Origin of the sequence: Oligoflexus tunisiensis, from assembly GCF_001748245.1 — a bacterium.
GTDB lineage: Bacteria > Bdellovibrionota_B > Oligoflexia > Oligoflexales > Oligoflexaceae > Oligoflexus > Oligoflexus tunisiensis.
The window spans coordinates 556,499-612,892 of the sequence record NZ_BDFO01000001.1 but is presented as its reverse complement, the minus strand read 5'-3'; the positions used below and the strand labels follow the sequence as shown (position 1 = coordinate 612,892).

The 56,394-nt window shown below is 54.9% G+C and carries 55 protein-coding genes (2 of these 55 only partly in view); 23 read left to right on the top strand and 32 right to left on the bottom strand.

From position 1 onward, the window contains the following. Positions 1 to 1,195: the 5' portion of an alpha/beta fold hydrolase gene (locus OLTU_RS02805; RefSeq protein WP_176736283.1), read on the bottom strand. It extends 218 nt beyond the left edge of the window; 1,195 of the gene's 1,413 nt are visible here — the first part of the coding sequence; the start codon lies at positions 1,193 to 1,195; the stop codon falls past the left edge of the window. A gap of 125 nt (positions 1,196 to 1,320) precedes the next feature. On the opposite strand from OLTU_RS02805, the gene OLTU_RS02800 reads away from it, so the two are divergent. Next, the gene (locus tag OLTU_RS02800) at positions 1,321 to 2,274 is read left to right on the top strand and encodes an exonuclease/endonuclease/phosphatase family protein (RefSeq protein WP_141731238.1); all 954 of its coding nucleotides are present in this window, start codon (positions 1,321 to 1,323) and stop codon (positions 2,272 to 2,274) included. Here OLTU_RS02800 and OLTU_RS02795 read toward each other — a convergent pair. Together OLTU_RS02795 and OLTU_RS02790 are read right to left on the bottom strand one after the other, a co-directional pair. After that, a complete protein-coding gene (locus OLTU_RS02795) occupies positions 2,271 to 3,083 on the bottom strand; it encodes a methyltransferase domain-containing protein (protein WP_141736732.1) in 813 nt (270 codons plus the stop codon). The genes OLTU_RS02800 and OLTU_RS02795 overlap by 4 nt on opposite strands. A 98-nt stretch (positions 3,084 to 3,181) precedes the next feature. Next, positions 3,182 to 3,391 (bottom strand): hypothetical protein, encoded by a 210-nt coding sequence (locus tag OLTU_RS02790; protein WP_141731237.1) that lies wholly within the window; start codon positions 3,389 to 3,391, stop codon positions 3,182 to 3,184. A 206-nt stretch (positions 3,392 to 3,597) separates the two neighbouring features. Between OLTU_RS02790 and OLTU_RS31750 the strand changes: the two genes are divergently transcribed. Beyond that, positions 3,598 to 4,854: a hypothetical protein gene (locus tag OLTU_RS31750; RefSeq protein WP_176736282.1), complete on the top strand. Its 1,257-nt coding sequence runs from the start codon at positions 3,598 to 3,600 to the stop codon at positions 4,852 to 4,854. A gap of 64 nt (positions 4,855 to 4,918) precedes the next feature. Further along, entirely contained in the window at positions 4,919 to 6,967 is a 2,049-nt protein-coding gene (locus tag OLTU_RS02785; protein WP_176736281.1) for a S9 family peptidase, read from the top strand. Here OLTU_RS02785 and OLTU_RS02780 read toward each other — a convergent pair. Further along, complete coding sequence (locus OLTU_RS02780) at positions 6,964 to 7,317, bottom strand: NrfJ-related protein (RefSeq protein WP_141731235.1); 354 nt, start codon at positions 7,315 to 7,317, stop codon at positions 6,964 to 6,966. The two genes, OLTU_RS02785 and OLTU_RS02780, sit on opposite strands and share 4 nt — an antisense overlap. Positions 7,318 to 7,613: 296 nt before the next feature. Between OLTU_RS02780 and OLTU_RS02775 the strand changes: the two genes are divergently transcribed. Further along, positions 7,614 to 9,242: an alpha/beta fold hydrolase gene (locus tag OLTU_RS02775; RefSeq protein ID WP_141731234.1), complete on the top strand. Its 1,629-nt coding sequence runs from the start codon at positions 7,614 to 7,616 to the stop codon at positions 9,240 to 9,242. A 12-nt stretch (positions 9,243 to 9,254) separates the two neighbouring features. Here the strand turns inward: OLTU_RS02775 and OLTU_RS02770 are convergent, their stop codons facing one another. After that, positions 9,255 to 9,641 carry an Hpt domain-containing protein gene (locus tag OLTU_RS02770; RefSeq protein WP_218109803.1) on the bottom strand — a complete coding sequence of 129 codons (387 nt, stop codon included), beginning with the start codon at positions 9,639 to 9,641 and terminating at the stop codon, positions 9,255 to 9,257. A 172-nt stretch (positions 9,642 to 9,813) separates the two neighbouring features. Next, on the bottom strand, positions 9,814 to 11,496 hold the full coding sequence (locus OLTU_RS02765; protein ID WP_141731232.1) for a trypsin-like peptidase domain-containing protein: 1,683 nt from the start codon (positions 11,494 to 11,496) through the stop codon (positions 9,814 to 9,816). 111 nt (positions 11,497 to 11,607) lie between these two features. Here OLTU_RS02765 and OLTU_RS02760 point away from each other — a divergent pair, with 111 nt between their 5' ends. From OLTU_RS02760 to OLTU_RS02745, 4 genes are all read left to right on the top strand, one after another. Further along, positions 11,608 to 12,600: a hypothetical protein gene (locus OLTU_RS02760; RefSeq protein ID WP_141731231.1), complete on the top strand. Its 993-nt coding sequence runs from the start codon at positions 11,608 to 11,610 to the stop codon at positions 12,598 to 12,600. A gap of 125 nt (positions 12,601 to 12,725) precedes the next feature. Continuing rightward, entirely contained in the window at positions 12,726 to 13,520 is a 795-nt protein-coding gene (locus OLTU_RS02755; RefSeq protein ID WP_141736731.1) for a 2,3,4,5-tetrahydropyridine-2,6-dicarboxylate N-succinyltransferase, read from the top strand. A gap of 18 nt (positions 13,521 to 13,538) precedes the next feature. Then, a complete protein-coding gene (locus tag OLTU_RS02750) occupies positions 13,539 to 13,874 on the top strand; it encodes a 2Fe-2S iron-sulfur cluster-binding protein (protein ID WP_141731230.1) in 336 nt (111 codons plus the stop codon). A gap of 83 nt (positions 13,875 to 13,957) precedes the next feature. Next, entirely contained in the window at positions 13,958 to 14,992 is a 1,035-nt protein-coding gene (locus tag OLTU_RS02745; protein ID WP_141731229.1) for a 3-deoxy-7-phosphoheptulonate synthase, read from the top strand. Positions 14,993 to 15,041: 49 nt separating this feature from the next. Here OLTU_RS02745 and rsmA read toward each other — a convergent pair whose 3' ends face one another. Genes rsmA through OLTU_RS02725 form a run of 4 tightly spaced genes read right to left on the bottom strand, consistent with a single transcriptional unit; the run spans position 15,042 to position 18,244 of the window. Then, positions 15,042 to 15,854, bottom strand: coding sequence for a 16S rRNA (adenine(1518)-N(6)/adenine(1519)-N(6))-dimethyltransferase RsmA (gene rsmA, locus OLTU_RS02740; protein WP_141731228.1), 813 nt, complete (start codon positions 15,852 to 15,854; stop codon positions 15,042 to 15,044). A 46-nt stretch (positions 15,855 to 15,900) separates the two neighbouring features. After that, positions 15,901 to 16,923 carry a tRNA (adenosine(37)-N6)-threonylcarbamoyltransferase complex transferase subunit TsaD gene (gene tsaD / locus OLTU_RS02735; protein WP_141731227.1) on the bottom strand — a complete coding sequence of 341 codons (1,023 nt, stop codon included), beginning with the start codon at positions 16,921 to 16,923 and terminating at the stop codon, positions 15,901 to 15,903. Between the two features lie 12 nt (positions 16,924 to 16,935). After that, positions 16,936 to 17,787: a tetratricopeptide repeat protein gene (locus tag OLTU_RS02730; RefSeq protein ID WP_141731226.1), complete on the bottom strand. Its 852-nt coding sequence runs from the start codon at positions 17,785 to 17,787 to the stop codon at positions 16,936 to 16,938. A 1-nt stretch (position 17,788) separates the two neighbouring features. Next, on the bottom strand, positions 17,789 to 18,244 hold the full coding sequence (locus OLTU_RS02725) for a hypothetical protein (RefSeq protein ID WP_141731225.1): 456 nt from the start codon (positions 18,242 to 18,244) through the stop codon (positions 17,789 to 17,791). A gap of 106 nt (positions 18,245 to 18,350) precedes the next feature. On the opposite strand from OLTU_RS02725, the gene OLTU_RS02720 reads away from it, so the two are divergent. Further along, the gene (locus tag OLTU_RS02720) at positions 18,351 to 20,219 is read left to right on the top strand and encodes a DEAD/DEAH box helicase (RefSeq protein WP_218109801.1); all 1,869 of its coding nucleotides are present in this window, start codon (positions 18,351 to 18,353) and stop codon (positions 20,217 to 20,219) included. Positions 20,220 to 20,256: 37 nt separating this feature from the next. Here OLTU_RS02720 and OLTU_RS02715 read toward each other — a convergent pair whose 3' ends face one another. From OLTU_RS02715 to OLTU_RS02685, 7 genes are all read right to left on the bottom strand, one after another. Continuing rightward, the gene (locus tag OLTU_RS02715; RefSeq protein WP_141731223.1) at positions 20,257 to 21,159 is read right to left on the bottom strand and encodes an ATPase, T2SS/T4P/T4SS family; all 903 of its coding nucleotides are present in this window, start codon (positions 21,157 to 21,159) and stop codon (positions 20,257 to 20,259) included. A gap of 38 nt (positions 21,160 to 21,197) precedes the next feature. Beyond that, complete coding sequence (locus OLTU_RS02710) at positions 21,198 to 21,695, bottom strand: DUF494 family protein (RefSeq protein ID WP_141731222.1); 498 nt, start codon at positions 21,693 to 21,695, stop codon at positions 21,198 to 21,200. A 123-nt stretch (positions 21,696 to 21,818) separates the two neighbouring features. Continuing rightward, on the bottom strand, positions 21,819 to 22,790 hold the full coding sequence (locus OLTU_RS02705; protein ID WP_141731221.1) for a DNA-processing protein DprA: 972 nt from the start codon (positions 22,788 to 22,790) through the stop codon (positions 21,819 to 21,821). Positions 22,791 to 22,876: 86 nt separating this feature from the next. After that, on the bottom strand, positions 22,877 to 24,310 hold the full coding sequence (locus tag OLTU_RS02700) for a LysM peptidoglycan-binding domain-containing protein (RefSeq protein WP_141731220.1): 1,434 nt from the start codon (positions 24,308 to 24,310) through the stop codon (positions 22,877 to 22,879). Continuing rightward, on the bottom strand, positions 24,310 to 25,095 hold the full coding sequence (locus OLTU_RS02695; RefSeq protein ID WP_176736279.1) for a tetratricopeptide repeat protein: 786 nt from the start codon (positions 25,093 to 25,095) through the stop codon (positions 24,310 to 24,312). Before OLTU_RS02695 ends, OLTU_RS02700 begins: the two co-directional genes overlap by 1 nt. A 13-nt stretch (positions 25,096 to 25,108) precedes the next feature. Beyond that, complete coding sequence (locus tag OLTU_RS02690; protein WP_176736278.1) at positions 25,109 to 25,891, bottom strand: PilZ domain-containing protein; 783 nt, start codon at positions 25,889 to 25,891, stop codon at positions 25,109 to 25,111. After that, positions 25,779 to 27,149 carry an O-antigen ligase family protein gene (locus OLTU_RS02685; RefSeq protein WP_218109800.1) on the bottom strand — a complete coding sequence of 457 codons (1,371 nt, stop codon included), beginning with the start codon at positions 27,147 to 27,149 and terminating at the stop codon, positions 25,779 to 25,781. Before OLTU_RS02685 ends, OLTU_RS02690 begins: the two co-directional genes overlap by 113 nt. Before the next feature lie 57 nt (positions 27,150 to 27,206). Here OLTU_RS02685 and OLTU_RS02680 point away from each other — a divergent pair, with 57 nt between their 5' ends. Continuing rightward, a complete protein-coding gene (locus OLTU_RS02680) occupies positions 27,207 to 27,794 on the top strand; it encodes a hypothetical protein (protein WP_141731216.1) in 588 nt (195 codons plus the stop codon). Positions 27,795 to 27,879: 85 nt separating this feature from the next. Then, positions 27,880 to 28,251 carry a response regulator gene (locus tag OLTU_RS02675; RefSeq protein WP_141731215.1) on the top strand — a complete coding sequence of 124 codons (372 nt, stop codon included), beginning with the start codon at positions 27,880 to 27,882 and terminating at the stop codon, positions 28,249 to 28,251. 8 nt (positions 28,252 to 28,259) lie between these two features. Here the strand turns inward: OLTU_RS02675 and OLTU_RS02670 are convergent, their stop codons facing one another. The 6 genes from OLTU_RS02670 to OLTU_RS02645 all read right to left on the bottom strand — a co-directional run bounded on the left by OLTU_RS02670 (position 28,260) and on the right by OLTU_RS02645 (position 36,393). Further along, on the bottom strand, positions 28,260 to 29,249 hold the full coding sequence (locus tag OLTU_RS02670) for a hypothetical protein (protein ID WP_141731214.1): 990 nt from the start codon (positions 29,247 to 29,249) through the stop codon (positions 28,260 to 28,262). Between the two features lie 2 nt (positions 29,250 to 29,251). Next, a complete protein-coding gene (locus OLTU_RS02665; protein WP_141736730.1) occupies positions 29,252 to 30,412 on the bottom strand; it encodes an acyl-CoA dehydrogenase family protein in 1,161 nt (386 codons plus the stop codon). 10 nt (positions 30,413 to 30,422) lie between these two features. Beyond that, positions 30,423 to 31,625 (bottom strand): ribosome small subunit-dependent GTPase A, encoded by a 1,203-nt coding sequence (gene rsgA, locus OLTU_RS02660; RefSeq protein ID WP_176736277.1) that lies wholly within the window; start codon positions 31,623 to 31,625, stop codon positions 30,423 to 30,425. Continuing rightward, a complete protein-coding gene (gene plsB, locus OLTU_RS02655; RefSeq protein ID WP_141731212.1) occupies positions 31,597 to 34,104 on the bottom strand; it encodes a glycerol-3-phosphate 1-O-acyltransferase PlsB in 2,508 nt (835 codons plus the stop codon). Before plsB ends, rsgA begins: the two co-directional genes overlap by 29 nt. After that, a complete protein-coding gene (gene panC, locus OLTU_RS02650; protein WP_141736729.1) occupies positions 34,101 to 34,925 on the bottom strand; it encodes a pantoate--beta-alanine ligase in 825 nt (274 codons plus the stop codon). The genes plsB and panC overlap by 4 nt, the downstream gene beginning before the upstream one ends. Positions 34,926 to 35,367: 442 nt before the next feature. Further along, complete coding sequence (locus OLTU_RS02645; RefSeq protein ID WP_141731211.1) at positions 35,368 to 36,393, bottom strand: helix-turn-helix domain-containing protein; 1,026 nt, start codon at positions 36,391 to 36,393, stop codon at positions 35,368 to 35,370. A gap of 130 nt (positions 36,394 to 36,523) precedes the next feature. Here OLTU_RS02645 and OLTU_RS02640 point away from each other — a divergent pair, with 130 nt between their 5' ends. Together OLTU_RS02640 and OLTU_RS02635 are read left to right on the top strand one after the other, a co-directional pair. After that, entirely contained in the window at positions 36,524 to 37,558 is a 1,035-nt protein-coding gene (locus OLTU_RS02640) for a tetratricopeptide repeat protein (RefSeq protein WP_176736276.1), read from the top strand. A 166-nt stretch (positions 37,559 to 37,724) separates the two neighbouring features. Then, positions 37,725 to 39,017: a S41 family peptidase gene (locus OLTU_RS02635; RefSeq protein ID WP_141731209.1), complete on the top strand. Its 1,293-nt coding sequence runs from the start codon at positions 37,725 to 37,727 to the stop codon at positions 39,015 to 39,017. 31 nt (positions 39,018 to 39,048) lie between these two features. Here OLTU_RS02635 and OLTU_RS02630 read toward each other — a convergent pair whose 3' ends face one another. From OLTU_RS02630 to OLTU_RS02605, 6 genes are all read right to left on the bottom strand, one after another. Further along, entirely contained in the window at positions 39,049 to 39,354 is a 306-nt protein-coding gene (locus OLTU_RS02630; protein ID WP_141731208.1) for a hypothetical protein, read from the bottom strand. 63 nt (positions 39,355 to 39,417) lie between these two features. After that, entirely contained in the window at positions 39,418 to 40,098 is a 681-nt protein-coding gene (gene lipB, locus OLTU_RS02625; RefSeq protein WP_141731207.1) for a lipoyl(octanoyl) transferase LipB, read from the bottom strand. Positions 40,099 to 40,101: 3 nt separating this feature from the next. Then, positions 40,102 to 40,728, bottom strand: coding sequence for an L-threonylcarbamoyladenylate synthase (locus OLTU_RS02620; RefSeq protein ID WP_141731206.1), 627 nt, complete (start codon positions 40,726 to 40,728; stop codon positions 40,102 to 40,104). Next, the gene (gene hemE / locus OLTU_RS02615; RefSeq protein ID WP_176736275.1) at positions 40,721 to 41,785 is read right to left on the bottom strand and encodes a uroporphyrinogen decarboxylase; all 1,065 of its coding nucleotides are present in this window, start codon (positions 41,783 to 41,785) and stop codon (positions 40,721 to 40,723) included. Before hemE ends, OLTU_RS02620 begins: the two co-directional genes overlap by 8 nt. 177 nt (positions 41,786 to 41,962) lie before the next feature. Continuing rightward, positions 41,963 to 43,309 (bottom strand): type II toxin-antitoxin system HipA family toxin, encoded by a 1,347-nt coding sequence (locus OLTU_RS02610; protein ID WP_141731204.1) that lies wholly within the window; start codon positions 43,307 to 43,309, stop codon positions 41,963 to 41,965. Then, positions 43,296 to 43,523 carry a helix-turn-helix domain-containing protein gene (locus tag OLTU_RS02605; protein ID WP_176736274.1) on the bottom strand — a complete coding sequence of 76 codons (228 nt, stop codon included), beginning with the start codon at positions 43,521 to 43,523 and terminating at the stop codon, positions 43,296 to 43,298. Before OLTU_RS02605 ends, OLTU_RS02610 begins: the two co-directional genes overlap by 14 nt. A gap of 388 nt (positions 43,524 to 43,911) precedes the next feature. Between OLTU_RS02605 and OLTU_RS02600 the strand changes: the two genes are divergently transcribed. From OLTU_RS02600 to OLTU_RS02580, 5 genes are all read left to right on the top strand, one after another. Further along, positions 43,912 to 44,760: a hypothetical protein gene (locus OLTU_RS02600; protein WP_141731202.1), complete on the top strand. Its 849-nt coding sequence runs from the start codon at positions 43,912 to 43,914 to the stop codon at positions 44,758 to 44,760. Beyond that, on the top strand, positions 44,757 to 45,698 hold the full coding sequence (locus tag OLTU_RS02595; RefSeq protein ID WP_141731201.1) for a hypothetical protein: 942 nt from the start codon (positions 44,757 to 44,759) through the stop codon (positions 45,696 to 45,698). The genes OLTU_RS02600 and OLTU_RS02595 overlap by 4 nt, the downstream gene beginning before the upstream one ends. Before the next feature lie 76 nt (positions 45,699 to 45,774). Next, positions 45,775 to 46,923: an acyl-CoA dehydrogenase gene (locus OLTU_RS02590; RefSeq protein ID WP_141731200.1), complete on the top strand. Its 1,149-nt coding sequence runs from the start codon at positions 45,775 to 45,777 to the stop codon at positions 46,921 to 46,923. Between the two features lie 42 nt (positions 46,924 to 46,965). Next, positions 46,966 to 47,952: a hypothetical protein gene (locus OLTU_RS02585; RefSeq protein WP_141731199.1), complete on the top strand. Its 987-nt coding sequence runs from the start codon at positions 46,966 to 46,968 to the stop codon at positions 47,950 to 47,952. 35 nt (positions 47,953 to 47,987) lie between these two features. Then, a complete protein-coding gene (locus OLTU_RS02580; RefSeq protein WP_141731198.1) occupies positions 47,988 to 48,473 on the top strand; it encodes a DUF2058 family protein in 486 nt (161 codons plus the stop codon). On the opposite strand, the gene folD is transcribed toward OLTU_RS02580, so the two are convergent. After that, the gene (folD, locus tag OLTU_RS02575; RefSeq protein WP_141731197.1) at positions 48,470 to 49,330 is read right to left on the bottom strand and encodes a bifunctional methylenetetrahydrofolate dehydrogenase/methenyltetrahydrofolate cyclohydrolase FolD; all 861 of its coding nucleotides are present in this window, start codon (positions 49,328 to 49,330) and stop codon (positions 48,470 to 48,472) included. The genes OLTU_RS02580 and folD overlap by 4 nt on opposite strands. A 117-nt stretch (positions 49,331 to 49,447) precedes the next feature. After that, positions 49,448 to 50,713 carry a hypothetical protein gene (locus OLTU_RS02570; protein ID WP_141731196.1) on the bottom strand — a complete coding sequence of 422 codons (1,266 nt, stop codon included), beginning with the start codon at positions 50,711 to 50,713 and terminating at the stop codon, positions 49,448 to 49,450. A 97-nt stretch (positions 50,714 to 50,810) separates the two neighbouring features. Here OLTU_RS02570 and OLTU_RS02565 point away from each other — a divergent pair, with 97 nt between their 5' ends. After that, on the top strand, positions 50,811 to 51,743 hold the full coding sequence (locus OLTU_RS02565) for an ABC transporter ATP-binding protein (protein WP_176736273.1): 933 nt from the start codon (positions 50,811 to 50,813) through the stop codon (positions 51,741 to 51,743). After that, positions 51,736 to 52,785, top strand: coding sequence for an ABC transporter permease (locus tag OLTU_RS02560; protein ID WP_141731194.1), 1,050 nt, complete (start codon positions 51,736 to 51,738; stop codon positions 52,783 to 52,785). The genes OLTU_RS02565 and OLTU_RS02560 overlap by 8 nt, the downstream gene beginning before the upstream one ends. Here OLTU_RS02560 and OLTU_RS02555 read toward each other — a convergent pair. Further along, entirely contained in the window at positions 52,772 to 53,515 is a 744-nt protein-coding gene (locus OLTU_RS02555) for an MnmC family methyltransferase (protein ID WP_141731193.1), read from the bottom strand. The genes OLTU_RS02560 and OLTU_RS02555 overlap by 14 nt on opposite strands. Before the next feature lie 165 nt (positions 53,516 to 53,680). On the opposite strand from OLTU_RS02555, the gene OLTU_RS02550 reads away from it, so the two are divergent. The 3 genes from OLTU_RS02550 to OLTU_RS02535 form a co-directional block, all read left to right on the top strand. Further along, the gene (locus OLTU_RS02550; protein ID WP_141731192.1) at positions 53,681 to 55,084 is read left to right on the top strand and encodes a dihydrolipoyl dehydrogenase; all 1,404 of its coding nucleotides are present in this window, start codon (positions 53,681 to 53,683) and stop codon (positions 55,082 to 55,084) included. 50 nt (positions 55,085 to 55,134) lie between these two features. Then, on the top strand, positions 55,135 to 55,659 hold the full coding sequence (locus tag OLTU_RS02545; protein WP_141731191.1) for a YgaP family membrane protein: 525 nt from the start codon (positions 55,135 to 55,137) through the stop codon (positions 55,657 to 55,659). Positions 55,660 to 56,082: 423 nt separating this feature from the next. Continuing rightward, positions 56,083 to 56,394, top strand: partial view of a hypothetical protein gene (locus OLTU_RS02535; RefSeq protein ID WP_176736271.1) — the beginning only. 1,503 nt of this gene lie beyond the right edge of the window; the window shows 312 of its 1,815 coding nt (coding positions 1-312); its start codon is at positions 56,083 to 56,085; the stop codon falls past the right edge of the window.

Genomic DNA, 56,394 nt, shown 5'->3' with positions numbered 1-56,394 from the left:
GGTCGAGGCCGCCGGACAGATACAGCGTCGGCACCTGGCTCACAGGCTGGCGGCGGAAATCCTTGGGCAGAACGGTATCAGGCAAAAACCGGCACATTTCCACCGCGGTTTTCTGCATGTCCGTGATCGGTGTGCCGAGATCACGAATGTCCTCGGCACAGACCAAAAGATAGTAAAGTCCATCATAAACACCAGCGTCCGCACTCAGAGCCTTGGCCAGAAGTGGAGCGATGTTTCCCCCGCGCGCTTCGTACAGAACGCGTGGCACCAGGGACATGTCGATCGGATGATAAAGAAAGGCGTTCACTCCGGATTCCAGATGATCCGCGCGTAGCGTCACGTCCTTCATCACCCCGGAGCGGGGATCCATGGCCTTGACCCTGGGCTGCGCGGACCAGGCGGCTTGAAGCTTTTGATAATGAACCCAGGGATCACCCCAGCGTTGGCAGTCAGGATCCTTGCGACAAAGAGCCGCCACGCCCTGCAAACTGTCGATCGCCGCCTGCCGTTCCCGGATGAAATTCACATCGGGCGGCAGCACGCCTTCCAGCATTTGTTTGGCCACGGCATCAGGATAGAGCGCAAGGTAACGCAGAGCGAGCCTTGTGCCATAGGAAATGCCAAAGGTGATGATCTTCTCATGACCCAGGGCCTGCCGCACGGCTTCCATATCATGCGCCGCGGCATCGGTGGTATAAGCTGTCAAATCCGTATCGGCCCGCAGGCGCTCGATACATTTTCGACCATGTTCCATGGCCAGCTTTTGATCGAAGAGCAGTTCCCACTTCGGATCCTTGTCCTGGATGCAACGCAGGGGATGGCTCTCGCCCGTGCCTCTTTGATCGATCAGGACAATATCGTGCTGTCGTCTCAGTCGCCGAAAGGTTTCCGGCAGTGGAACAAAGACCTCGGTGGCCGCCTGCCCGGGGCCGCCGGCGAGCAGATAAATGGGTGGGTGTTCCTTCGAGGGGGATTTGGCCCGGAAGATGGCGGTATGAAGTTTCAGCGTCCGGCCGCCTGTCCTGGCCCGGTTTTCGGGAACATCCAGCCACAGACATTCGGCCCATTCCCCGGATTTCAGCTGGCATTCCACGGGATCTTTGACCGTAGGTGCGGCCGCTCTGGCCATTGAAAGGCTGGGCAGCAGGGCCCCCAGCAGCATGGCGAACCAGACCATCTCTTTTCCTTTTTGCAAGGTAACTCCTTGTATTCCATATTTTTTCAACAATGCCCGCCCCATATTCACTTGGAAATGAGCTGTCCATGATCGCATATACATGCTAAGAATCCACTGAACTCAACGGCCCAAGGGAAAAAATCATGCAGAGATTCGCCCTCCTCTTTCTGCTCGCTGTTTTAAATGCGTGTACCGACTCAGGTTCGCCCGCGCCGCGCCCCCAGCTCCCGGATGCTCCGGCCCAGCAGCCCTTGCCCATACCGACGCCGACGACCGAACCGGCACCGGATGATGACGGGGGACGCACCAATTTGCCTTTGATCGGGGCGGATCAGAGTTTTGAATTCGGCACCTGGAATATCCAAAATTTTCCGAAATCGAGTCGCGCCGTCGCCATCACCAGCGATGTGATCAAAGAAACCGCAGTGGATCTGATGGCCTTTGAGGAAGTTGCCAATGAAGTGGCCTTTCAGCAGCTCGTGGATGAACTCCCGGGTTTTGCCGCCGTGCTATCGCCCCATGAATACGATTCGAACGAGTATCAGAAGCTGGCCTTCATCTATCGTGAAGCGGACCTTGAACTGGTGGCCTGGGAACTTCTGTTCGTCAAACAAACTTATATCTTTCCGCGGCCCCCGCTTCAGGCTCATTTCAAAATCAAAACCGGGAGTCGCGCCGGCCAGGATATTTACATGATTGCCGTGCATCTGAAGGCCACCACGGAAGATGACAGCCTGCAGCGGCGTGAAGCCGCCAACAAGGCTTTGGAGGCTTACGTGGCCGACCTTACGCAGAAGGTTCCTGGCGCTCAGGTTGCGCTGCTGGGTGACTTCAATGAACGCGTGACCTGGCCTGAGGGGCTTAAAGTCTTTCAACCCTGGACGGACAAGCCCGACGCGTACAACTTCCAAACCCAACCCCTGGCCCTGGCCGGTGAATACACCTTTATTTCAGCCAGCCGTCCCATGCTCGATCATATGATCAGCACGCGCAACGTCGAGCTGAACCCGATCACCATTCCCAAACTCGAGACCATGATACCCTCGTATCGGGACCTTGTATCGGATCACCTGCCGGTGATGGCACGGATGCCTTAGCGCACCGCCTGCGCCTGCATAAAGGAGAAATAGAAGACCGCGTTGGGATCCTTGGCGACCTGACGCAATTCCTTCTGAGCCTGCTGCAGGATCTCTTCATCAATCGCCCCGGCTTTGAGCAACTGATCCTTGGCACTGAGCAGCAGCGTGGTCCAGAATTCGATATAGAGTTTGCGTTTGTCAGGATTCCTATTATCGAAATGCCAGGTATGCACGCGGGTATCGATGTCGGTGAAACCCTGAGCCAGGAGCAGGTTGCCCAGCTTGGCACCGATGAAGGGGTCGCCGGTCTGCTCGTGCTGAAAGTCATTCAGCGCCATCCAGTATTTCCAGACATTCGGTGAATAGGGTTCGAGGAAGAAGGAATGATTCATCACCTCGGTGATGAAGATGCGGCCGCCTTTTTTCAGCACCCGCCGGACTTCGCTCAGCACCCGCTCGGGAGCCGGGACATGTTCGAGCACCCAGCAGATGAACGCCCCATCAAAGGTATGCGATTCAAAATCCATGCTGGTCGCATCCATCTTCGAGAGCTCGTAGCGGCCCTTGGCCCAGGGAATGGTATCGAGCGCTTGCCGGGCACTGGCCAGCTGAGCCTCATTTTGATCTATGCCGACGATTTTGATTTCGGGATAACGGCGGAGAATAATTTCCGACTGTGCGCCCACACCCACACCGACCTCCAGCAGGCGGTCGATTCCGGTCAGGTCGAGGTTGCGGTAGATGCTTTGTTCCGTGAAGCGGGCCTGATGGCGCAAGCGTTCCTGCTCAACTGAAGTGTAGCCGTGCAGGTAGTTTTCATCGCTCATTTTGTTGGTGCTTTGGGGGTCAGTTTTGCTCTTGCTCATGGGTCTCCTCCTGGACATCAGCACGCCTTAAGACGGGCGAGTTCCAGTGTACAGGAGCTTCAGAGCCAGAGCATGCGCAAAAAGTCTTGAATAAAAAGTGGCAAGGCCAAAGCCAAAACCGCCAGGCAGCTAAAGCCAAGCGAGATCATAAGAACTTTGACGCATTGCATGCGCGCTTCGCGCCTATACTGCTGCGCATAGGTTTCAATGAGCATGGTTTCATAGGCCGCCACACTGCGGCTCGAAAGGTATGTAACCTTGGAATTCATGGGTTCCTCGCCAAAAAACCGTTGAGCTAACAGCGCATAAATAGCCCCCAGTTGGCATAATGTCAAATTGTTTTTGAATTTTGTTAAACTAAATAATTTAATAATATTAAATAGTTATTGGGTCGAGAACGAAAATCCCCTTCACTTTCCGGGAAATAAGCCGATGGAGTGAAGGGGGATGTCCCTCCTTAAGGAACGAAGAAAACATGGCTTTTTCCCGAGCCATCGACAAATCCAAAGAGAACACGGTCCGGCGGGTGATCAAGCAGGGCCATGCGTATATCTGCGGCATGTGTGGCTCCCGGCATTCCAGCGAGGCCCAGGCCGAGGCCTGTTTGAAGGCCTGCATCAAGCGTTACCTGGAACAGTCGTCCGTCCAGAACAGGACGGAAAAGACCGGCGTCGCCTACCGCTGCCCTTACTGCAAGCGCGTCTATGAAAAAATGATGCAGGCCAAGGACTGTGCCCGGAACTGCAGGGACGAGATTCAGAAAAAAATCGATGCCGAGGCGCGCTATAAAAAGACCCAGACCAAGGGCGAAAAATTGAAGACGCTGGCCGCGTTTGCCGGTGGCGAACACAATCTGCCGCCCGTCAAGTCCCCGGCCGCTCGCGCTGAACCAGCCCCGCAAGCTCGAGCCAGTGAGACAATACCTGAGGCAGACCCCCGCCCGACCCAGGCAGCACCGGCTGCCAGGCATGAAGCTCCCGCCGCGCAGCCGACCGAAGCGCCGGTTGAGGAGCCATTGAAGCCCGTGCATCCGGCGGAAGGTTCCAAGTTTGAAAGGAATGGCAACACGTACCGGTGCTTCGTCTGTCATCAAAAATACAAAAAGTATCAGGAGGCCATCTCCTGCTTTGATCGCCATCGTGATCAGGAGAAGGCGGGTGTTACCACGAAAAAGGACGGCGACGACAAATTTTTCCGCGACGGCGCCAAATACGTTTGCAAGAAATGCAATAGCAAGTGGTTCAGCCGTCACGAAGTGATCAGCTGCTTCGAGGGCCACAAGCCCGAGGCCGACGTCTGGGTAACCGGGGCTCCTGGGGACGCTCCGACCCCACCTGTAGCCCCGGCTTTGGCCGGCAAGGAATCCCTGGATTCCTCCCGTGCGCGGCGTGCATCGGCCCGCAACGAAGCGGAAAAATTCTTCCGTGATGGGGCCAAATATGTGTGCCGCGTCTGTAACAAAAAGCTCTTCACCAAATCCGAGGTGATTCACTGTTATGACAGCCATGGTGCCGAGAGCGGCGGGGATGCTCCACCTGATTCCGGCCCCATTCTGACTTCACAGGATATCGAAATTGCGGCCGCGGAGAAGGCCATGGATGCGGTCAAAGTCGGCAAGAATCGCGACGGTGAAGACAAGTTCTATCGCGATGGCGCCAAGTACGTTTGCAAGAAATGCAACACGAGGCACTTCACGCGTAACGAAGTCATTCAGTGCTTTGACAAACACTGAAAACTCAAGCACAATGGGGCATCCGGCCAAGCGTATTTGGCTGATGAACTCTTGGATAGCGTGTATGAAACTGACTCCCCCGAAGGCCCGCAGACGGCGCACTCGCCCCAAATCCCCTTTGCATCCTGTTGACGAATGGCGCTGGCTGGAAAATATCGACGACCCTGCGACGCTCGCCTATCTCAAAGCGGAAAATGCTTACTTCAAAAAAGTGATGCAACCCAAAAAGAAACTCCGGGATCAGATCTATCAGGAGCTAAAAAGCCGTATTGCCGAGGATGACAGCAGCGTTCCGGAAAAGGACGATGACTACTGGTACTATAGCCGCTACAAAAAGGGCTACCAGTATCCCCTTTACTGCCGCAAACTCAAGACGCTCGAGGCTCCGGAAAAAATCTATCTCGATCATAACAAGCTGGCCGGTGATCACAACTTCTGTGAACTGGGTTTTGTGGATATCAGCCGTGATCATCGGCTCGTGGCCTATGGTATCGATATGGAGGGTGATGAGCGTTATACGATTCGGGTGAAGGATATCCAGAGCGGTCGCACCCTGAAGGATCGAATCGAGGGAGCTTCCTCCTGCTTTGAATGGAAGAGCTCTGAGGAATTCTTCTATGTAAAACTCGATGAGCATGACCGCCCACTCGAAGTCTACTATCACCGCCTCGGCACAAAACAGGACCAGGATATTCTGGTTTATAAGGAGGAGGATCCGGGATTCTTTGTGGGCTTGGATGCCTCGGAAAGCGATGAGTTTGTCTTCATCGTCAGCCATGGCTATGATGCCAACGAACTCAGGGCTCATCGCGTCAGCGAACCAGGATACAGCTTTCAGCTGATCGAAGCCCGCAAATCCGGGCACGAATATGAAGTCAGCCATCGCGGGGATGAATTCTTTATCCTGACCAACTGGGAGGCGGAAAACTTCCGTCTGGTGCGGACGCCCATTCACAGCCCAGGCCTCAGCAGCTGGCGCGATATTCAGGGCCATCAGCCGGACATTCTGCTCGAAGGTCTCGTCGTCTTCCGCGATTATTATATCCTGGCGGAACGGACGAACGGATTGCCCCGCCTGCGCCTTCAGCTGATGGATCAGTCCGAGCCTGTCTTTATCAGCATGGATGAGGAAGCTTACGATCTGAGCGCATACAGCGGTCGTGATTTTGCTTCCCCCACGTTCCGTTATTGGGCTTCGACCCCGCGTCTGCCCTCGTGCCTTTATGAATACGATGTCAGCATCCACGACAAAACCCTGCTCAAGCAGCGCCGCATTCCCGATCCAGGCTTTGATCCCAACAACTATGTCGTCAAACGCGTCTGGGCTCCCGGACACGATGGGGTCCAGATTCCTGTGACCCTTTTGTATCATAAAAATTTCGGCCCGGATCAGCCGCGCCCCATCCTCCTGCATGCCTATGGCTCGTATGGCGAAACCATGGATGCGGGTTTCAGCAGCTATCGTCTCACTCTGGTCGATCGTGGCTATATCTATGCGCTGGCGCATGTGCGCGGCGGCATGGATATGGGACGTCGCTGGTATCTGGATGGCAAGCTCGATAAGAAATGGAACACCTTTCACGACTACATCGCCATCTGCGAGCAGCTGATCGAACAGGGGATCACCCGGAAGGGCTGGATTGTTGGCGAAGGGGGCAGCGCGGGCGGCATGCTGATGGGTGTGGTGGTCAATGAAAGGCCGGACCTTTTCCTCGGTATCGTCGCATCGGTGCCCTTTGTCGATGTGCTCAACACCATGCTCGATGATTCGCTGCCGCTCACGCGTCTGGAATATCATGAGTGGGGCAATCCCAATGATCCGGCCGATTACGCGAGGATCAGGAGCTATTCACCTTATGAGAACGTGAAAAAGCAGCCCTATCCGGCCATGCTCGTGACAGCAGGTCTGCATGACAAGCGGGTCCTTTATTGGGAGGCGGCCAAGTGGGTGGCGAAGCTTCGGCACAGCAAGACGGATAAGAATCTTCTGCTCTTTCGTACGGAAATCAGCGCCGGACATGGCGGCGCTTCCGGACGCTATGATGCGCTTAAGGAACTGGCCGATGAGCTGTGCTTTATCGTGCAGCTCCGCGACCAGTTGCCGCGGGATTAAAATTTGGTTTTCACATTCAGCGTGGAGACGAAATAGATCTGATCAAAGGTCCGATTGAGTGACTTGCTGTGAAATTTGTGCATGGTCGTGGGATCGGTGAATGAAACAATGTCGCCTTTCTTCACCTTGGTTTTGCTGGTGGCAAGCCAAAGCTTTTCCTTCCCATGAGCAAACTGCACGTAGGTATAATCTGCAACATCCATCGTATCAATTACCTTGCCACCGAAGCTTTCTTTATCATTTAGCAACTCACCTGTGAGTTGACGGGTGGCTTGAAAGCCTTCCTGATTGTCGGCAGCCTGTGCGGACAAGGGCAAGAGGCCGAGCACCAGCACGAACGTATATTTCATAAGATCTCTCCTTTGGTCCTAACCTGACGCCTGCCATTTTACTAGATTTCCAGGCTCGGGACCAGCGCTTCGAAGCTCTTGATTATGACTGTTTGACAGTGTAAGCTGCCCAACTTTTCACTGGACAAAGCGGAAAAGGATAAGCCATTCTTTACGTGCGCCCAATGTAGTTGCCACCATTCAGACAATTTTACGTAGATAAAGCCAAGGACATAGCATCGATCGGGATCGCCCTCCTGATTGATGGACTCATACGTATCGTTTCCATTTTCATTGTCACATCCGGGGGGATCACTATGACAGCGAATGGATTGCATCGGTATCCTATTGTCTTTTTTCTGCTCCTTCTTCTCTCCTGTGGTGCGCCCACGCCCGTGCCCATGCCAGCGTCTGAATCCGAACTGCAGGCCAGCCTTCCCGGCGATAAATTTGAAACGACCCGCCTGCGCATTCCATCCTTTGACGGCAATGAACTCGCAGCCCTGCTCTTCGAACCCAGGGAAAAGGATTTCCCAGGTGATCGTCCCGGTCTGATCTTTGTCAATTCCTGGACGCTGACCGAGGATGAATATCATCTGCAGGCTCGCAAGTTCGCGCAGAAGGGTTATGTCGTGCTGAGTTACGCGACGCGCGGCTTCAGCACCTCGGAAGGTCTGGTGACGGTCGCAGGACCCAATGATTTGCGTGATGTCAGTGCGATGATCGACTGGATGGAATACAACACACGGCTCGACCTCACGCGACTGGGCATGGCCGGTGTTTCCTATGGGGCCGGTATTTCCCTGATGGCTTTGGCTCATGAAGAACGGATCAAAACCGTGGTGGCCATGAGCGGCTGGGGCAATCTTGAGGATGCTCTTTATGGTCGGGAAACCATCCGCGAAGTATGGCTGAACCTTTTGCTTTTGTCCGGCAAGCTCCTGGGTCGTCTGGATCCGGAAGTGAGCCAGCAGGCGAAGCGCTTGCGTGATAATGTCGAAGCCGATGTCGCCCGGGCCTGGGCAGCTCAGCGTTCGCCGCTGAGTTATGTGGACAAGATCAATGCCCGCAAGGCACCGGTTCTGGTCGCCAACAGCTATCAGGATGGTCTCTTTCCACCCGCCCAGATGCGCGCCTTTTATGAAAAACTCGAAGGACCCAAGCAGTTCTATTTGGACAAAGGCATCCACGCAAGTTCAGCCATCCCGGGTCTCTTTGGATTTCCCAGCAATATCTGGAATGAGACGCATCGCTGGTTCGATCATTACCTGCTCAATGTTCCCAGCAGTCTGATCAGTCAGGCCCCCATTTCCATGCAAACCCCTCGCGGGCGTGAATACTATTCCGAGTTTCCCGTTCTGGTCAGCAAACAACCCATGGTGAAACTCAAACCCATGAATGACCTGGCCGGATTCGAACTGGATGAGGCGATCGAGGACGCCCTGGAAGGGATCGCGATCACCGGCAGCGTGGATTCCGGAGCGACGAGCGGACTGCCACTCGTCTCGGACACCGCGGATGCGATGATCAACCTGCCGGTCGTCAAGCAGCTGACCAAAATTGATCGGCGCCATGCCGCTCTCTATATGACGGAAAAATTCAAAAGCGTGACGCGACTCAGAGGAGCGCCCCAGATTCGCCTCTGGACCGCCAAACATAAGATTCCGCAGCAGATGGTCGTTTATCTTTACGACTGCGATCCCTGGGCCAAAGGCACGCTCATAACCCATGGCGTGGTCAGCGAGAGAGCGGTGACAGGCCGCTTCAGCGAGGTGACGATTGATCTGAATATTGCGGCCTATGACGTGCCTGCCGGTCATCGCCTCGTGCTCGTCATCGACACCAGGGATCCTCTTTATACGAATTACATCAGCGAGAGATATCCGGTGGACCTGATTCAAGTGGGAACCCGCCTTACGGAGCTGGCGCTGCCACTGGTCCCCTGAATCAGTCCGGGATCAGGAAGGGTGAATTCCGGGAAGCTGCTGACGCAACTGCTGGCAGCTTCTTTGAAAAAGTTCTTCGCAGTTCATGCCGATCTGATTCAAGGTCTCTTCGGCTTCCGTCCCGGTGATGGGCTCATCCTCGATGTGCCCCAGAACTTCCGCCAGGCGCACCGCACCGACATTCAAGCAGCTGCCACGCCAGCGATGAGCCACATGGCGAACCTGGGCCGGATCACGCTTTTGCAGGCTGTCTTTCAACTCTTCCAGACTCTGCTGGCCATGCTTTTCGAAAAGGTTCAGCAAATACTGTAGAAACGAAGCATCACCGCCATGACTGGCGACGACGCTGAGCACTTCGGTATCAATAATCACGTCGTCATCGAATTCATGCGCTGGCATGGGTTTTTCAGGCTGAGCTGGGCTTATATTTTCTGACTGCATTGTTTCACCAGTCCTCAAAATTGTTGTCATCATCATGTTGAGAATTGACGGGATTATAGTCCCAAAAACCTTTGGACGAAACCCTTTCATTAGAAGAAATGCTGACTGACACCATGGAATTATGGAAACTTTAGTCCATCATGACATCCGTCGCTTCCACGATTTCGCGTCGCGACGCCGCACGAATGGAAAAAAGACTGGGTTCCTCAGCCCGATTGCCTGCGCCATCCACCGCCCATGCGCAAAGTTTGGCCGGAAGGGCACTGACCGGAACATGAACCTGGAGTCCGCGCCCTTCGTGCTTCATCGACCGACAGTCCTGAGACTTGCTCGCGATCAATCCGTAATAGAAATCAACGACTTCATAGGGCTGCTGTTCAAAGGACAGCACCGCCACTGCACACTGGCGACGGCGATTGTAGGGCGCCCCGGCCGGCAGATTGCGGCAACTCTTCCGCACCGACATGAGAGGTTCCTGCGTGGTGGGATGCGAAAGAAGACGTGGCTTCAGACGCGGCGCCTCCGTGTCGATGTTCAGAACAATCCTTGCGGCCTGGCGCAGCTCCTGCCTTTGAAAGTCCTCTTCGGGAATCACACAGAGCATGTAAAGGCCGCCTCCCGTCGGCAGCGCAAGGTCCCGCAGGCGCGGATCGGACCAGGGCAACCGCTCACTGTAACCGGCCGACTGGCGGCAGTTCAGCTCGGGCAGGGGCCCGCTTTTGTAACGAAAACCCGTGCTGCTGCGATCCACCGGCTTCGCCTGAACATTCCAACGGCGCTCCTCCGCTTTCAGGGCCTGCGGATTCACCGGTGTTTTCACCCGATGCACAAGGCGGACGCTGGCAGCCCTGGGCAAAGGGCAGCGCGATTCATCGAGTGAAAAAAATCCCCGCGCATTGAAACAGGCCGGGAGATCCAGGACCACGGTTCCATAGTTGCGAGAGGCGGCGACCTGAAAACTTTTTTCGGACAGTTCACAGGGCTGCCCGAGGTAACAGTCCTGGCTCAGAGCATTCCGGCTGCTGGTATTGACGATCGCAAAGAGGGCGGATTGCGCGTCGAGCACCGGGGCTCCGGAACTTCCCGGCAAAATATCCTCGCAGTTGTTGCGCGCAAGACCGCGCCAGTGCCAGATGCTTTCCACGACATCCGCAAGATCTTCATGCCGGCAGCGATGCTCGCGCCGATAGGAGGCGTCGCTCTCCTCGTCCGCTCCGGCGCTGATAATGCGAATGGCATCCCCGAAAGCCGGAAGCCCGGAGGCCCAGCGCAGAGGCTCCATTCCCAGCCCCTTGAGGCGTTGGAGTGTCACCGCGCGCGGCACTTTCGCCTCGTCGGTTTCCAGTTCACGTCTTTCTGTTAAGTGCAAAAGAGAGGCCGCGCTGTCCTCCTCGGTGATCTCAGCGATGGCGAGATCCACCGTCTTCATGCTCGCATAAACCACACGACCGATGCGAAAATCCCGTTTCGGAAAACGGATCATGTTGCGATCGGAACGCGGCAGGGCATCAAGAAAAACGTGGTTGGAAGCACTGACCTCTTCGAAATCCATCAGGCAGTGACCGGCGGTTAAAAGATAAGCGGGGCTTTCCGGCGAGGAGGCCTTGCCGATCAGGACTCCGCTGCACGACTGGCTCGAGTCCACCAGCGCCAGGACCTGCGCCAGGCGCTGATTGTCAACGGTATCCTGCAGTCGGGTGGCTTTGGATTCCGCTCGTGCCTGCATGAACTGCGCGCTGCCATGTCGTTGCTCGGAGAAGGAGGTGCAGCCCAAAAAGAAAAGGGGAATGAGGAAATACCAGGAACGAACCATGTCCGTGCCCCCTATGCTGCCAAGGGTGAAATGGATCTGTTAGAGTTCAGTCCCCATCCAGGGTATCATGGATGAATGGCCGGTTCCATACAGAGGGAGTTGACCGCACGCATGAATTCCAGAAAGCGCAAAGCCCTGACGCTTGTGTTTCTCGGCTGGGGTATGTATTCCGTTTTCATGATGAAACGCGATTTTCAGCACACGACGCGTTTGACGATTTTTCTGCTGGCCCTGGTGCCGATGTTCCTGCTTTTGCATCTGGTCGGCCGTATGGCAACGCAGCATGAGGCGAAGGGTCAAACCTCACCGCGTCTGAAAGCCGTCAACTGGCTGAGCCAGTCGATCACTCAGAACATGACGCAATATATCCTCATGTTCAGTCTGCCGTTTTTTATTGTGAACCAGCGTTGGGGTTATCTGACGGCAACTTTGATTCTTCTGGCCACGACCCTCTGGGATGACTGGTGGAAGGCGCTGCTGCCGCACACCATTTATCGGCAGCTTCTGCGTCTCTGGAGCATCCTCTGCGCGGGAAGTTTTCTGTATCCCTTTGTCTGGCCCGGGCATCTTTCCCATTTTTATTGGGCTCTGGCCGCCGGCGCCGCACTCGCGCTGTTCCCCACCCGTATCGACCGCAATCATCTGCTCAGTTCCACGCTTCTGCAGGCGCTGACCCTGGTGAATCTTCTCGCGCTGCCACCGGCCTGGCGATTTCCTCTGCTTTCGGTCTGGGTCAGCAAACCGCATTTTGCCACGAATGAAGATCAAAAGGATGTGGGTGTTCAGAAACTGCCGCGCGAAATCACGGTCGGACAATTCCGCGAAACGCTGGCTTCGGGTTCCAGTATCTGCTGCGTGGCTCCGGTGGTGGCGCCCCCGGGGGTGCGGGAGCGGGTGACTCAGGAATGGACCCTCGACGGACGCCTTCTGGAAAAGCCCCAGCTCAAAAGCTACATCCGCGGCAATGCCAATCAGCGCGGTTTTCACTCCTTCTTCTGCAAGCGTAACTTTCCGAGGGCGAGCGCGGGCCATGAGATCCGCTGCCGTCTTTCCCTGCAGGAAACCATTTTTCTTGGGGAAATGACTCTGACCCTGTCAGAATGAAGGAACACCTCCACTGCCCTCTTGAAGATCCGGCGGGTTTCGAGCAAAAGAAAGGGAATCGGATAACCGGTGACGAAAGGGACGGAAACATGGACATCAAGCAATTGGAACGCGATATCCTGTCGATGGACGCGGCGGTCGCAGCCGGCAAGCCGGAGGTGGCCCGGGAAGGCGATCATGTGATCAAGGAAGTCATCAAGCGGCTCGATCGCGGGGAACTGCGCGTTTGCAACCGGGACGGCGACACCTGGCAGGTGAATGCCTGGGTCAAAACCGCCATTCTCCTCTATTTCCGCGTGATGGACATGCAGCGCGTCGACTGCGGGCCCTTTGTTTACTACGATAAAATCCCTCTGAAACGAAACTATGATGACCTGAAGGTGCGCGTCGTGCCACCAGCCACCGCACGTTATGGCAGCTTTATGGAGCCTGGCGTGGTGCTGATGCCGTCCTATGTGAATATCGGCGCCTATGTGGGGCGCAATACGATGGTGGACACCTGGGCCACGGTGGGTTCCTGCGCCCAGGTCGGTGCCAACGTGCACCTGTCCGGTGGCGTGGGCCTCGGCGGAGTCCTGGAACCGGCCAGCGCCAAACCTGTGATCATTGGCGACGGGGCCTTCATCGGTTCCCGCTGTATTGTCGTGGAAGGCCTGGAGGTCGGAGACGAGGCGGTGCTGGCAGCAAACGTAACCCTGACGGCTTCCACACCCATCATTGATATCCGCGATGGCGAAATGAAAGAGACCCGGGGTAAAATTCCTCCTAGAGCCGTTGTCGTTCCCGGGACCAAGGAAAAGGCTGTCGGGAGCGGCAAGATTTTCACATCCTGCGCTTACATCATCGGCAATCGGAAGGCATCGACCGACCTTAAAACGTCGCTGACCGATGCTCTGCGGGAGTTTGCTGTTTCGGTGTAGCGCCACGAAAGAGCCACTATGCCGCGGATCCTGTTTACGCCTGCCCAAAAATTTGCCGAAGTTGATCCCAATACCAAGATCCTTTTGGCCGGCCGTAAGGCCGGCGTTAATGTCCGCTTCGGTTGTGCCTCGTGCCGCTGCGGGACCTGTGGCGTGAAGATCACCGAAGGGGCCGACCAGCTCTCGCCGATGAAGACCGATGAAGAGAAGCTTCTGAAACGACTTAAACTTCCGCTCGACGGCACCGTGCGCCTCGCCTGCCAGGCCCGCATCAACGGTGACTGCGAAATCGATCTGGACTTTCAGGACACCTACAATCCGGAAGATATCAACTTCCTGGATGAGGACGATTAAACAGCGGGATCTCAACACTTCTTGCGCCCTGCATTCAAACTACGCTAAGTCTGAAGGCGGTCCTCATACACAAGGGAATCGCCATGCAATCCATTGAAAATACGCGGGTCAGCGAGTTTATACCCCTGCCCTCACCAGCGCAAATGAAAGGCAAAATACCGGCTCCTGAAACCATACTGGAACGCGTTTCCGGCTGGCGCGAGGAATTGCGCCGCCTGCTGAATGGTCAGGATCAAAGACTTCTCGTGATCGTGGGGCCCTGCTCCATTCACGATGTGAAGGCCGGTCTTGAGTACGCTCAAAAATTATCCCGGCTTCGGCATGAGGTGCAGGATAAAATTGCGCTTGTGATGCGGGTGTATTTTGAAAAGCCGCGCACCACCATAGGCTGGAAGGGTTTGATCAATGACCCTGAACTGGATGGCAGCCATGACATCCGCAGTGGTCTGCAGATCGCGCGGCAATTTCTCTTGAACGTGGCGTCGCTTGATCTTCCTGCCGGCACGGAATTTCTGGATCCCATCGTCCCGCAGTATATCGCCGACCTCATCAGCTGGGTGGCCATCGGCGCTCGCACCACGGAAAGTCAAACCCATCGGGAGATGGCCAGTGGTCTTTCGATGCCGGTTGGGTTTAAGAACGCCACCGACGGTGGCATGCAGGTGGCCCTGGATGCGATGACATCGGCAAGCCATCCGCATCATTTCCTGGGCATCGACAGCGAAGGCATGACGTGCGTGGTGCAAACCAAAGGCAATCCGGATGCGCATGTGATCCTTCGCGGGGGAAACCAGGGACCGAATTACAGTGAAGAGCATATCGAGGACTGCCTCAGCCGCATCAAGGCCGAGGAAAGCCAGCGGCTTCTGCTGGTGGACTGCAGTCATGGCAATAGCAATAAAAATTACCGAAGGCAGCCGGAGGTTTTCCGCGAGGTCTTCCGTCAATTCCACAAGGGCAACCGACGCATACTCGGGATGATGCTGGAAAGTCATCTGCAGGAGGGGAAGCAGGATCTGGCGCAAAAACCTTTGGTTTATGGTCAGAGCATTACCGATGGCTGTATTGATTGGAAAAGCACGGAGGAGCTGATTCGGGACGCTTACAGGCAGCTTTAGTCACCATCGCTTCGAGCCGCGCCTGGCGTCAGCTCGAAACGCGGCGAATCTAATCAGAATAAATGAACTTCGTCAGCTCCACATATTCCTCGGGCGTCAGCGTATCCGGGCGACGATTCAAATCGATCGGGCAGCCCTGGAGCGCGTCATCAGCCAAAAACTGCCGGATGGCATTGCGCAGCTTCTTGCGGCGCTGGGTGAAGGACACCCGGGCCACCGATTCGACCTTGCGTAAAAATTCGTCGGGCAGCACCTGGGCTCGCACCTTGATAAAGACGAGCGCACTGTCCACCGCCGGCACCGGCGTGAAACAGGTGCGCTCCACCTTGCATTCGATTTGAATCTGCGCCCGCAGCTGGGCATAAACGGAGAGGCTGCCATAGTCCTTGGTGCCTGCCACGCCCGCGAGGCGCGAGGCGAATTCGAGCTGCACGAGGAACTCCACACCCTTCACGCGATGCAGATACGGAAGCACCCACATTACGATCGGCGTTGAAATCGCATAGGGGATATTGCCGACGATGGCTGTGGGTTCATTCGATTCATTCAGCCATTCCTCAAGGTCGAACTTCAGCACGTCCTTGTTCACGATGGTGAGGCTGCCCCGCAGTTCGTCTTTTTTCGCGGCGTAGTAATCTTCCAATTTTTCCGCAAAGCGGTGATCCTTTTCCACTGCGGTCACCTTCCAGGGCTGTTCGATCAACGCCCGGGTCAGGATGCCTCCACCAGGGCCGATTTCAAGCACCCGGGTGATATGCAGCGATTGAAGGCGTTCCACCACCTTGCGAACCGGCCAATCGGTTTTTAAGAAAACCTGGCTCAGAGATTTTTTCTGTTTAATGCGTTCATCACCGAAAGACATGATACGGCTCCTGCTGAATATCGGAGTACGTTAAACGTTGGTCGCTTCAGCCAAACTGATAACGGGAAAAGGCATCCCAGCCCAGTTGTTTAAAGACAGAAGTGTCGTCCGCTTTCACGTAATGCTGATAACCCAGAGCTGCAATCATTGCGGCATTGTCGGAGCAAAAGCGCAGTTGGGGAAAATACACGGGAATTTTCAATTTCGCCTGGGCCAAGGCCCGAAATCTTTGATTCGCTGCCACACCACCGGCGATCAGGATGCTGCGGGCTGCTGGACGTTGCTGACTGGCGCCGTCGAGCTTGCGAACAAGTTGTCCCAAGGCTTCTTCCTGGAACGAGGCACAGAAATCACGAAGCATCTGCTCGTTCATCTGCGAAGCATGCCTTCCCCGCAAGTTTACCATATAGGTCTTCAGACCTGAATAACTAAACAAAAGTTTGTTCTTTTGCTCCATCATCCGTGGCATAGGGTATTGTTCCGCATGACCCTGGCGCGCCAGCTCCTCGATGACAGGACCACCCGGGTAGCCAAGCCCAAAAAGTTTGGCCACTTTATCAAAGGATTCCCCACAGGCATCGTCGATGCTATAGGCCAGCAGTTCGTAAACGGTCGGCTCCGGCATGTAATAGATGTTGGTATGCCCACCGGAGACCACCAAAGCCAGGCAGGGATAAAGCTCCGTCTCGGGAATATCCAGACCGAGGACCGCCCCTTGCACATGCGCTTCCACATGATTGACGGGAATCAGCGGCTTGTCGCTGGCAAAAGCAAGGCCCTTGGCATAGGCGATGCCGACCAGCAAAGCCCCGATGAGTCCCGGCCCCTGGGTCACGGCGATGGCATCGATCTGGTCCAGCGTGCACCCGGCATCGTGCATGGCCTGATCCACGATGGCATCGATCAGCTTCAGATGTTCGCGGGCCGCGATTTCTGGCACCACGCCTCCAAAGGCGCGATGCACATCGATCTGCGTTTTGATAACAGACGAAAGCGCCTGCCGTCCGTCACGGACCACCGCGGCGGCTGTTTCATCACAGCTGGATTCGATACCAAGGATCAGAGTCATTTCAGTTCCAACTTATAGTTTGGCCAGCTTGTCTTTGGCCTGTCTCGCTTCCGCTGAGCTGCCATATTTTTGGATCAGCTCCTGATAATAGATCTTGGCTGTTTCCGCATCACCAAGTTGCTTGAAGCAATCACCCATGCGCAGGAGCGCAATGGACATGTTGTCCTTGGGTTTGCTTTCGATAAAATCGTTGAACTTAAGAGCCGCCTCGCGAATTTCGCCCGACTTGTAAAGGCTTTCAGCCAGAATATAGGTGGCTTCCTGCTTGTCCTTTTGTTTCTTCAGACCGGCCAGGACCTTTTCGCCTTCGCTGGCGATCGTCTTGTATTTTTTCTTGTCGAAAGCCGTACGCAAATCATCGAGGTTCTTAAGAGTCGACGATTTTTTCTCCGCCTTGGCGGCTTTGCTCTTCTCTTCCTTCTTCTTGTCGGATTTCCGACTGGCTTCCACCGACTTGTCGATGACGCCGAGAATCTTGTTCTGATTGTCTTCCACCGCCGTGATGCGTTCACTCATCTCACTTAGGGTTTTCGCCACCGATCCTTCCTGATCCGGATCGGTGCCGGGCAGCTGGCCGGTCGTGACCCCAATGCGCAGTGCGTCGATATCACCCTTGATGCGTTGAAGCTCGATCGCGATCTTGTCGAGACGCGTGCTGACCGACGCCTCCTGCCGGCTGGTGGCCGTGTTGATTTCCTTGCCCTGGGCGCTCAGCTGGTTTTCCATCTGAAGGACACGGGTCTGAAGTCCGAAGATATCATCACGAAGCTGTTGTTCCTCGGCCGGAGTAACACAGGCAGTGAGTGATGCGAGGACGCCGCATGTCAGGATTGGCCAGGGATTTATTCTGCGCAAACGGATCATGTTAAGCCCTTTTCTTTTTCCTAAGAGTCTCAAGCCGCTTATTAATTATAACAAGTCGGCGGAAAAACAAATTGGCCTCTTTGGTCCAGTTATCGTAGTAAGGCCCCAATGTATTGTGCTGCATGGCGAGAAGTCGTAGATCCTCCTTCCAGGCCATGAGATCTCCAACCGCAGCTTTGGCATCCACAAGGTTGCGCTCCAGTTTTGCGGTTTTTTCGTCAACATTGGCAGGCTGCTCCGCCACGAAAGACTGGCCCTCCGCGCCAAAAGCTACGTTATTTTCTCCACTGCCTGCGACTTCAGCTTGGAGCTCTGCCGTTTCCAGGGTATCCTTCTCGCTTTCGTCAGAGGGCCCGTGAACATCGACCGCTCCAGCGGTTTCATCGCCCGATTCGGGCTTGTCTGCAGCAGAGACATCCATCAATGCATCCAGGTCCTCGGGGTGATTTTCTGCCATTCGTGCACCTTTTTTATGTGGCTGTATGCCTTGATATCGGTTAAATTCAAAAAAAAATTAGCTGCTTAACGCAGCGGAAGACGCGATGAGTGATAAAGAAGACCTTATGACAACTCACAAGCCAGTCTCAGAACCAATTCTTGAAGAAGCTCCAGAAGTAGCGGGGAATCCCGTCAACGACGAGGAACTGCCAGAGACTGGTGCGCTGCCTCCTATCGAAACCCCTGATATTACTATCGATCACATACCTCTTTCGGTGATCGAACCAAGTCTGCCGACTCTTCCCGACGAAGAGGACGACGACGAAGCCGTTGTCGTCAAAGAGGATGAGCAGTTCTTTCCTGTTGAAACCTTTGAGGAATTGGCGCTGGCCGAAGATTTGATCGCCGCCGTCCGCACGCTCAACTGGGAAAAACCTACTCTTATCCAGGGCTTATGCTTGCCACTGACCATTCAGGGTCAGGATCTGGCCGGTTTTGCTCAGACAGGCACCGGCAAAACCGGGGTGTTTCTGATAACGATCGCGCACCAGCTCCTTAAGCTACGGGAAGCAGGTGGCGAGAACAGCCCCCTCCCCAAAGCCTTGATTTTGGCCCCCACCCGGGAGTTGGCCCTGCAGATTTCGGCCGATGCCGAGCAGCTCTTTAATCAGCTGAATATTTCCAGCATGGCCGTCTTCGGTGGTGTGGATTACGACAAACAGGCTCAGCGTATCAAGCAGGGCGTGGATGTGATCGTGGCCACGCCGGGCCGTTTGAAGGATTACTATCAGAAGAAAATTTTCTCGGCCAAGGACTGCTGCCTCTTCATCTGCGATGAAGCCGACCGCATGCTGGACATGGGCTTTATCGAGGACGTGGAATTCTTCCTCAGCAAACTCAGTCCGGAAACCCAGAAGCTCCTCTTCTCGGCGACCACCAATGACAAGGTCAAGGAATTGGCTTTCGAGTATCTCGAAAGTCCGAAATACATTTCCGCCAACCCCGAGGTCATTACTCCCGAGCGTATCGAGCAGCATGCTGTGATCTGTGATTCCACGCAGAAGCTCCAGGTCATGCTTGGTCTGATGCGTGATCATCAGCCGGTGTGTTCGGTGATCTTCACCAACACGAAGATCGTAGCGGAATGGTTGCACTACAAACTTTCCGGAAATGGCATCGAGTGTGATCTGATCACCGGTGACCTGCCCCAGAAAAAGCGTATTGCCCTGATCGGTCGTATCAAGGAAGGCAAAGTGAAAGCCTTGATTGCGACGGATGTGGCGAGTCGCGGGCTGCACATTTCCAACATTACTCACGTCTATAATTTTGATTTGCCTGACGAGGCTGCCAACTACGTTCACCGTATTGGCCGCACCGCCCGGGCAGGAGCCTTCGGCTCGGCCTACTCCCTGGTCTGCGAGGATTATGGTCATAACCTGATCGATATCGAGAGATACCTCGGCGAAAACGTGAAGATCCAAACCGAATGGTTCCCGGAATCCTATCTGCAGATCGAAGACAAAGCCGGCAATCCTTATAAAGATCCAGAATTCAAGGGTTCCCGTATGAATGAGAAAGAGGATAGAAGAGACGGTCGTCGTGGCGATCGATCGAAACGTCCTGAACGCGGTAGTCACAAATCCGGCGCCAGCGCTCAGGGTGATGCCCCCAGACCCGAGCGGAAGCCAAGCGGCGGCCCGCGGATCGAAGCACGCCAGGATCGTGGCGGAGCCGAGGTCAAGGATCAGCACCCGAAAGGACCAAAAGGCAAGCGGCACGAGCCAAGGCAGCAGCCGGCTGCAGCGGCGGCAGGAGCCCCCACGCATCCACGTGGCGGCAACCGTCATCGCAAGGCTCACACGCAGCAGCCACCACAGACCATTCAGCCGCGCGGCAAGACCATTATCAAACCCGTGCAGCCTGAAGTGGTACCGAATTCGTTCATGGGCATCTTCAAGAAAATCTTCGCGATTTTCTTCGGCAAGAAAAAATGATGTCCCGATGAAGGTATCGAATCAAGCGTCCTGATTTTCAGGGCGCTTTTTTCATGGGTCCATTCTCCGTAAACTGCCAGATGCCCTGAACCCGGGGAAATCCCCGTCCCATGACAATCAAATGCGCCTTCTGCTCTTCCAGCAGCGATTGCCATAGCTGAACGTCCTCGTCGGCAAGATCCGCGAGGCGTGCGGCCAGGGCTTCGGGTGTGGCCGCATGCAGGGTGACCCACACACTGCCATGGCCAGCCAGCACCGCCCGACGCAGAGCCCGGGCCTCCTCCTTCTGGCGAAGCTCTCCAATCACGATGCGATCAGGCCTAAGCCGCAGAAGTTCATCAAAGCTCTGACTGAGACTGAAGGCTCCCGACCCACCGAGGTCCGCGGCCTGAGCCTGCAGACGGATCCAGCCGGGTCCCAGGCGCGGAAGTTCCGCCAGCTGCTCGAGGATGGCCACCCGCAGATCAAGCGCCGCACGCTGCAAAAGCGCCATCATCAGCGAGGTCTTGCCAGCTCCGGTCGGTCCCGCGATCAGAAGAGGTCCGGGATGCTGACTGATCGTATCCAGGAGCGTGATCATAAAAGATGTCACAAAATCTTCAAGATCAAGCACCGCGAGTCGATGCCGCCTGAGGCTCAGAAGGGGACCATCGCGTGACACAGGAGGCAGGACACAGTGCCAGCGGAAATGCTCGGACCTGGCTCCGATCATCAGCTCCAATGCGCCACCGGCCGCCGGCATCAAGGGATCCAGCCGCAAATTTTGCATAAATGCCAGGTTTTGACAGGCTTCGATCATAGTTTGAGTGGAGGAAAAAGGGGAGGATTCGATACGGCGCTGGGCACCGGAGAGCAGGAGAGCCTGATCACAGCCGTTGATCAGGACTTCATCCAAAGCTGGATCACGGAAGTAGGAAGACAATAGATTTTGCAAAAACAAGACAGCCCCTCCTCAAAGAGGGGACAGGTCTTCGTCCATCAGCAATAGAAATCCGGCACGCAGGCATGGAACATATCATGGAAGTCGCCTTCCGATGTTCCCGGCAGAACCGCAATAAAGATTTCCGCCAGCAGATTGCTGACTTCTTCATCATCCCAGTCACGGGTATCGATTACGCGGGCGCCTTCGAGCATGCGTTCGATAATGTCACTGGAAAGAATACCCTTATGTCGGCACAGCTCGATCTTCGACCAGATCTTGTTGCTAAAGCAGATGCGCTCCATCGGATTGGTGATGCGAACACCCTCTCCTTTACTTTGCAGCATCGCGAGTGATTCCACGACGGTTCCTGAATTCACGGCTTTTTCCACCCAGTCGCAGGCTGCCTCGATATCAGTCGAGGAAAAACCAGCTTCCAGAAGCTCGTCCCTTACGTAACGCTCCGTCAGTTCCAGTTCGTCATAGCCAAAGATTACCATTTCGGCCATGGCTCGGACCACAGACCACCACGTCGCCTGTGAAGTGACACTGTGCATGTCTCACTCCCCTCAACTGGATCCATCGATATCCAACTCCTGATATCAACGTCTCCGATATTAATGCTGAATGTACTTTCTTATAGACTAAGACTTTGTCCCCTGGAAAGCAAAACAAATTCCTTAAACACTTTCGAAGCCAGAACCAGCTTCAAACCAATCCCTGTTGTCACAGCTCCAGGCCATGCGCATATAGTCCTGCGCGGAAAAGAAAGGCGTCGCGCCTTCAAGCAGAAGCTGCCTTGAGCCCAGAGCCCTCACATCATGTTCGGGATGCACCATGACAAAGACTTCGCGACCTTGCTCCAACGCCAGCTGGGCGGTCACTTTTGCACCAGATCGTTCGCCGGCTTGCATGAGAAGAAGTCGCGGGGAAAGCCCAGTGATGATGCGATTGCGGACCGGGAAATCATAGGGCCGCGCGGGATATTCCCAGAGCCTTTCACTGATGAAGGCGGCACCGGCATGCTGTAGAAGTCGGAACACGCTCTCGTTGCAGCGCGGATAGAAACGCGCGAGCCCACCGGCCAGCACCACTATGGTGGGACAGGGTCGTTCTCCCGATCGCAAGGCGCCCCGGTGCCCTGTGATATCACAACCCAGAGCGCCTCCACTGACGATCACACCACCTTCAGCTGCCAGTGCAGCCGCGAGTTCCTCGGTTTCACGCAGAGCAAAACCTGAAGCACGTCGCGAGCCCACCACGCTGATCGCGGGCTTGCTTAAGGTATCAGGTGGTCCGATGATGGTGAGACAGTTGGGTGGATCCTTGATACATGCGAGCAGAGCGGGATACAGAGGATGGTAAAAATCGATGAAGTCAGCTCCGGCGCGACGCGTCTGCTTGATATTTTCAAAAATCAAAGTGGCCAAGGCCACCGGACTTGCCTGAGCTGAGCGCATAAGAATGGTCCAGGAAACGGATTCCCCTTCGAGACGATCGTGAATGTAATCGGCCCAATCGCTCACCTCGAGCGCTTCAATGGCGACGCGTGGATGATCTGCGGCTTTGCGTATTGGCAAACTCAGCCATCGATACATCCATTGGGAAAGAACATGAGAACAATGCGCTTCGAGTTGCGGAATGATGGACATGAAACCTCCTTCGCACGAGCGAAAGCAGGTTAAGATTTTATCAAGGGGGAGACCACGGACATAAAGATCGGCGGACGGACAAAGACTCAGGGACTGGCCTTGTCACCCAGGCGAACTTCGAGCACATCGTTCAGAATGTAACCCAGGGCTCCGGACGCTGAGGCATCGATGATATAGGCCCTGGCCACCTGGCTTTCGGTATCCGGCAGGTCACTCTTCAGGAAACTGGGTGCGGCCACTTTCACATTCTGCATGATGTTGTAAACTTGACCTTCCTGCAGTTTGTTTTCATTCTGCTCAAAGAAGACGAAGGCCCCGCGGCCACCGACCTGCATAAAGGGTTCGGTGAAGGCCACCACCTGCTGGTTGTTCCCTTGAATGCTTTGCGGTGGATTCAGCGGCAGACTGCGCTTGGTGGAACGATAGCCGATCACGAGATCACCAGGCATCACACCGAGCCGGTTGTAAACAACCTTGGCCCGGAACACATCCTCTTCCTCATCCTTCGAATTCACCTGGACATGAGCGATGAATTCATAGCGGTAACCAACAAAGTCGTTGCCGTTTAGGGTGCGTATTTTACCGGTCTCACGCACGATCGTATAACTCGTGCCGATGGCCAGGCTGTTATCATCCTCGGGCTCCACGATCAGAAACTGGCCCTTGTCGATCAGAAAGGAGCCGGCTGAACCACCCACGATCCGTCCCAGTTCCTCGAATTCATTTTCCACGATAAAGGCCGGGATAATGACCGGTACCTTATCCGGACGTGCCCGATCACCCATGAGGATGAACATGTCGTCGATACCGGCAATGGACTCCAGTTCGTCGGAATTGGTGACCTGCTGGTTTTGGGGGATCTCGGAACGCATGAGCATGCCATTGATATCCTCACGCACCAGCTCTGCTTCCTTCATGCCGCCTTTGTCCACCGGCACGATATCATCCTCGGTAACCACCTGCAGATAAGGGGGATTTTCCGCATCGCCTGCATAAAAACGCAGTTTCATACCGGGGTAAATAAAGTGCGGGTTGGCAATGCCCGGGTTGAAGGACCAGAGTTTGGGCCAGTAGGTGGGCTCATCGATCAGCTGATCGCAAATATCATAGAGGTTGTCGCCTTCCTGAACGGCATATTCCTCGGGTGCTTCGCCCGGAGCCATATTGCGCAGCGTGCCGGGCACAGGAGGAGCGCCCGCGAAGAGGTTGGGTTCGAGAATCTTCTTGATGCGACTGCGCACATCCACGGGTTCGAGTCCGCTTGTATCCGTGGCCGGCATATTTTGATTGGGCTGACTCATCGCAGCGGCTTCCGCCTGAGCGGCATCATCCGGAACCGAAGCTTCGATGCCTTGCGGCATGGGAGGCGGCATGTCGCCTTCCGCTTCCACGTCCTCTTCCAGCGTGTCCATTTCCGCGCCCATTTTTTCGAGATCTTCCAACGAGGGATCCTGGGCCCGCGCGTCCCAGGACGGGAGCAGGGCGAGGATGAGGCTGCAAAGAAGAAGAGGCCTTGGCATCAAAGCTTCTCCCTCATGCGATCAATTTCCATGCGGGCCATCTCCCCGAGATCCTGATTGGGATACTCATCGATCAGCATCTTGAACTGATCCCGCGCACGACCCGATAGACCGCGATTCAAATCGATCTTGGCCATATAAAAGCGGGCATACGGCACCCAGGAATTGTGACTGTAGCGATCGATCAATTTCAGGAAGCTCTGCTCGGCGAGCTGCATTTCCTTCAGATAAAACCAGCTGAGACCGGTCCAGTAGTGATGACTGCCTTCGGTCAGGCTATCATCAAATTTTTCACCGATTTCATTGTACTGCACGATGGCCTGACCATAACTCGCCGCGTTGAATTTTTCCTGGGCGGCGCGCAGGAGACGCTGGTATTCCGCAAGGTCCTTGCTTTTTTCGCCGCTCGCCAGGGGTGGAGGCGTGGTGGCCTGCACCGAGGCGGGTGGATCCTCGGGCTCCGGTTTTTGGGGCGGCTGGACAGGCTTATCCGTTTTCAATTCCTCGGGAATAATGCCGAGCATCAGCCCCTTTTCCAGAAGCTTCATGCGCTCCTTCTGGCGAATCTGCTGGTTTTCCAGATCATCCACACGCGCCCAAAGTTTGGCAATTCGCAATTCAAGATCCGAAGCCGGAGCAACGGTCGAAGCGGGTACGGGGACAGGTGTGGTCGGCGCGCTTGCCATCGGTGCGGCAGGCTGAACTTCCTCCGCCGCCTCGTCCGCAAAGGGACCGTACCCTGCGCAGGCGTTCAGCAGAAAACCGATAAAAATCAAAGCGCGCATGGAGACAGCTCCTTCAAATCGCATCCGCCACACTCAGCTGGCGCAGATAATTGCGAATCTTGACCTGATATTCTTCCTGCAGTTCCAAAAATTCGATGCCCAGGCGGAAATCCAGCTGATAGCGTTCACGGTTATCTTCCGCGAAGCGGTTCTTGATCCGACGCTTCCAGCGGATCGCGGCCTGCACGGGCATGGGCGCACTCATCGGCAGGTGCAGTTTAGCATTGGGATCGAGGTCCACCGTTTCCAGCGTGTTAATGAACGCAGGGAAATGGCTTTGCACGCAGACGCCGCCGGCGCTGATATCGACGATGGGAATCCAGCCGGCAAGACTGCGATAGGCATCAAAAAAGGGCGGCGCCGAGGGATCATCATCCTCCGGAACCCAAAGACTGAAACTCAAATAGGCCATGGCACTCGGCGTCACGCGGTAACGCGAGTTCTGCCGCCGCTCAATGGTCACCAGGGAAGCCGGCAGGCTGCAGATCACGCCATCGTCCGCCTTGTCGATGATATTCGCCACGAACATCACTTTCGACGGCATACCGATGACTTCGATTTTTATCGGGATGCCTTTTTCCAGTTTTTGCAGACCGATTTCCGAGATCTTGTCAAAAACGATCGCAGGCGGGCTTTTTTGCCCATCAAATCGGGCAAAATTGGCTCGAATCCCAACCTTGATATTATCCTTGGTTCGAATCAACGCCTGCATCCGGCCGTCGCACATGCGCGTGACGATCCGCGATATCCTCTCCGGATTGGTGATCTTGGAGGTGGCTTCGGCCGTTTGATTCATGGGGCACTCCTCCAGCGATGAGGCAGCCGCAACAAAGGCCCATGCTGGTCCAAAGAGCATAAAGATATTCGCTATCCCGCAGCGTATTTTGCATGAGTCCGCCGAGCAGTGTTCCGAGGGCGATCAACAGAAAACCCTGATGTCGGAAATCTTTCAGCGTGCGGAAACCGGCCCGGAACAAGGCGAAAAAGATGACCAGCAAAGCCAGCGACCCAACGAGTCCGGAGTCCGCTAAAGTTTGCAGCAGGATATTATGCGCCGTGTATTTTCTCTCAATATGAGTGTAGCCGGCCTGGTCATAATAGTCCAGCAACAGCCTGTCGTAGTTGGCCAACCCGGTTCCCAGCCAGGGCTGATCCATAAAAATTTGCAGATGCACTTTCCAGAAAATCCAACGATCAAAACGATCCTCCACGGCCACCGTGGAATCCAAAAGTTCCTGAATTCGTCCCATCATCACGGGATCGAATAAAAAAACAGCACTTATGGGAATAAGCGCCAAAAGTCCCAAGCCCAAAAGGTTGCGCCAGCTGCCGAGTCGGGTGTGAATCAGCATCGCCAGAATCATAAGTCCAAGGGTCAGGGCCAACGGATAGCGCGAGCCGGTCAGACCGATCAGCCCCAGGTTGACAACACTGATCAGGAGCCAGATCCAGGCCTGGCGGCGATCCCGACCTTGCAACCAAAGTCCTTGGGCAAAACTTACAAGCGCCAGCAGCATGCAGTTATAGGCAAGGCTGAGCGGGTGCCCCATGAGTCCTGACGCGCGATAGACGCCGTAGGCGAAACGATGCTCGCCAATCTTCGCCTGAAAACCGTGGATCCAATCCCAGCCCCAGGTTCTTTGCCCCAGCATGTAAAGTCCGAGCAAAACGGAGGCGATCAAAAGCCCCTGGGCCTGCCAGGTGAAGAGCTTCAGGCGATGTTCATGGAAGCGCCTGGCAGCGAGAATAAAAGTCAAGACAAGAAACGTTCCATAAAGGCCCTGTTTTCCCAATAGACGAAGATGGGACGTTAGAGTTAGTGTCAGGGAGTCGTCAGCGAGAAATGTTCTCACAAGCTGGCAAAGCAGCAAAAGAATCTGCGCTGCCAAAAGCAGCAGGATCCCTTGCCAAAGACCGCCGAATGTTTTTCGCAAGGCATGAAGAGCGGGATGATCAGGCCAGGGACCGCGCAGAGGCTTCCAGCCGCGAATGAAAAGGAAACGCGGTCCGACGATTCCCGAGAGTGATGCCTGAGCGCCGGATGGCAACAGCATGGCGAGCAGCATTAGAAAGATAAGTATCCGATTCCTTGCAGAAGGCACGTTTTCGCTATGACTTTGCACCCGGTATGGTCCTTCCTCATCCTCAGCATCCTCGGGCTCGCAGCGGCCCGTCTGTCCGCAGCGGATTCAACGTCTGATGACTTGACGATACCGGAGTCCTATCCCAAAGACTATATTTTCGCACTTTATAGCCATAACGAACCGGTGGGTCCAAGCCAAACCGAGCTACGCACGCATCAGAATGCGCCTGGCTTTTCCTATCAGCATCGGCTGGGTCATCCTTGGGTGGTTAATGTTGGCTATCGATCCCAGTCCTTCATCAATTTGAATCAGAATCGTCCGGTTTCCCTGATTACTGTTTTCAATGCCACACAAAGGCTTTTCCGGATTTATCATCCCTTCTATGCCTTGGCGGGTACCGAACTCCTGTATCTTATACCGGTGCAGAAGGCCAATCCTCCGATAACCAAGGATGCGGACTTCAGCACGGAAATTGGCATTGGCGCCGTCGGTTCACTCTGGTATCTCATGAGCCAAAATAGCATTTTGGCCCTGGACGTTCAGCGTTGGCGAGGCACGAAAACCGACCGCCTTCACGGCGTGTCAATGACCGTGGGCCTCGGCTGGGGTTTTTGACCCAGGGCCACGGGATCCTTCGTATTGCTCTGCTTTTTGAATTGGAACACAATAACCTGGTTGCCTGGCTTGGCCGAGGTGTTTGATGAATGCGAAGTCGAAAGTTCTGATTGTTGATGATGAACCTGAAGTTGGTGAAATTTTGGGTGTGCTGCTCGAAGAGCAGTTCGATTGCGAAATTTGTACGGACGCGACCCAGGCGCTGGAAGCTTTGCGCAAAACCGACTTTCCATTAATCATCACGGACCTCGAGATGCCGCAAATCAATGGCATTCGCTTTATCAAGCAGGTGCGGGAGCTGAACCGGAAGACGGCCATCCTCATCAGCACCGGTCATGATTGTGAGCATCCGAAAGTGCAGGAGGCGCTGCAGGCCGGAGCCAACGGCATCCTGACCAAACCGTTCATGGATCCCGATGATTTGATCCGCTCGGTGACGAAGCTGATCCCCCATTGACTGTCGTGTCAGGACCCGGAAGGCGGGCAACGCTGGAGCCTGACATTCGCGAGCCAGCCATACACACGGCTGGCCCAAAGACGCTGCAGGCCATAGGGTTCCCCATAAACCGTCCGATCCTTCATCTTGTTCATTACCACATTGCTGAACGACACCAGCGCATCGCGATGCACCATGATGCGTTCGGAATGTGACGGGGACTGGCCCTGGGCGGTGGCCATGAAAAGATCGTTCTGATTGGAACTCGTGAGACAGTCCGAGGTCGCTTCGCAAAAGCCGGTGGAGGTATCCTTCAGCTCAAACGACTCGGTGAATGCGGCAAAGCCGGGCCAGATGACGCCGCCTGGCAGATAACCGGAAATCACAAGCCGCTGTTTGCAGATGCCGAGTTCCTCCAAAAGATCGCTCAGTTCCGATTCCACAAACTCATACCAGTGATCCACTTTCTGGGCGCCACCAGGCATGGACACATTGATGAGCAGAATGGGCTGCTGATCCAGCTCCAAAAGCGAGTAATTCATAAAGCCATCGATTCCGATGGGCCAGAATTTTTTCGCGATCCGGTCGGATGACGAGAGTTTGACGGGCAGACCCACGGCGGTCGCCTGGTACTGCATCTCCTGCGTATCCTTGTGGAAGGCCACCATCTCAGCATCCCACTCGTAACCCTCGAGAGCCCCAAAGTTCAGGATATTGATATCGGATTCACTGGGGCTGCCGCGACGGGTGAGCAGTTCCTGAAACACCACGATATCGGGTCGGGAAATACGCAGCTGCTCATCGATCAGCTCAAGGCGTTCCCGGCGGAAAAGCCAGTCGCCTTTCCAGTTCCTTTTGGCGAGAGTGGAGGGGATGCGTTGATTGAAGAGATTCAAATTCAGAATGGAAAAACTGCGCTCATCATAGCGCTCGGAACTGCGGATGCCGAGGAGGGCGCAGCCATTCACCCAGAAACTCAGACTCAAACAAGCCAAGGGGAACAGCCGCGCACGCTGCATGCTTAACAACCCAGGTAGCGTGAGATCACCAGACGCTGGATCTCACTGGTTCCTTCTCCGATTCTGAGCAGAGCGGCATCACGGTAGAAACGCTCAATCGGATACTCCTTCATCAGGCCGTAACCGCCGAACGTCTGCTGCCCTTCACGCGCGCAGTACTCAGCCACTTCCGAACAATAAAGTTTAGCCATAGCTGCCTGTTTTTGGAAGGGTTTCCCCTTCTGCTTGAGCCAAGCGGCCTTGTAAAGCAGGCCTTCGGCCGCTTCTATGCGGGTTGCCATTTCCGCGAGCTTGAAGGCCACCGCCTGATGCTTGGCAATAGGCACGCCGAAGGTTTTACGTTCCTTCGCATACTTCAGCGTCATTTCCAAAGCGCCTTTGGCGAGGCCCAGCCCCATGGCACCGATCGAAAGGCGGCCGTTATCAAGGGTTTCCATCATAATCTTGAAACCCTGACCTCTTTGCCCCAGCATCGCCGAATTCGGAACGCGCACGTTGTCGAAGTACAGCTCACCGGTGTTGGAGGCACGCCACATCATTTTACCATGCATTGTCCGGCGCGTGACGCCGGGCGCATCAGCCGGAACGATAAAGCAGCTCAGTTCCGTGCGGCCATCCGCTTTCTGGCCGGTTACGGCCTGAACCGTGATGCCTTCGGTGGTTTTCGCGGCGCTGTTGGTGATCCAGATTTTCGAACCATTGATCACCCACTCGTCCCTGGCCGCATCGTAGACCGCACGGGTCTTGCTCGACTGGGCATCACTGCCGGCTTCCGGTTCCGTCAGACCAAAGGCCCACATGCCTTTGCCGGTGCAAAGGCTCGGGATATATTTCTTCTTCTGTTCCTCGGTGCCGTAGTAGTAAAGCGGAGCCACACCAAGGCTGTTGTGAGCGGCAATGGTTGCGGCGTGCGATCCATCGACCCGAGCCAGCTCCTCGACCGCCACCACGTACTGGACATAATCCATGCCCTGGCCACCGTATTCGGTGGGAATCACGGTTCCAAACAGCCCGAGTTCACCCATCTTTTCGGTCAGCTCGTAGGAGAACTCCTCCTTTTCATCGAGCTCATGCGCACGCGGGGCGATTTCCTTTTCCGCGAAATCGCGGACGGACTGCCGCAAAAGGGTGAGCTCTTCATTTTCGGAGAAATCGTAACTCATGGAATGTTCGCTACTCATCGTCTTCTTCTTCCTTGTCCTTCCCAGTGATTTGATCACGGATCCGACCCTCCCGGCCCGTGTCCCCCAAGAGTATGCCCTTGTACGATTTATAGCGGCGCTCACTGATTTCACCAGCGGCCACGGCCTTCAAAACCGCACAGTCGGGTTCATCGATATGCCGGCATTCACGGAATTTGCATTGATTCATCAAAGCTCGCATTTCCACAAAGCCGTGACTCAGATCGATGGCGTTTCGTTCACTCAATACAAAACTGCGAATGCCCGGTGTATCAATCACATAACCACCGCGGCCCAGCTTGATCATGCTGGCGTAAGTGGTCGTGTGACGACCCTTGTAAAAAATATCCGAGTTCTCCTCGACCTCCTGCGTGATCTCCGGTCTGAAGAGATTCACCAGTGAGGACTTGCCGACCCCGGAATGCCCGCTCAGGATGGTGACCCGGCCTTCCAGCTGGCTGTGCAGCTCCTTGATCAAAGGATGCTGAAAGTTCTGGTACTCCACCTGCAGGGAGTAGACGGTGTAACCCAGCTTACGATAGGTATCCGTCTCTCTTTGGCACTCATCGCGAAACTCCTCGCTTTCATCGGCCAGGAGGTCCTCCTTGTTCAGCACGATGATAGCCGGAATTTCCTGCTCCTCCGCCAGGATCAGATAGCGGTCGATGAGACCCCATTTGATCAGCGGATTTTTGTAGCTGGCCACGATCATGAGCTGATCGACATTGCTGGCCAGGATATGCTCGCGATCCGGAACAGCCGGATCACGACGGGCGATACGGCTCTTGCGGGGCGAGAGATTTTCAATCACACAGCACGGAATATCGGTGCCGAGGTCCACATCCCGGTCGTCCGTGGGACGGCAAAGAACCCGGTCGCCAACACAGATGGTGTTGCGTTCACCCCGACGGCTCTGCAGGTGACGTCTCACCACGGTCGCCAGCCAGACATCACGGGTCTGGACGTCACCGATATCCTTTTCCGGCGAAACAAAGGCATAACGTTTGTGGACTTCCACCACCCGGGCCGGAAACCATTCCGGATGGGCTTCAAAATCCCAGTTTTCCTCGGGCTGTTCAAAGTCGGTATCAGAGGCCTTGTGCCTCTTGCGCTTATCGCGGCCCCGACGAATTTTATCGTAGGTGGGGAGACGATCGCTGGAGTCGTCATTCCCCGTGTATTTCCATTTGGCCATGCTGCTCTTCTTCCTTATTATCCTGATGCGTGGTCTTGAAAATGCGCTCGATACTGCGCAAAGCATCGGGTGAGAGCAGTCTTTGCGAGTTCTGCGCCATCACCGCCACGCGCTCATCAATCCGCAATTTCTTGTCGTCCACCGGAATGAGCAGACCCTTGCGTTTGAGAAGCTGGATATGTTTTTGTATAAACGTTTTTTCGACGATTTCCGGGTTGTTAAGCCCGCTGAGAATCGCAAGGCGCTGGGCCATGCGATGACACTGCTGTAAAAATTCATCACTATCCACCAGACCGAGCTGGCTGTGTTTGGCCAGGAGCACGGCGGTGATAATGAAACGATCAAAGGTGAGGCCCAAAGCCTGGGACAGGATATCGAGGGCCACGAAGTCATCGGACTGGGCGGGTGGCCGGTGATAGATCTGCGGCGCGACCTTATACAGAAGTCCCACCCCGGCCATGGCCTCGGCATAGCGCTTGACCACGCCTTCGATCTCATCCTCGTCCCAGCGCAGGTAAAGTTCCTCCCGCAGGACACTGTAGATCTCGGCACAGGCGCGCACCAGGGAATCCTGGTCGATCGTATCATCCCGTTGGAAGAAACGAGCGATGAGCGAGGGGATGGCAAAGAGATGGATGATGTTATTGCGATAGTAGCTGATCAAGGCCCCGTCGATATCATTCAGAAAGACCACATCGCCGGCCGCATGGTGAAAGAGCGAGATGCTCTTCAGCTTCAGGGCCAGTTGAAAGATATCCGCGACATCATCATTCACAAGGCGCACATTGGGATGATAGGGCAAGGCTCTTTGCAGCGTGATCATGCGCTGCATAAAGATAAAGAGCTCCTCCTTGGGCAGCGCCTTCTGCCAGGCGGCCAGCAGTCCCACCCCCATCAGGCCGATGGGCGCAATCACGGCCGCTTCATTCATGTGACGTGAAATCAAGTGCGCGAGGTCATGCACGGCACTCGCCAGCCATTCCGGTCGCTCCTCATCGGCTTCGCGCCAGCCTTGGTAATTGGTATTGAGGAAGTTTTCCAGAATGATGGGCTCACCGTAGGAAAGATAGGCCTTGCCATAATACTGCTGCAAGGCCTTGCGGGCCTGCAGGAGTTGGAAAATGGATTCCTTTTTCTTGGTCGCGCCACCCAGCTCGGTAAGGTAGCTCTTCACTTCCATGACCTTGTCATAGGACAGGAACACTGGCACCAGAGCCACGGGTCGTTCCGAGTTGCGCAAAAAGCTCCGCACCACCATCGACAGCATGCCCGTTTTCAAGGGCAGAAGCCGACCCGTGCGGCTGCGTCCCCCTTCGGGGAAGAAGGAGATGGGATAACCCTGGGTGAGAAGGTAGTGCATATACTCCTCCACCACAGCGGCATAGAGGCGATTGCCATGAAACGAGCGGCGGATAAAGAAGGCCCCGGCGCGGCGCAAAAACCAGCCCATCGGGAAAAAGTTCAGGTTGATCCCGGCGGCGGTATGCGGCGTCGGCAAACCGCTTTTATACACCGTATAGTTGACGAGCAGATAATCGAGATGGCTCCGGTGCGTCGGCACATAAACGATCTCATAGTTCTGCGAGGCCAGACGCGTGACATTTTCCACGTTCACCGCATCGACGCCGGAAAAGAGCTTGTTCCAGAGTTTGCCAAGAACGAGTTCAAACACCCGCACGATGGAATAGGTCTGGTCCGCGGACAACTCGCGAGCATAGCCGCGGGCCCGAATTTCCAGACTGCGGACGAGCTGCGGCCGCCCCTTGCCTTCTTTCTCAATCTCCTGCCGCACGAGCTTGCCAGCCACGACGCGTGAGATCACCTGCTCGCGCACATAGAGCTTTTGTCCCAACACTGTATTGCGCACTCGGCGGAAGTGAATGCGCAGGATCCGCCGGATTTTGCGCGCCGCGTTATCGACATCCTCTTCGCTTTGCAGGATTTCGTTGATTTCAAAGGGCTTGGCAAAATGCAGCTTATTGTTACGTCCCTGGGCCATCACGATGAAAAACTTTTGCAGCCAGCCGGCGTCCTCATCATCGTTGAAGATCAGCTTGAAGATCGACGGCTCTTCCGTTCCTGGGTCCTTGCCCCAGAAAGGTGAGACCGGAACGATTTGAGCCTTCTCGCCGGTCTGTTCCTGCACCTGACGAACGAGGTGCAGAAGGACATGACTTGGACGCAGACGTCTCACACGCTTGATCGCCGTGGTTTTTTCCAGGAACAGGCAGACCGCCCGCCGATGCCGATTGAAGTCGAGTCCCAGATCAGGTTCCGGAAGACCATACTTGCGGCAGGTGGTCAGCAGCACAAGGTAATCGATAATCGAGCGTTTCGGCAGAACATAGATCACCGGACCGCCGGTCAGCTTCAGCTCTTCCTTCAGATTGTCCGGCCGAGCTGTGGTATGGACCCAGAGCAACACGGGACGCAAAAGATAGGACAGCAGCAGATGGTATAAACGAATCAGCTCTTTCATGGGCCGGTCAGCTCCAGATTATCGATCAAACGTACCGATCCCAGATGCGCGGCCACAAGAAGAACCGCCGGCCGATCAATCGTTTCCCCAAAATCAGCGAGGTCCAGAGCCGCGCGAATTTCGGCATATTCCAGCCGAAACGCTGGGAAACGCTGCAGCTCTTGCGTGAAGGTATCGAGCAATACTTTCTGGCGTTTTTCTCCGCCCTGAAGGGCTTCTTTCACCATCTGCATCGCGCGGAAGAGTTCCGGAGCCAGCTGGCGCTCCTCAGGTGTCAGGCGCAGATTGCGACTGCTCATGGCCAGCCCATCCGGATCACGCAGGGTGGGACAGCCGATCACTTCAATCGGAAAACAAAGATCCTGAGCCATTTTTTTCAAAAGGGTGAACTGCTGATAGTCCTTCTTGCCGAAGAGTGCGAAATCAGGCTCCACAATATTGAAGAGCTTGCTCACGACCGTGAGCACCCCTTGAAAATGACCCGGCCGGAAACGACCGCAGAGAATGTCGGAGCGCTTCTCGTTATAGACATAAGTTTCAAATCCAGGTGGATACATGTCGGCGGCGTTGGGAGCAAAGAGGACATTCACGCCGAGGCTGTTCAGCTTTTCGCTGTCGGCCTGGAGCATTCTGGGATAGGAGGCAAAGTCCTCTTTGGGGCCAAATTGGATGGGGTTCACAAAGATGCTGACGATCACGCGATCCGCCTTGTCCTGTGCAGCGCGAACCAGGGCCAAATGCCCGTCATGCAGAGCCCCCATGGTTGGCACAAAAGCCGTCTTCTTTCCGGCAGCACGCCACTCCCGACTCAATTGACGCATATCAGCAGGCGCTATAATGGTTCTGATTGGCACGGATAACCCTCCACGACGGCCGCAGGTTCCCCTTTGGACTTAAAAAGTGGAGGTAGTATTACACTTTTTGCTGGCATAAGGGCAATAAAGAGCGGCGATCGGGGAGCCCATCGGATGGGTCCAGGGCGCGGTTTAAGAAAGGAACAAGGACTGGCGAAGGAATGATAGGTGGGGAGACTCTGAAAACTGCCCTCCTGGCAATTCGGCTCTTCCTGAGCCTGCACTTGGGTTCTCTGAACCCCCTTCTGCTCCGTAGGGACCCACTGCAGATCCCGTCCTACCCAGTCCTATGAAGATGCGATCTTCATATCTTACTGCTCGGAAAGGCGCCGGGAACCTTTAGCGCCGGAAGAAAAAATGAAAGGGCCGCTCGAAAGCGGCCCTTGGTATTCGACAAAATTCGTGGACATTATCGCAGTGAAGTTCCAGGTGCCGCTTTCTTAGCGATTTGGCTTTCCGCACTCTGGAACGTGATGCGCTTGGGTTCACCCTTCACTTCCGAGGTGGGAACGCGCTGGCCTTTGAAGAAGATTTCCACGACCGAGGCATCTTCCACATAAAACTTCAGCTGTTCCTTGAAACGATAGCGGTAGGTGTTCGGTGACAGCTCGCCGGTGATTTGCTTGTCATCATCACGGGTAATTTTCACGACCACAGGTTCCTTCACGTTCAGCTGCACCAGGGTGCCGCCTTCCAGGGTTTCCTCTTCCTCGGTTTCCGCAGGAGCCGGAGCATTGGCAGGAGTGGGTTTCGGCTCCACGGCAGGGGTCGTAGGCGTCGTCGCGGTCGCGGCTGGCGTTTCAGCCACGGGTGCCGGAGCCGGCACTGATGCCGCAGGACTTGGGCTGCTCGTGGAGGCGGCTGGCGTTTCCACCGGTTTTTGGATCTGTGCCAACTCATCCTGGGAATCGCGCGTGGCGATATCGATTTGATTGATGATAATGCCGCCGATCACCACCGCGGCCATCAGAAGAATCAGCGGTTTGGCGCGCAGATAGTGATGCGGAGCCAGGGCACTGATGCGGCTTTTCCATTCCTTCGGTTGAATGAGCACCACACCTTTTTTCAGCTGCTGATGGCGTTTTTCATCCCGCACGTTTGGGCTGATCGTATCCTTGCCTTTGCCGGGAGCGGGTGGATTGATGCTACGCTCAAAGGCGGCAAGAATCTCAGACGAATCCGCCCCATAGAGTTTGCAGAGGTTGCGAATGAAGCCGCGACCGAAGACAGCGCCCGGCAACTGTGCGAAATCACCTTGTTCGAGAGCTTCGACAAAGGGGGGTGAAATCCGCGTCGCCATCGCTGCTCGCTCGATCGTAAAGCCCGCCTGCTCGCGGGCCGCGCGCAGCATGCTTCCGAAGGGTCGCTCATCAACGGGAGCTTTACCTTCAAGTGGTTTGTTGGATTCGGCCTGCTCATTGTCGATTTTCGTCATGTTGGGCTCCGTCGCGTTTCTAAATGCGGCACGATCCTCGGCTTTCGATCGTGCAGGCCTTCCATCCGGAAGTTAACCATATTAAGCTTGAATGAAGAACCATAAACTTACGACGCTTAAGGGGAACACCATGCAACAGCTGCAGGCTCAAATCCCTGTTTCAGACTCTTTCGCAAACGCGGCGTGGCGTCGTGTTCTGGCTCCATGCATCGTCGCGTGCCATCGTTTTCTGGCTCCAAGCGTCGTCGCCTGGCGTCGTGTTCTGGCTCCAAGCGTCGTCGCTTGGCGTCGTGTTCTGGCTCCATGCGTCGTCGCGTGGGGTCGTGTTCTGGCTCCATGCATCATCATTCTTTTTATCCTATGTATGCCAGGGTGTCAAACTCTCAAAGACCCTGCTGCTGAAGCCAAGCGTGAGGAAGAGCTGCTCAACACCCAAAAAAACCTGGTGATCGGTTATATCAACCAGGGGCAGCCCAATATGGCTTTGCGTGAGCTTCGACCACTGATGAAGAAGCACCCTCAGGATGCGGACTTCAAGAATTTAATGGGACTCACCTACCTTTCTTTACAGAATCCCAAAATGGCGCTTGGCTTTTTTGAAGAATCACACCTCCTGCAACCGCGAGCCTCGGTGGCTTTGAATTTGAGCTCGGCCTACATCGAAACAAAGCAATATAACAAAGCCATGAAGACTTTGAAGGAACTGCGCAAGTCCCCGGCAGGCAAGGATTACCAATATCCTGAACGCATTCTGCACAATATCGCCCTGTGTGCTGAGCGTATGAGTAAGGAGAAAATCGCAGAGAAATATTACAAGCTTGCGACCGAAGTCAATCCCTACTATTACCTGTCCCTCATGCGACTTGGTCAGTTGTACGAGCGCACGCGCAACCCGGATCTTGCGGTGCGGGAATATCAAAAAGCCCGCGAGGCCTGCAGGAAGTGCTTTGACCCCATTCATGCCCTCGTGACCCAATGGGTGGCACAGGGCGATGCACCCAAAGCGATGGCTTTGATCCAGGAGTATCTCGCAGAAAAGGAACTGGATCCCGCGGAACGGTTGAAAGCCCGCAAACTCCTGGCCGGCACAACAAAACGCGATCCCAAAAATCTCATTCATGCCAGAAACGGCCGCATGCGCCCGAACCGGACCGGAACCAACTGAAGATCGCTGGCAAGCGCAGGGGTGGCCCATGGCCAGCCCCTTCCGCAAAAAAAACCTAGCCTGATAGGGTTGTTCCCGACAAAATATCCGTAGGACACCATCAATCGATACTCACCATAGTCGCCTCATCCGTGACCAGGGTCCCGGCTGTGCGAAAGGATTGTCCATGCCTCCACACAAAATCTGCCTTTGGCTGTCACTTCTGGGATCCACGCCCTCGTTCGCGGCAAGTGACAATGAAGCGGCTGATGCCCGCTACCGCTCCTTGGAAACGCTGGCGCGCGGCCTCTATTATCTGGAAAACCTTTATGTGGATCCGACCAAGGTCCGGGCTGACGACATGGTTTATCACGCGCTCAAAGGCGTCGTCGGCAATCTCGACCCTCACACCATGGTCATGCCGCGCAAAGCCTTTGATCAGTTGACGTCGGATACTCAGGGGAAATTCGGGGGTGTGGGCATCATCGTGTCCACCGAGCGGGGCAAGATGATCGTCATCTCGCCCATCGAGGACACCCCGGCTCATCGCGCCGGCATCAAATCCGGCGATGAAATTATCGCGATCGACGGCACCCCGGTGGATCAAATCAAGTCTGGCGATGCTTCGGAACGTATGCGCGGCAAGCCGGATAGCGAGATCAAGCTTACGGTTCGCCGAAAGGGCGAGGAAAAACCTCTGGAATTCACTCTGGTCCGTGAAATCATCAAGATCAAATCGGTGCGTTCCGCCGAACTCGGCCACGGTATTTTCTATGCGCGCATCTCCAGTTTCCAGGACAACACGGCTGATGAGCTGAAGGCTATCGTGGAAAAGTATGCCAAGGACAGCAAGGGCATGGTCTTCGATCTGCGCGACAATCCCGGTGGTCTTCTGGATCAGGCCGTGAAGGTGGCCGATCTTTTCATCGAGTCCGGTGTGATCGTTTCCACAGTGGGACGCAGCAGCAAGGATGTCGAGCGCGAGTTTGCGCATAAGCGGGGCACCTATGCCGACCTGCCGATCGTGGTTCTGATCAATGGAGGCAGCGCCAGCGCGTCGGAAATCGTCGCAGGCGCTCTTCAGGATCACGAGCGGGCTCTCATCATGGGTTCGACCTCCTTCGGCAAGGGCTCGGTGCAAACGCTGGTGTCCCTGCCGGATCAGAGCGGTCTGAAGATCACGGTGGCCCGCTACTATACGCCGAAGGATCGGTCCATTCAGGCCAAGGGCATCATTCCCGACGTGATGGTTCCACCGAAGCAGCTTGAAGTGAAAAGCGCCAATACCCGCAAGGAATCGGATCTGAAGGGTCACATCGAAAGCGGCGACCTGTCCGATCTGGCGAAAAGCTCGGGCATTCAGACGGAAATAGAAAAGTGGCCGGATATCCAGAAGGAGGACTACCAACTGGTCTCGGCCTATTCGTTCTTAAGGAGTGTTCGGTTTTTTGGCCCAAAAGGTGTGAAGAACAAGACTTGAAGAGGAGCGACCTGAGTCGCTCTCCCCCCACTTAGGCCGAATAGCTGTCGTAATTCTTAAAAATCACAACATGTTGATCGCCGAATGGAGTCGCCAGGAAGCGACGATGGCGTGATGCGCAAAAACGCTGGTAGTTTCGATAAGCTTTGTCGTTATCGAAGACCTTGATAATTTTCTTGCACTCACCGCATACCATCATCGGATTGTTCTTGGCGTGCATGCCAATTGTTCTTTTGCAGCATTCCAGCAGCTCAGGAGGATCGTCGCTGAGGTCGGGCGCAGCCACGCGCACCACTTTCCCTTCGTTAACGACTTCGCCCGATTCGAAAAGATCCATGTTCCATCTCTCCCTTGCAGACAGTACGCATGTTTCTCCCGAGGAACACTCGGGTCAACGATTCTACGGATTCCGCATCACTTTGTCTACGGTCTGGATTTTAACTGAAAGATCCATGACTTCTGAAAATTTTTGCAACCAAATTCGCGCCACATCGGATAGGTCTGGTGTCGATCCTAAAAGATTTTGTAAGGATGTGACACCTCTTTCTCGAATGCCGCAAGGCACGATCAGGCGAAAAAGGTTTAAGTCATTCACAACATTGAGTGCAATCCCGTGAAGACTGACACGCTCTTTGACCCGTATGCCGATCGCACAAATTTTGTCACGTCCCACCCACACACCAGGGTAATCGGGATCGCTTTGCGCCGCGATACCAAAATGCTGAACTGTGAGAATCACCGACTCAAGCAGACGATCGACGTAACGCTTGGGGGGCAGGCGCAGCTGCTGTAAAGGCAGGATGGGATAGACGACGAGTTGTCCGGGTTCATGCGCGGTGACTTCGCCGCCGCGATCAGTTGGAAATACTTCGATACCGGCAGCCTCAAGAGACTCGGATTGGGTCAGAACAAGGCCAGCGTCAGCATTTTTTCCCAAGGTCAGAACCGGCTGATGCTGGAGCATCATGATGGCTCCAAACCTTTGGCCTTCGCGAACTTCACTATGGAGCTGATGCTGGATTTCAAGCGCTTTGCCATAGGGGAGCAAACCGCATTCGAAAACATCGAGGGACCTCTGCAAGGACTAGCCTCCAAATTGCTCGGGATCACCGAACCCGACCCGAACCACGGCTGGTTCGTCTTCTGTGAAATCTATCACGGTCGATTCCAGCCCAGGCAATTCCTCGCCTAAATCCATCAGGAGATCAATACCATGTCCAAATTCTTCAATGATTTGATAGCCAAATTTCGGCATCTCGCCATCAGCGAGCTCAGGCACCGAGGTGGTGGCCAGGGGGCGGCCGAGGCGGGTCACGAGGTCACGGATCAAAGGCGATTCGGGAATCCGGACCCCCACCACCTGGCGCTTGTCCTTGATTTGTCGGGCCAGGTTGCGGGCCCTTTTCAGGATCACCGTGTAAGGTCCCGGCCAGCATTTTTTCAGCACCCGGTACTGATTGTTGTCGATCGTGGCGACCGTGGCCGCCATGGAAATATCGGAACAGATCAGACTGAAAGGCCGTTCCTTGGGATGCGTCGGCTTCAGACGCCGGATGCGATCGAGTGCCTTCACACTGCTCGCGTCGCAACCGAAGGCCCAGTTGACGTCCATGGGATAGGCAATGACGCCGTCCCGCTCCAGGAGGCGGCAGACACGGTCCAGATCCCGTTCCGATGTTGGGTTGATATAGGTGTAAAGATGTTCAGCCATGACCCTGCTTTGCTCGTTCCGCCTCGAACCGTCTCACTTCATCGATCGCAATGGCCACAGAGTCCGGCGGTGTATGCGGCTGCAGCCCATGCCCAACGTTAAAGATGTGGCCGCGCGCTTTGGTCCCGGCTTCCAGGACATCGCGCACCATCTGTCTCAATAGGGATTCCGGAGCCAGCATGGCCTGCGGATCCAGGTTGCCCTGCACACTGACATTGAGGCCCAGATTCTCGATCAAAGCGACCGCCCGAGGCATACGCGCCCGCCAATCGATAGCCAAAACATCCGCCCGAATGCCGCTCAATTCAAAAAGAAGTTCCAGACTTTGACCCGGATAATAAATCACCGGTCCATCCCAGCGAGACTTCACGGCTTCAATCACCTTGTTGACCGCAGGGAACACGAAATCGCGATAGTCCGCTGAGGTCATCTGATTCGCCCAGGTATCAAAGAGCATCAGGCATTCTGCCCCGGCCTGCACCTGCATCAGAAGATAATCGACGGTGACATCAGCCAGAAGATCCAGAAGTCCTTTAAACGTTTGGGGCTCCAAATACCGCAGTTTTTTGACTTCCGTGAAGGTCTTGCTGCCGGAACCTTCGATCATGTAACTCGCCACCGTGAAAGGAGCGCCGGCAAAACCGATCATGGTTTGTGCAGGTTTCATGCCTTGTTTGGTGAGGGCAATGGCATCACCCACATAGCCCAGATCCTTTTGCACGTCGGGATGTTTCAGTCGAGCCAGGTCTGCAGCCGAGCGTACGGTATTGCTGAGTTCCGGTCCATGACCTTTATCAAAGGTCAGAGTCTGCCCCATGGCCGTGCAGGGGATCAGAATATCGGAAAAGATGATGGCCGCATCCACATCGTAACGCCGCAAAGGCTGCAAGGTGACTTCCGACGCCAGCTCCGGGCTGCGACAGAGTTCGACAAAATCCACCTTCCTGCGGACTTCCATATATTCAGGCAGGTAACGCCCGGCCTGGCGCAGAAACCAGATGGGAACCCGGGGAGTCTTATAACCAAAAGCAGCTGCAACCAAGGGCTTGTTGTTCAATTTGAATACTCCTCTCAATACGGTCCGACCTTGAACATGGCACTGTGACTCGGAGTCTGGACATGACTCAGCTTACCATGAGACAATCCTGGAGCAGAGCCCAATCATTTAGGCGACGGCTCGGCTTGAGTTTGGGGTCCTTCATGGCAGGGTTCACAACTTCCGAGGACATTCAATTTATCCAGTCAGTCGGTTCACGCGTTCTCTAACAACCTCACGATACCGGCGTTTCATTTCAGGGGTTAAGAGGGAGCGTTCCAGAAACGCTTCTATCGTCTCTCGCCAACGTGGAACTTGATCCAAACAAGCCCGCCTATACTTTTCACTCACCCCTATTGATACAGAGAACTCTATAAAATCATGGATGGTCAGGTCCTTTTGCTTGCCATTCACAGAAAGAACCATTTCAACCTGCTCCTGTGGAAAGCAGGCACGAACATTAAGATAATCATATAAAGGGGCAAGTTTGTGAAACCCGGATTTTGCATCACGGAATATCGACCAATTCTTGAGATGCATATCACCATTGCCAATGACGAAACAGAAAAGAACACGCCGGAAAAAATCCGCTAGTTCGATGGCAGGGCTGTGCGTAAATCGCGCGATGATCTGGGCAAGCTGCTCCAGAGTGCCATCATTTTTTCTTTCAGCCAGCTCTTCATTCAATTGAGCCATGTCCTCAGTCGGTTGAAATCCCGACTTCTCAGACCAATCAAAACGTCTGACGACATAGATAAAGCCAATCCCTTCGACTCTGTAAAGCCCAATGGATGGCACAGGAAACCCGAGTTCACGAGCAATGCTCATGGTCAAATGTTCGTTGGCAGGCAATTCTGGGAAATCACCGTCTGGCTTGAGTATATATTGCGGAAAGCCTTTACGCGTCAATGTCTTCGTCTGATTGAGGTGAAACAGCGCTTTTCTTTGAGCACCGGATATTGATTGCCCCAAGCTGATGCTACGAAATATATTGACAGGATCCACGGCAAACGATTCCATTCGAATATTGCGCTGCGTATCCCAAAGGGCCCTACGGCATGCTGTGTGCTCACCCTTTGAGCTTTCCTTCAGACAGAGTGAACAGGAACCGGTATAGGCCGGCGTCAGTTCGTAACTCGTCATCATTTCACTATTTTCCAGATTTTCATTGAAAAGTAGAGGTTTATTACCCACCAAGGCCATGACACTCACGGCACTCAGGGTGTTTTGGCCTGTGAGCATCAAGAGTTTGAAGCGATCAACATGTGAATGTCTCTGGAGCCCGTATTTTTTTTCAAAAATTCGGAGCTGTTCACCTTCAAATAAAAGGTTGTCAAAGAAAGGATGCAGATGCGCTTCCACATATGGCTCCTTTCGTACAGGCATACGAAGGGATACTGGTGGTTTCTGCTGATTCCTATATTCATCAAGATACTGGAATTGATATTCATCCGTTGCGATCATAGTTAGAATTCCGGCAGGCTCGCTATTGACCTTAACTAGAGCCTTGCGTGCATTCATGGCTTCTTGTTCAACCTGCTCCATTGTTTTTTTCCTTCGCCTTAATTTCGAGGCGATAACCTAGGGCATCGAGTATTTTCATGAGAACATCGAGCCGGATCGTGTCTTTCCCGCGCTCGAAGCGACTGATGGAGGGCAGGGAAACCCCTGATATTTGAGCGAGTTCTCCCTGGCTGATCCCATGTTTTTTACGCAGGTCGCGAATTGTCTCAGCCAATTCTCTTGCGTCCACTTGCATAGACTTATATCTCCAATGCATCACATCTGATCAATTTATCTCTTTTTTGATCAGATAAGATTATTATTGCCTAATCGTTTCAAAAAATCGACTTGATTTGATCAGATCAGATTATTTTCCGGCATAAATTGGTAGGATTTGATCAAATTTGGCGCTTTATTCTCGAGTTTTCCATCTAAATTGATCTGATCTGATTAAAATTGCAACCAGGATTAACCCACTATCCCTCCTCAGCCTTTCAAGCCAAGACTGAACTGCGTGCATCCGCAAATTTCTTAGCAACGGCATTGTGGCTCAGAACGTGGACATGACTTGGGACAGCATGAGACAATCCTAGAGCAGAGCCCAATGATCGAGGCTACTGCTTTGCTTTAGTTTGGAGTCCTTCATGGCAGGGTTCAGGCCTCATACAAGCGCAGCATCCGACGCTGAGCGCTTGCGACGCCTGTTTCATAAGCTCGACTCCTGGGAAGTTCTCCTGGAGTCGCCGGGCGCGCAGGACAAGGATTGGCAAAGACGACGCAAGAGACTTCACGATCTGCGTCAACGTCTTGAGCTGGTGCGTTTGCGTATGGAAGCTCCCACCATTCTTGAGCAGGGAAAAACCTTCCAGCTGCCGCCGCTCGATATCTGTACCGGCGACGAACATATCCTCTGTGATCAATATCTCGAAGCGCAACTCAGGATCAGCCAGCATCTCTGCGAGCAGCTCGCCAAAGTCAATCGCTGGGTGGGTGAAGCGGCCGCCGCCGGCAAAGGGTCCTGGCGCATGAAGCTGCGTTTGACCAAGATTCGGCGCTATCTGAGCGACCTTGATCAGGAGCGGCAGACGCTGGAACCGCATCGCATCAGGCAGCTGCAGAACTGGGATAATTTTGCCGACCGGATGCTGCTCTATCGGGACCAGTATCAGGAGGCCGGTGATACGCGCCTCGCCTTCGAAAAGATCGTGCGCCTGACCGATTCCGTGGCGAGTCTTCAGCAAAAGGTTCATGTTTCTCAAACCAAAATTCAGCGCATGGAAGCCTGGCTGAAACAGGCCGCACGGCGTCTTTTGCAGAGCAAAACACCACCCGCTCCCCTTGCCGAGGATTTGCGGATGGCCGCGCAAAAAATCGACGGCCTGGGCCTTGAGGATTTGCATCGCTCCAAATCCCGGCTCGCGCTGGCTCGCAAATATCTGGAAAAATATCTGAGCCGCACCCCCGACCTGCCGTCCGTGGAGGACACCCCATGATCAGCATGGAACGCCTGGACGCCGACCTGGATCGCTTCGAGCAGGAGCTGGCGCAACTCGAACAGATAACGCCGAGTCCGGTGCAAATACGTTTGCAGGGACTTCTGAGCAAGCTCAAGCGCATCGAACAGCAGCACGAGCAGCTGGGACAGATGATCGAACATTGCCGCTATGCGGAAGCCACCGAGCTTCCCGTGGTGGCCACCGCCCGGGCGATTCTTTTTTGGGCACGGGAATGGGCGGATCGGGTCGAGGACTTTCAGCTGCGTTATGCCGATTACCTCGACAAACTCCTCTGGCTCAACCTCTTGCGCGGTCGTCTTCTGGGCCGCACCAATCCCTTTCGACTTGATATCAGCGAAGCCGATATTCAGGCCTTTTTGCAGAAAAAACAGAGTCTCGAGCAGACCGAGATCACGCTGCAGGAGGAGCTTGCGGAACTGAAGCGGCAGGAGACTGAACTCCGGCAGCAGTATCAGCGTTTTCAATTCGAGGAAAGCAATCGCCTCGCCGCGCAGAGTTTTGCCAGCTCCCAGCGCAGCCTCTCGAGTCAGCGGCCGACCTTTGAAGCCTTCAGTCGCCTCCTGCGCACGCTGGCCGTTCATGTGAGCCATAGTCGCGGTCAGGTGAAAAAAATCCAGCATCTGGCCGTCAACTTCACCAAGCGTTCGCAGACCCTCATGGAGGAATGCAGCGCCCTTTTGCGTCAGGATCCGACCGCCAATACCTCGCAGAAACGGCGGGATCTGCGTCTAATGCAACAGAATCTCGCCGAGATGAAACGCCTGGAATGCGAGATTGAAACCACTCTCTCCACGCTCGGCCCCTCGCCGCAGTATCGTTCGGTTCTTCGTGTGAAAAAAGCTTCACGGGCGACGGTTTCGGCCTTTTTGGAGCACCCACTCGATAGAACTGACGCCCCTTATCCCAAAGGTTAGAGGTGAAAATTGCTCCGGTCCGCGCTACAACCTAGGGACGAAAACTGATCGTTGACCCTGGAATCGGAGTTTTGCCATGACCCAGATCTCGGCTCTGACCGTCCTGAACGAGGATGAAAAAATGTTTCAGGGCGAAATCGCCCGCTTTGCCCAGCAGGTGATCAAACCCAAAGTCCTGCAAATGGACGAAACGGAAACCATGGACCCTGGCCTGATCAAGCAGCTGTTTGAAACAGGTCTGATGGGCATCGAATTGCCGGAAAAACTGGGTGGTGCAGGCGGCAGCTTCTTCATGGCGATCCTGGCCATTGAGGAACTGAGCAAGGTCGACCCTTCTGTTGGTGTTCTGGTCGACGTGCAGAATACGCTCGTGAACAATATTTTCCTGCGTTATGCGAACGATGCCCAGCGAGCCAAGTATGGCCCCATGCTGGCCAGCTCGAAAGTGGGCTGCTACTGTCTCACCGAACCCAACTCGGGATCCGATGCTTTCGCCATGAAAGCGCGCGCCTATGATGAAGGCAGCCACTGGCGTCTTGAAGGTAAAAAAATCTTCATCACCAACGCCAAGGAAGCGGAAATTTTCATCGTGTTTGCCAACGCCAACCCTGAGCAGGGTTATAAAGGCATCACGGCCTTTATCGTGGAAAAAGGCACACCCGGTCTTGCGCTCGGTAAAAAGGAAGTGAAGCTCGGCATCCGCGCATCTTCGACCTGCGAAGTGCTGCTCGACAATGTGAAGATCCCCAAGGAAAACCTGATGGGTGAGTACGGCAAGGGCTACAAGATCGCCATCGAAACGCTGAACGAAGGCCGCATCGGTATCGCGTCGCAGATGCTGGGTCTGGCTCAGGGCGCATTTGATGGCGCTCTGAAATATTCCAAGGAGCGCGAGCAATTTGGCAAACAGCTGGCCGACTTCCAGGGCATCCAGTTCCAGATTTCGGAAATGGCCACGGAAATCGAAGCCGCACGCCTCATGGTTTATAACGCGGCCCGCTTGAAGGATGCCGGTCTGCCCTTCGTGAAGGAAGCGGCCATGGCCAAGTACTTCGTGTCGGATGTCGCCGAACGCGTGGCGTCCAAAGCCCTCGAAGTCTATGGTGGATACGGCTTTATCAAGGAATTCCCGGCCGAGAAGTTCTATCGGGATGCGAAGATTGGTAAACTGTACGAAGGCACTTCAAATATGCAGCTGCAAACTATCTTTAAACTCCTCGACTGAATCAGGATCCCAGGATCCCTGGTTCCCACGACCGGGGGTCCCATGAACCGATTTCTTCTCCTCCTGATCGCCCTTACTCCTGGCTGGCTTCCGGCGCAGAGCCTCCGTACTGATCTGCAATCCATACTCCCGAAGCTTCTTTGCAAAGGCGGCAAAATCATTCCGTCCTCGCGTGAGCTTTGGAAACATCAGCTTTATGAAACGCAGCTCGATGCCGCCTGGATTCGCAGTGCGGATGACACGCAGCCTTTGATTCCCGAGGATCTGGCCACCATCGCCAAAGACCAGGCACTGGCCAAACAGCATCACGGCTATGCCTATGGACTTTGCACGGCGCATGAGGCCTGGATACTTTCCACACCAGCGGCCGATGCCCTGAGCACATGGACGGCAGACGGTTTAAAGCTGAATCTTAAAATCATGCAGGGGCGCTGTGAGAAGGTGGCTCTGCATTATGCTGAGGCTGGTCAAGGTCGCCCCAAGCAAATTAAGAAAATGCGAAGCCGGGCGGCGGAAACACTCTTCGTGCATCCGGAACTGCTGAAACCGGGTACGATTGGACTTACGTGTTATCCCGCGGATAAAAAACAGGGGCCTGAACTCTGGTCTCTCATTCCGATTCAAAATGTGAAAACCGATCGCATTCCGCATTTTACATCCCACCATCGGGAAGGAACCGGCGGGCTCATTCAATGGATTCAGGACATTCGCAAGGCCCAGGGTCTTACCGTTCTCAAAACCGAAATTCCTTTGCTTCGCAATTTTGCGAACCAGCTCGTGGCGGATCCATCCATTCGACATCCACACGCCAAACTCATGGCCCAGAAGCGTCTTATGGCGAAGAGAAAAATCAATATCCTCGGCGAAAACCGTGTCAAAGCGACAACAAACGAGCAGATGGCCTGGCTTTTGTGGTTTTCTCCGACTCATAGACAACTTCTCCTGCATAAGAAAGCGACCGCACTCGGCTTTGAGATGGCGCGTCTTCAGCATGAAAAATTACTTGTCTTGGTGCTCGCCAAAATCTAGCATGACCCGCGAACGGCATTACCCGGGAGCGTGTTATGAGTTTGAGAGATCAACTCCTCAAATCCGGTTTGGCAGACAAGAATCAGGCAAAAAAGGCTGAAAAAGAAGCAAAAAAACGGCAGCATCAGCAGCTTCTGTCGCCGGATGCCATCAAGGATGAGATCAGCAAGGAAATTGCTGAGAGGAACAGGCGTCAGCAGGAAGCCGATCGTGAACGCAACCGTTTGCTGGAAGAGGAACGCCGCAAACGCGAAGGCATCCATCGGGCCATGGACATCATGGTGGCCGGTGACCTGCGCGAATCCGCTGCGGAAATTCCTTACTATTTTATTCATCGGGAAAACAGGATCAGTGAAATTCTCGTAACCGAGGTGCAGCAGATGCAGCTGGCGGAAGGATCACTGGCGATTGTTTCCTTTGATCCTGACTTCCGTTATTTCCTGGTGGATGCCAGCAACGCGGAGAAAATTAGCAGCTGTGCGCCGCACTTTGTCCTGTGCTGGCATCAGACGGCGGCTTAACGCTGGCTGCGTCTTTCGTAAGCCGTCATGCAGTTGCTCAAAAGACTGGCTATGGTCATCGGGCCCACGCCGCCGGGCACGGGCGTGATCCAGCCGGCCTTGGCTACGGCATCTTCATAGAGCACATCGCCGACCAGTTTTTTGCCCTGACCATCGCGATGAATACCCACATCGATGACCACCGCACCGGGCTTGATCCAATCCCCGGTGACCATATGCTTCACACCGGCCGCCACCACCAGAATATCAGCCTGGCGGCAAAGTTCGGCAGGATTCACCGTTTTCGAATTGATGCTTGTGACCGTGGCTCCGGCATTGCCGAGAAGGACGGCCACCGGCAGACCGACGAGCACGCTGCGACCGATCACAACCGCGCGTTTGCCTTTCACATCAATCCCTGTGGAGTAGATGAGCTCCATAACGCCGAGCGGTGTGCATGAGGTCAGGCCAGGACGTTTCCAGTTGAGCAGTCCCTGGCTGTAAGGAGTCAAGCCGTCAACATCCTTCTCCGGCGAAATCAGGTCGATCGCCTCATCGCTTTTCATGTGCTTGGGCAGTGGCAGCTGCAAAAGAATGCCGTCCACAGCGGGATCGGCATTGAGTTTACGCAGATGCTCGCTCAGCGTTGCCTGGGTGACATCAGCCGGCAGAGTCACCGATCGACTTTCAATGCCGACTTCCGCGCAGGCTTTTTTCTTGTGGCCCACATACACTTCACTGGCAGGATCGTTCCCCACCAGAATCACGGCAAGGCAGGGAGGGCGCTGGCCGGCAGCCTGCAATGCTTTGATCTTTTGTTTCAATTGATTCTTGATGTTTTGAGCAATCACTTTGCCATCGATGATGTGCGCGGTCATGAGAGGCACCTTAAGTGAAAGATTGTATCGTGGGTGGTTCGAACGCGGGGACTATAGGCGATGCCCTCTCTGATGACAAGCAAGATCGTCATCGCATCGCCGCGTCCGGAAGGGGAATCAGCTCATGGCTTCACACACAGCCTGAACCGACGCGATCAGATTCCGGTCACTGTCAGCCTCGGCCCCATAGGCATCCCCACAGTATCCAAGATGGCTGCGTTGAACATTGGCACCCTCCATTTTCTCCAGCCAGCGCTGCTCGGATGGGGCCACAGTCTGCGCCCAGGCGACCGGCAAAAGGGCAATATGTTCGCCCTCCGTCTTCAGTTCAGGACAGACAGCCTCCAGCTTTTTGCGGGCCCGTTTCAGGCGTTTCACGGCTTTCACGACAGCCGGGGCCTGCACGGTCAATTCAAAGTTCAAGGTGGCCTGATAGCAGATCTGCTGGGCATCGACCTGCACCTGCACCTCCTCGGCCGGAATTACCAGGGTCTGCGGCAAATCAGCCGTGTTGTCGGTTCTGTGTTGCGACAGAATGACAAGACTCACGGGCTTGGTCTTGCTCGCGATATTCAGAAGGCGGCTGGGCCAAAGATCCTTGGGCAGCCAGGGCGTCGCTTCCCAGGGACTTTGCGCCACGACCAGACGTTGCCCGGTCACGGCGCCCACCGTGGTGGCGAGCTGCCAGGTTTTTTCTTCATATTTGGCGGCCATGATCTGGGCGCGGGTATGGATGATGAGGCGATCCTGCGAACGCAGGTCGGTGATCAAAGGTTCGAACAGGCGATCCCAGGGGCCGGTCCATTGACCTTTGGCAGCCTGAAGCGCCCGTGCGGCCAGGATTTGCGCCGAGGCGGGGGAAAGATCCGGCACGCCCCACAGATGAGCCAGATGTTCGAGCACGATCAGGGTCGCGCTTTTTTTATCGCCTTTCCACACCTGGTTGAAGGCCTGCGCCTGTTCCTGTTCGGTGCCCGCTTCCTTTTCGAGCAGCTCCAGCAGCAGGCTCCAGTCACGGGTGGCCGCTGTGCCGCCCATGGCTTTGGCAACTTCCGGGGCCAGAATGGAAGGGCCTTTGGCTGTCGTAATTTTTTGTGCAGCGAGAACACCAAAACCCTGCCGCGGATGAAAAGCCTCGGAAATTTCCGCGTTTTCGGATTGCAGCACACTCTGCACATAATCAAAAAGTTCGGCACCGATCGCATGCAAACCACAGCTCCAACTGCCATGTTCGCGCGACGTAAGCCGCAGGCGACCGCCGATCCAGGGTTCGCGCTCCACGAGTTCGAAAGTCCAGGTCGGGTGGCGCCGACTCAGTTCACATAGCGTCAGAAGACCGCCCAGCCCTGCGCCTGCGATGATGACGTCTGCTGGTTTTTGCATAGCTTCATTCCTTCAAGTCCAATGCGACTCTGTACTGCCGCTTGTTTTCGGAGGCGCTGCCCATTACAATCCCCGTTTTAACATCAGGGAGACGTGGATGGAACCCCTTCTCACCGCACAGCACCTGCGCAAGAAGTTTGGCAAGCTGACTGCTGTCGATGATATCACACTGAGCGTTCAGGCTGGAGAATGTCTGGCCTTGCTTGGACCCAATGGCGCTGGCAAAACCACAACGGTTGAGATGCTGGAAGGTTTGCAGACACCTGATGCCGGTGAAATCAGGATATTCGGCCAATCGCTGCGCACCCATCGCCAGGCCATCATGCAAAACGTCGGCGTGATGCTCCAGGAAACCCAGCTTTATAAGAAATTGACGGTCAAGGAAACGCTCGAACTTTTCGCCAGCTTTTTTCAGAAGAGCCTGAAGGTTGATGAAGCCATTGCCATGGTGGAACTTAACGATAAGGCGGATACCCGGCTCGAGCATCTCTCCGGTGGCCAGAAACAGAGAGCCTATCTGGCATGTAGTCTCATCAATGAGCCGCGGCTTCTGTTTCTCGATGAACCGACCACGGGTCTGGATCCTCAATCCCGTCGCATGATTTGGGATCTTTTGCAAAGGCACAAGGGTCGCGATCGCGGCATTCTTCTGACAACGCATTACATGGACGAAGCGGAAAAACTCGCCGATCGCGTGGCGGTGGTGGATCACGGTCGCATCATCGCGGAAGGGACGCCGGCGCAGCTGATTCAAACCCACTGTGGCGAGCAGGTGGTCTGCTTCCGTTATGTGGGAATGGAACCCAACCCGGTGCGTGCGCAATTGGAACCGCACCTGCCCTGGCTCAAGGATGCGGTGATCATTGATCATGGTTTTGAACTCGTGGCCCGGGATCCCGTGCAGACGATCACTGAACTCAGTCGGGCCTCGGATCAACAGAATTTAAAACTCGCGCAGCTCGAAATGCGCCGTTCCACGCTGGAAGATGTCTTTATTAAACTGACGGGAAGGAGCATTCGCGATGCTTAGTCGCAGCCTTTGGCAGCAGGTCAAATGTCGTTGGCGGGAGTTCCGCCGGGAGCCTTCCGCCTTTTTCTGGGTGATGTTCATGCCCATCCTCTGGATGGTGGTGCTCGGCTTTGCCTTTTCCAAGCCGCGACCGGAATCCTATGGTGTGGGCTGGCTGTCGCCTGCGGCTCCATCGGAGTTGAGCGAGCGCACGCACAAGGCTCTGAAGGAGAATCCTCAAATCAAACTGCGCGAAGCGGATCTGGGTGAGCTTGAGACTCGAATTAAACGCGGTGAGATTTCCATGATCCTCCAGTTTGATGCCGGGAACAAGGCCATCTATCGCCTCGATCAGAACAATCCCGAGGCGGTGCGGGCACGGAATTTTGTGAATGACCTGGTGCAACGGCAAGGCGGTCGCCTGGATCCTGTGCCGCAGGAATCGGCGAATATTCAGGCGGAAGGCGGGCGTTATGTCGACTTTCTGATTCCCGGGCTTTTGGGTCTTAGCATCATGACGTCGAGTCTCTTCGGTGTGGGCATGACGATCGTCAGCAACCGCAAGGAAAATCTTTTGAAACGCTATCTCGCGACGCCGATGCGTTCCCATGAGTTTATCGTTTCCCACATCTTCGGACGTCTGATCATCCTTGCTGCGGAATTCTCGGCGGTGATGATCGCCGGCTTTGTGATCTTCCGTTTCAGTCTTTATGGAAACTTTCTGCACTATCTTCTGTTCGCGATCCTCGGGGCGGCGGCCTTTACCGCTTTGGCCTTGCTCTGCGCCTCGCGGACCCGCAGCGTGCCCATGATCTCGGGTTTGACCAACCTGATCTCACTGCCGATGATGATGCTCTCGGGCGTTTTTTTCTCGAAGAACAATTTTCCGGACTGGCTGCGTGAAGGCACGGCCTATTTGCCTTTGACTGCACTCAATGATGGCCTGCGAAAAATTGCATTGGAAGGCTTGCCGATTCAGGCGCTCGGACCTGAGATCACGGTGCTCGGACTCTATACGTTGGTCTGCGCCGTGATCGCCCAGCGCCTTTTCAAGTGGTTCTAAGCCAGGCGCGCAGCCACTGTTTTTTCCCTGTTCCTTCTCCACTCTGAGCCTGGGGCGTTTTCATCCGCTCCTGGCTCCAGGATGCACCTTCCAAATTATCCCGGACCATCCGCGCCACTGAATAGGTGACGAGCTGCACTGTGGGATGACTCACCGCGCGCAGTTTTTCAAACCATTCCACCGACCAAAGCTCGGGGTTTTTCTTCGGTGAGAAGGCATCCTGCCAGATATAGTGAAAGGTGAGAGCGGAAAGATCGGCAAGCCGCGCATCTCCCACCAGAACGAGCCAATGGAAGAAACGTCCACTGCAGGGATGCTGAACCCGCGCCTTCCAGTTTCCCGTCTCAGGGTCCTGTTGCAGGCTTTGCGACCAGAGTTTCCAGTCCTCGGACCAGCCTTCCTTCCAGTTGCATTGGGGATCAGCCAGCGCCGCGACCAGCTCAGGCGTATGCTCAAGACTCACAAGCTGAAGATCATGACTGCCAGAACCTTGCATCCAGCATTCCAGGGTCATCAGCGCGTTGTACCCCAAACCCAGGCCGACATCCAAAACACCGAGCGTTTGATCGGATGCCAGCACGTGGGAGCGAAAGCCGCTGGCTTCCATATACAGGCTGTCCGCCTCAAAGCGGGCTCCTTTGATGGAATGAAATTCCTCATCGTAAGCAGGATGACGCAGTGTAAGAGTGCCATCCTGAGTCACGACCAGGTCATTGAGTGAAACAGCCATGCATTTTTCCTCTGAAGCCTGTCAATCGCAGCCTGTCTATCATGGAGCAAGGGCGATTGCAAGGCCCGCTGGCTGTCATTTTGCATAGACACTTACGGAGTCAGAGGAGGTGGGGCATGCCGAGGATTGCATCGCATTCCACCGCAGATAACCTGGAGGCCAATCATGCAAAAACGTTATGATGTCATCATCATCGGAGCCGGCACAGCGGGTCTCGCCGCGGCGAAGGAAGTCAGTCGTCATACCCGCAATTTTCTGCTGATTGATCACGGTCCCCTGGGCACGACCTGTGCGCGTGTGGGCTGCATGCCGTCCAAAGCCCTGATTGAAATGGCTCATGCCGCGCATCGGTCGCGTTCGCTGCAGACCATGGGCATCATTCCGGGGCATGATGAGGTTCACGTCGCCAAGGTCTTTGAAAGAGTTCGCCAGTTGCGCGATCATTTCGTGCAGTACGTGGTGCGCGGCATCGAGGCCTGGGATCAAAACTTTCGCCAAGGGCACGCGCGCTTCACCGGGCCATCCACGCTCCGTGTGGATGACAGATATGACCTGGAAGCAAAGAGTTTCATCATCGCCACCGGCAGCCAGCCTTTCATTCCAGCCGACTGGCCGCAAAATCATCCGAATATTCTGACCACCGACAATTTTTTTGAGCGGGAGCACATTCCTCAAAAATGGGCGGTCGTGGGCCTGGGACCGATCGGTCTTGAACTCGGCCAGGCGCTGTCCTTTTTAAATCTTGATGTGCATGGCTACGATCGGGAGCATCGAATCGGGGGTCTTGTGAATGAGACCCTGAATGATAAGGCCGTGGAAATTTTGCAAAAGGATCTCTGTTTGCATCTCGGGCAGGCCGTGAGTGTTGAAGAGTCAGGGGGGCAGCTGCTCCTGACAGCCGGTGAAAACAAACAAACCGTTCATGCCGTCCTTGCCGCTTTGGGCCGTAAACCAAACGTCGCCAGTCTTGAGCTGGACAACACCGGCTGCACATTCGATGCGCATGGTCTGCCTGAGCTCGATAAGGAGACGCTGGCCATCAAGGGTCTGCCTATCTATATGGCAGGTGATGTCGACCGCACGAAAACCATTCTTCACGAGGCGGCCGACGAAGGCTGTGTCGCCGGTTATAACGCGAGCCATGAAAAGCCTATGAAAATCGAGCGTCGCACGCCGTTGACGGTGGTCTTTACGCATCCTGGCATCGCTTCCGTGGGTCGCCGCGAAGTCGAAAACGACCGTATCATCGTCGGCAAGGCATCCTATGAGGATCAGGGTCGCGCGAAAATCATGGGAGCGAATCAGGGTGCTGTGCATGTCTATGCCGAGGCCACGAGCGGTCGGCTGATCGGAGCGGATCTGATCGCCCCTGAGGCGGAGCACCTGGCTCATCTTCTGGCCTGGTCCGTTCAAAGTCAGCTGACTGTTCAGGATATGCTCAGGCTTCCCTTCTATCACCCCACCCTGGAGGAAGGTTTGCGCACTGCGGTTCGGGATGCGTGCCGGCAGCTGCCGAGGCCGGAGGCCACCATGCCCGTTGACTACGGTTACGCCACCCCCGGCTTGTAAGGCTGGCAAATTTCCTGCATGTGCAGGGTGAACGAATACTGCAAAGATTCATGATGGAGACCCGTATCATGCAACCCAATCTTTCAAATTCTGAACGGATGGCTTCGATGGCTGTGGGCTCTGCGGCATTGATCTATGGTTTTATGGGAAATGGATCCGCCTCCAAACATCTCGAAAAGGCAGCTGGCTTTGCCCTTTTCCTGCGCGGGTTGAGCGGCTACTGCCCCCTTTACCGCGCTTTCAATCGCAAGCCCCTGCATGCGCCGCACGACATCGAACGATCCATCGTGATCGATCGCTCGGTCGAGGAGCTTCGCAGTATGCTCGACGAGGGCGATCCCCTTTTCCATGAAAGCAGTCGCAAAATCTTTCCGATCACAGCGGGCTATCTCCTCTGGGATTTGGAGCTCGAGCCCATCGGCGATGGGCGCATGACTCATGTGAAGGCGACCCTCTCTGAGCACAACGAGCCGTTTGAGCTGAAGACTTATCTTTCGCGGAATGTGTTGAAATCCATGGCGGATAGTGAGTTGTCTCGGATCAAGGAGTTGCTTGAGTCGGGGGTGCATGCTTAGAGCGTATAGCCTTAGCTGTTTCCGGGAGACCTCTGCAACTTCAAAACACTGCGGTTATGGTAAGTTCGATAGCTTCATCAAGAGCGCGAGCGCTGTTCCGAAAATTTATCACGGAGGCTTTTTCCAGTTCGGGCACCAACTCTCCACCATAACATTGTGAAGACAGCTGTTTAACTTATTGAATTGTATGCATTTTTTATCATGGCTGCTTACTTTATGAAATCATGAAGTTCAACTTCAATATATCCTAATAATTTATTAAATCAGCGAATTTAGTAAGTTATAAGGCGACGATCGAAAATTTGTGGACTCATGCATGGCGATAGAACGACGTCACGACTATAAATCACTTATTAAGCGGCGCCCATCCCTGACCGAACAAATACAAAGAGAGGAAGTCCACGTTATTACGGGGTGGAAAGAATGTTCGCGACAGCCTTGCCAACTCTGAGAGTTTGGATTCTTATCCTTTTGAGCTGCACCTTTGGTTGCAGCGGCGATAGTGGTGGCACCTCGGCTGTTCCAGCCACCAGCGCTACGGATGTGAATGATCCCACCAATCCCGATAATCCTGATGATCCCGATGAAGCCGATCCCGAAATCGACGATCCGGAAACACCTGATGATCCGGCTGATCCTGCCAACATCATCATGGGTCAGGTCGGAACGCTCGCCCTTGATCCCAATGCCGCCATGGAAGTCAGCGCTTATGTCCTCAACAGCGACGGAACCAAA

Coding starts and splice junctions, on each gene's coding strand:
- rsmA (WP_141731228.1), bottom strand. CDS start 15,854: ATGTCTTTCGGTGATGAACGCATTAAACAGAAAAAATCTCTGAGCCAG.
- OLTU_RS02780 (WP_141731235.1), bottom strand. CDS start 7,317: ATGAAATATACGTTCGTGCTGGTGCTCGGCCTCTTGCCCTTGTCCGCA.
- OLTU_RS02705 (WP_141731221.1), bottom strand. CDS start 22,790: ATGTCCATCATTCCGCAACTCGAAGCGCATTGTTCTCATGTTCTTTCC.
- OLTU_RS02585 (WP_141731199.1), top strand. CDS start 46,966: ATGAACCGATTTCTTCTCCTCCTGATCGCCCTTACTCCTGGCTGGCTT.
- OLTU_RS02565 (WP_176736273.1), top strand. CDS start 50,811: ATGGAACCCCTTCTCACCGCACAGCACCTGCGCAAGAAGTTTGGCAAG.
- OLTU_RS02545 (WP_141731191.1), top strand. CDS start 55,135: ATGATGGAGACCCGTATCATGCAACCCAATCTTTCAAATTCTGAACGG.
- OLTU_RS02620 (WP_141731206.1), bottom strand. CDS start 40,728: ATGGCTGAACATCTTTACACCTATATCAACCCAACATCGGAACGGGAT.
- OLTU_RS02605 (WP_176736274.1), bottom strand. CDS start 43,523: ATGCAAGTGGACGCAAGAGAATTGGCTGAGACAATTCGCGACCTGCGT.
- OLTU_RS02675 (WP_141731215.1), top strand. CDS start 27,880: ATGAATGCGAAGTCGAAAGTTCTGATTGTTGATGATGAACCTGAAGTT.
- panC (WP_141736729.1), bottom strand. CDS start 34,925: ATGCGTCAATTGAGTCGGGAGTGGCGTGCTGCCGGAAAGAAGACGGCT.
- OLTU_RS02755 (WP_141736731.1), top strand. CDS start 12,726: ATGGACGCGGCGGTCGCAGCCGGCAAGCCGGAGGTGGCCCGGGAAGGC.
- OLTU_RS02695 (WP_176736279.1), bottom strand. CDS start 25,095: ATGCGCGCTTTGATTTTTATCGGTTTTCTGCTGAACGCCTGCGCAGGG.
- OLTU_RS02730 (WP_141731226.1), bottom strand. CDS start 17,787: ATGATCCGTTTGCGCAGAATAAATCCCTGGCCAATCCTGACATGCGGC.
- OLTU_RS02785 (WP_176736281.1), top strand. CDS start 4,919: ATGAAACTGACTCCCCCGAAGGCCCGCAGACGGCGCACTCGCCCCAAA.
- OLTU_RS02770 (WP_218109803.1), bottom strand. CDS start 9,641: ATGCCAGCGCATGAATTCGATGACGACGTGATTATTGATACCGAAGTG.
- OLTU_RS02710 (WP_141731222.1), bottom strand. CDS start 21,695: ATGCACAGTGTCACTTCACAGGCGACGTGGTGGTCTGTGGTCCGAGCC.
- OLTU_RS02635 (WP_141731209.1), top strand. CDS start 37,725: ATGCCTCCACACAAAATCTGCCTTTGGCTGTCACTTCTGGGATCCACG.
- OLTU_RS02680 (WP_141731216.1), top strand. CDS start 27,207: ATGACTTTGCACCCGGTATGGTCCTTCCTCATCCTCAGCATCCTCGGG.
- tsaD (WP_141731227.1), bottom strand. CDS start 16,923: ATGACTCTGATCCTTGGTATCGAATCCAGCTGTGATGAAACAGCCGCC.
- OLTU_RS02640 (WP_176736276.1), top strand. CDS start 36,524: ATGCAACAGCTGCAGGCTCAAATCCCTGTTTCAGACTCTTTCGCAAAC.
- OLTU_RS02665 (WP_141736730.1), bottom strand. CDS start 30,412: ATGAGTTACGATTTCTCCGAAAATGAAGAGCTCACCCTTTTGCGGCAG.
- OLTU_RS02760 (WP_141731231.1), top strand. CDS start 11,608: ATGAATTCCAGAAAGCGCAAAGCCCTGACGCTTGTGTTTCTCGGCTGG.
- OLTU_RS02745 (WP_141731229.1), top strand. CDS start 13,958: ATGCAATCCATTGAAAATACGCGGGTCAGCGAGTTTATACCCCTGCCC.
- OLTU_RS02610 (WP_141731204.1), bottom strand. CDS start 43,309: ATGGAGCAGGTTGAACAAGAAGCCATGAATGCACGCAAGGCTCTAGTT.
- OLTU_RS02590 (WP_141731200.1), top strand. CDS start 45,775: ATGACCCAGATCTCGGCTCTGACCGTCCTGAACGAGGATGAAAAAATG.
- OLTU_RS02800 (WP_141731238.1), top strand. CDS start 1,321: ATGCAGAGATTCGCCCTCCTCTTTCTGCTCGCTGTTTTAAATGCGTGT.
- OLTU_RS02645 (WP_141731211.1), bottom strand. CDS start 36,393: ATGACGAAAATCGACAATGAGCAGGCCGAATCCAACAAACCACTTGAA.
- OLTU_RS02775 (WP_141731234.1), top strand. CDS start 7,614: ATGACAGCGAATGGATTGCATCGGTATCCTATTGTCTTTTTTCTGCTC.
- OLTU_RS02570 (WP_141731196.1), bottom strand. CDS start 50,713: ATGCAAAAACCAGCAGACGTCATCATCGCAGGCGCAGGGCTGGGCGGT.
- OLTU_RS02765 (WP_141731232.1), bottom strand. CDS start 11,496: ATGGTTCGTTCCTGGTATTTCCTCATTCCCCTTTTCTTTTTGGGCTGC.
- OLTU_RS02595 (WP_141731201.1), top strand. CDS start 44,757: ATGATCAGCATGGAACGCCTGGACGCCGACCTGGATCGCTTCGAGCAG.
- OLTU_RS02580 (WP_141731198.1), top strand. CDS start 47,988: ATGAGTTTGAGAGATCAACTCCTCAAATCCGGTTTGGCAGACAAGAAT.
- OLTU_RS02670 (WP_141731214.1), bottom strand. CDS start 29,249: ATGCAGCGTGCGCGGCTGTTCCCCTTGGCTTGTTTGAGTCTGAGTTTC.
- rsgA (WP_176736277.1), bottom strand. CDS start 31,625: ATGGCCAAATGGAAATACACGGGGAATGACGACTCCAGCGATCGTCTC.
- plsB (WP_141731212.1), bottom strand. CDS start 34,104: ATGAAAGAGCTGATTCGTTTATACCATCTGCTGCTGTCCTATCTTTTG.
- OLTU_RS31750 (WP_176736282.1), top strand. CDS start 3,598: ATGGCTTTTTCCCGAGCCATCGACAAATCCAAAGAGAACACGGTCCGG.
- OLTU_RS02560 (WP_141731194.1), top strand. CDS start 51,736: ATGCTTAGTCGCAGCCTTTGGCAGCAGGTCAAATGTCGTTGGCGGGAG.
- folD (WP_141731197.1), bottom strand. CDS start 49,330: ATGACCGCGCACATCATCGATGGCAAAGTGATTGCTCAAAACATCAAG.
- OLTU_RS02750 (WP_141731230.1), top strand. CDS start 13,539: ATGCCGCGGATCCTGTTTACGCCTGCCCAAAAATTTGCCGAAGTTGAT.
- OLTU_RS02630 (WP_141731208.1), bottom strand. CDS start 39,354: ATGGATCTTTTCGAATCGGGCGAAGTCGTTAACGAAGGGAAAGTGGTG.
- OLTU_RS02685 (WP_218109800.1), bottom strand. CDS start 27,149: ATGCTGTTGCCATCCGGCGCTCAGGCATCACTCTCGGGAATCGTCGGA.
- OLTU_RS02700 (WP_141731220.1), bottom strand. CDS start 24,310: ATGCCAAGGCCTCTTCTTCTTTGCAGCCTCATCCTCGCCCTGCTCCCG.
- OLTU_RS02795 (WP_141736732.1), bottom strand. CDS start 3,083: ATGAGCGATGAAAACTACCTGCACGGCTACACTTCAGTTGAGCAGGAA.
- OLTU_RS02690 (WP_176736278.1), bottom strand. CDS start 25,891: ATGAATCAAACGGCCGAAGCCACCTCCAAGATCACCAATCCGGAGAGG.
- OLTU_RS02725 (WP_141731225.1), bottom strand. CDS start 18,244: ATGGCAGAAAATCACCCCGAGGACCTGGATGCATTGATGGATGTCTCT.
- OLTU_RS02555 (WP_141731193.1), bottom strand. CDS start 53,515: ATGGCTGTTTCACTCAATGACCTGGTCGTGACTCAGGATGGCACTCTT.
- OLTU_RS02550 (WP_141731192.1), top strand. CDS start 53,681: ATGCAAAAACGTTATGATGTCATCATCATCGGAGCCGGCACAGCGGGT.
- OLTU_RS02600 (WP_141731202.1), top strand. CDS start 43,912: ATGGCAGGGTTCAGGCCTCATACAAGCGCAGCATCCGACGCTGAGCGC.
- OLTU_RS02790 (WP_141731237.1), bottom strand. CDS start 3,391: ATGAATTCCAAGGTTACATACCTTTCGAGCCGCAGTGTGGCGGCCTAT.
- OLTU_RS02720 (WP_218109801.1), top strand. CDS start 18,351: ATGACAACTCACAAGCCAGTCTCAGAACCAATTCTTGAAGAAGCTCCA.